The following is a 57671-nucleotide window of genomic DNA, read 5'->3' as shown; positions in this document are numbered from 1 at the left end:
CGACACGGTGGGGGCGATGCTGGTGGTGCTGCGGCAGGGCGGGCTGGCCCCGGGCGGGCTCAACTTCGACGCCAAGGTGCGCCGCGAGTCGTCCGATCCGCAGGACCTGTTCATCGCCCACATCGGCGGCATGGACGCGTTCGCGCGCGGCCTGGAAGTCGCCCATGCGCTGCTGACCGCCTCGCCGCTGGAACAGTGGCGCCGCGAGCGCTACGCCAGCTTCGACAGCGGCGCCGGCGCGGCCTTCGCCGCCGGCAAGAGCACGCTGGCCGACCTGGCCGCGCACGCCGCGCAGGCCGGCGAGCCGACCCAGCGCAGCGGCCGCCAGGAAGCCTACGAGAACCTGATCAACCAGTACCTGCTGCGCTGAACCGGTGCGCGGCGGCGGCCCGGTGCCGCCGTCGCGCATGCTGCTTCCGCGCGCCGGCCGTCTTCCTCTTGCACGCCACCAGGTGAATCCATGTCCAGTGTTCCGATCGATCGCCACGCCGACGCCGGCGAGAACACCCGCCTCATCATCCTGATCAGCTGCGTCGCCACCATCGGCGGCTTCCTGTTCGGCTTCGACAGCGGCGTCATCAACGGCACCGTCGACGGCCTCAAGGCGGCCTTCCAGTCCAGTTCCGCCGGCACCGGCTTCGAGGTCGCCTCGATGTTGCTGGGCTGTGCGGTCGGCGCGTTCCTGGCCGGCTCGCTGGCCGACCGCTGGGGCCGGCGCACGGTGCTGATCGTGTCGGCGGCGCTGTTCCTGGTGTCGGCGCTGGGCGCCGGCGCGGCGCACAACTCGGCGGTGTTCGTGCTGGCGCGGATGATGGGCGGCTTCGCGGTGGGCGCGGCCAGCGTGATGTCGCCGGCCTACATCGCCGAGGTCGCCTCGGCGCGCTACCGCGGGCGCCTGGCCACGGTGCAGCAGATCGCCATCATCGGCGGCCTGTTCTGCGCCTTCCTCAGCAACTACCTGCTGGCCAAGGCCGCTGGTGCGTCCACGGAGGCGCTGTGGCTGGGCCAGCCGGCCTGGCGCTGGATGTTCTGGATGCAGGCGCTGCCGTCCACGGCGTTCCTGCTGCTGTTGCTGGCGATTCCGGAAAGCCCGCGCTTCCTGGTGGTGAAGGGCCGCCGCGAGCAGGCGCTGGCGGTGCTGACCCGTCTGTACGGTGCCGCCGCCGCGCAGACCAAGCTGATCGAGATCTCCGGGTCGCTGTCGGCCGATCAGCACAAGCCGCGCCTGTCGGACCTGGTCAGCAAGGTCACCGGCAAGGTCCGCCCGATCGTGTGGATCGGCATCGGCCTGGCCACGTTCCAGCAACTGGTCGGCATCAACGTGGTGTTCTATTACGGCGCGGTGCTGTGGCAGGCGGTGGGCTTCTCCGAGAGCGATGCGCTGTTGATCAACGTGCTGTCCGGTGCGCTGAGCATCGGCGCCTGCCTGGTCACGGTGGTGCTGATCGACCGGATCGGGCGCAAGCCGCTGCTGTGGATCGGTTCGGCCGGCATGGCGGTGTCGCTGGCGCTGGTCACCATCGCCTTCGCCAGCGCCTCGCTGGATGCGGCGGGCAAGCTGGCGCTGTCGCCGGGCATGGGCCGGCTGGCGCTGATCGCCGCCAACGTCTACGTGGTCTTCTTCAACATGTCTTGGGGCCCGGTGATGTGGGTGATGCTGGGCGAGATGTTCCCCAACCAGATCCGCGGTTCCGGCCTGGCGGTGGCCGGCGCGGCGCAGTGGATGTCCAATTTCGCCATCACCGTGACCTTCCCGGTCCTGCTCGGCAGCATCGGCCTGGCCGGCGCCTACGGCATCTACACCGTGGCCGCGTTCCTGTCGGTGTTCTTCGTGCTGCGCTACGTGTACGAGACCAAGGGCAAGGAACTGGAGCAGATGCAGGGCTGAGGCGGAGGCTGGCGCGCGCGGCGCGCGTGCCGCGTCCGGGTCGATGCGTCTGCAGCGAGCGGCTGAAGGCATTGGCAAAGCGGCGAGGGCGCTGCGCGCTCCGTACCCTCACCCCAACCCCTCTCCCGGTGGGAGAGGGGCTTTGGCTTCTCCCTTCTCCCCTCGGGACCATGGCCCCCTTCTCGGGGGAAGGTGCCCCGCAGGGGCGGATGAGGGCACGGGCAAGCCGCGCGAGGAGGTCCACGCGACCCAGCCGGACACGGCAGCCCACACCGGCCCGACGAAAGGGCCTGCACCGCTAACGGCTGAGGTGGGCCATGAGCGCTCCTCTCGGTGTGGCCTGGATATGTTATTTTATAACAATTGTAAGCCTGGCTTCCTTACCTTTCCCTCGCCCCTTGCCGCTCCAGTCGATCCGATGAACCTGCAGACACCCTTGCCGTTGCCCGATGTCGCCGCCGACGAACCTTCGGAGATCGCCGCTCCCCTGAACTGGGTCGGCATGGACGGCATCGCGCTGCCGATCTGCCTGGAGACGGGCGAGGGCGGAAGTGCGACGGCAGTGCCGGCGCAGGCCGCGCTCGCCGTCGACCTGCCGTCGGCCCAGGTCAAGGGCATCCATATGTCGCGGCTGTACCGCCTGCTCGACGAAGCCGCGGAGCAGCCGCTGTCGCCGTCGCGCCTGTCGCAGTTGCTGCGGGCGATGGTGCACAGCCATGCCGACTGCGCCTCCACCGCGGCACGGGTGTCGCTGCGCCTGGAACTGCTGCGGCGCCGTCCGGCGCTGCGCAGCCCGGGGCTGGCGGGGTGGAGGGCGTATCCGCTGCGGATCGACGCCGAACTGCGCGGCGGCGTGGTTCGCCTGGGACTGGGCGTGGAGCTGCTGTATTCCTCGACCTGCCCCTGTTCGGCGGCGCTGGCGCGGCAACTGCTCAGCGAGGCCTTCGTGCAGCAGCACCTGGACCAGGCCTCGCTGTCGCGCGAAGCGGTCGCGGACTGGCTGCTCCGGCACGGCAGCCATGCCACCCCGCACAGCCAGCGCAGCGTGGCCTCGGTACGGGTGGGCGTGTCGGCGCGCGCGGTGCGCTTCGACGCCGAGGCCCTGATCGCGCTGGCCGAGCAGGCCCTGGCCACGCCGGTGCAGGCGGCGGTGCGCCGCGCCGACGAACAGGCGTTCGCACGCCGCAACGGCGAGAACCTGATGTACGTGGAGGACGCCGCGCGGCGCCTGCAGCAGGCGCTGGGCGCGCGCTATGCCGAGGTGCAGGTGCAGGTGCGGCATCTGGAGAGCCTGCATGCGCACGATGCGGTGGCGGAGACTGCGTCGCCGCCGGTCGCCATCGCGGCCGGGCAGCCTGCGCACTGATTCGGCGCGGACCAGCCGGGCGGCGGACTGGCCGTGGCCTGCATGCGGATCTGCGTCGACCCGATCGCGCCCAGCGCTTGGGCCAGCGCGCGGGCCTCGGGTTCTTCGAAACGCTGACCGACGTGCGCAGCCGCCTGGGGCGATGGCGCTTGGCGTCCGGCCTCCCAGGATGCGGCGTTGCCGGCCGCTGCCGGTCCCCGAAACGCAAAAAACCCCGCCAGGGCGGGGTTTTTGCTGTGTCGCGCTGCAGGCGAGGCGAGGATGGCGCTCCCTAGGGGACTCGAACCCCTGTTTTAGCCTTGAGAGGGCCACGTCCTAACCACTAGACGAAGGGAGCGTTTGGTCGCGTCGATTGCAGCGCGCTAGTATATGGGTCTCGCCGCCCTTCGGCAATCCCGCAACCCGATACGGAAGCGCCATCATCAATCCGCCAGTTCCATCGCCATTCACCCTGCGCGCGATCCCGCGCGATCAGCACCCCATCTCGCGCAAGGACATCAGCCCCAACGCCCTGCGCGTGCTGTACCGGCTGCGCGAGGCCGGCTTCGGCGCGTACCTGGTCGGCGGCGCAGTCCGCGACCTGCTGGTCCAGGTGCAGCCCAAGGACTTCGACGTCGCCACTGACGCCACCCCCGAGCAGGTCAAGCAGTTGTTCCGCAACTGCCGCCTGATCGGCCGCCGCTTCCGCCTGGCGCACGTGGTCTACGGCCGCGAGATCATCGAGGTCGCCACGTTCCGCGCCAACGTCGACGACGGCAGCGGCGACCGCGAGGTGGATAACGGCCGCCTGGTCCGCGACAACGTCTACGGCAGCATCGAGGACGACGCGGTACGCCGCGACTTCACCTGCAACGCCCTGTACTACGCGATCGAGGACTTCTCGGTGCGCGACTACACCGGCGGCTTCGAGGACGTGCAGGCGCGGCTGATGAAGCTGATCGGCGATCCCGAGCAGCGCTACCGCGAGGACCCGGTGCGCATGCTGCGCGCGGTGCGCCTGGCGGCCAAGCTCGACTTCGAGATCGAGGCCGGCACCGCCGAGCCGATCCCGCGCCTGGCCGGGCTGCTGGCCGAGGCCGCGCCGGCACGGCTGTTCGAGGAAGTGCTCAAGCTGTTCCTGTCCGGCCACGGCGTGGCCAGCTTCGAGGGCCTGGAGCGGCACGGCCTGCTCGCCGCGCTGTTCCCGGAGAGTGCGGCGGCGCTGCGTTCCAACCGCAGCGGCGCGCTGCGGCGGATGCTGATCGAAGGCCTGCGCAACACCGATGCCCGCGTCGCCAACGACGAGCCGGTGTCGCCGGCGTTCCTGTTCGCCCTGTTGCTGTGGCCGGCCTACTGCCGCGCGCTGATGACCCTGCAGAAACAGGGCATGCAGATGGAGGAGGCGCAGCGCCGCGCCGCCGACCGGGTGACCCTGCACCAGCTGAGCACCGTGGCGCTGCCGCGGCGCTTCTCGCTGCCGATGCAGGAGATCTGGCTGCTGCAGTCGCGCTTCACCTCGCGTCAGAAGAAGCGGGTGGTGCGCACGCTGTCGCATCCGCGCTTCCGCGCCGCGTTCGACTTCCTGATCGTGCGCCAGTCGGCCTCCGACGAGCATGCGGCCGACATCGCCTACTGGCGCGAGCTGCAGCAGCAGCCCGGCTATGCGCCGCCGCCGCGCGGCTTCGATCCGGACGTGGACTACGCCGGTGACGAGCTGGCGTTCGCGCCGCCTGCCGACAGCGAAGAGACCCCCAAGCGCCGCCGGCGCCGGCGTCGCCGTCCGGACGCCACCGCGCCCCTCGAGTGAGCGCCGTTGTGGAGACGCCGGTCCAGGCCTGCATCGGCCTGGGCGGCAACCTCGGCGACGCCGCGGCGACCCTGCGCGCGGCCCTGGCCGCGCTCGATACCTTGCCGCAGACCCGCCTGCTGCGCGCCTCGCAGCTGTACCGCAGCCCGGCCTGGGGCCGCGAGGACCAGCCGGACTTCATCAACGCCGCGGCGCTGGTGGCCACCACGCTGCCGGCGACAGAACTGCTGCAGGCGCTGCTGGACCTGGAAAGCCGCCACGGCCGCCAGCGCCTGCCCGGCGAACGCTGGGGCCCGCGCACCCTGGACCTGGACCTGCTGCTGTACGCCGAGGCGGTGATCGACCTGCCCGGGCTGCAGGTGCCGCATCCGTTCCTGCACGAGCGTGCCTTCGTCCTGCTGCCGCTGGCCGAGATCGCCGCCGAGGCAATCGTTCCGGGGCATGGAACGGTGCGTGACGTCCGCGACCGCATCGAAACCGGCGGGATCGTGCCAATCGGTAGATAATGCTCGGCTCATTACCGCAGCACATGAGCTTATGAGCAGCCACGCCGACAGCAAGCCCTGGACCGTTCCCGCCCTGGCCGAGGCCAAGCGCCGCCAGCAGAAGCTGGTGATGCTGACCGCCTACGACGCCGGCTTCGCGCGTGCGTTCGACGCCAATGGCGTGGACCTGATCCTGATCGGCGATTCGCTGGGCATGGTGGTGCAGGGCCACGACTCGACCCTGCCGGTGACCGTGGACGACATCGTCTACCACACCGCGGCGGTGGCGCGGGTGCTGCAACGCGCGCTGCTGGTGGCCGACCTGCCGTTCCAGTCCGATGCCACGCCCGAGCGCGCGCTGGATGCGTCGACCCGGCTGCTGCAGGCCGGTGCGGAGATGGTCAAGCTGGAGGGCGCCGGGCACAAGCTGGACGTGATCCGTTTCCTCAGCGAACGCGACATCCCGGTGTGCTCGCACCTGGGCCTGACCCCGCAGTCGGTGCTGACCTTCGGCGGCTACAAGATCCAGGGGCGCGAAGAGGCGGCCGCGGCCAAGCTGCTCGCCGACGCCAAGGCGGTCGCCGCGGCCGGCGCCGCGCTGCTGGTGCTGGAATGCGTGCCGTCGCCGCTGGCCGCGCGGATCACCGCCGAGATCGGAATCCCCACCATCGGCATCGGCGCCGGCCCCGATTGCGACGGCCAGGTGCTGGTGATGCACGATTTCCTCGGCCTGGACAGCGGCCACCGCCGCCCGCGCTTCGTCAAGGATTTCCTGGCCGAAGGCGGTTCCATCGCCGGGGCGGTGCGCGCCTACGCCGACGCGGTGCGCGCCGGCACCTTCCCCGACGCCGAACACGCCTACGCCAAATGATCGAGACCATCACCGACCTGGCCCGGCTGCGCGCCACCGTTTCCGGCTGGAAGCGGCAGGGCCTGCGCGTGGCCTTCGTGCCGACCATGGGCAACCTGCACGCCGGGCATTTCTCGCTGGTGATGCTGGCGCGGCAATACGCCGACCGCGTGGTGTCCAGCGTGTTCGTCAACCCGACCCAGTTCGGTCCGAACGAAGATTTCACGCGTTATCCGCGCACCCCGGAAGCCGACACCAGCGGCCTGGAAGGTGCCGGCTGCGACGTGCTGTGGCTGCCGACGGTGGAGAGCATGTATCCGCTGGGCGTGGAACTGGCCTTGCGCATGCACACCCCGGGCGTCAGCGAGGTGCTGGAAGGCGCTTGCCGGCCCGGCCATTTCGATGGCGTGTGCACCGTGGTCGCGCGCCTGTTCAACCAGGTGCAGCCGGACCTGGCCGCGTTCGGCAAGAAGGACTACCAGCAGCTGGCGGTGATCCGGCAGATGGTGGCCGACCTGGCGTTCCCGATCGAGATCCTCGGCGGTGGCATCGTGCGCGAGGCCGACGGCCTGGCGATGAGTTCGCGCAACCAGTACCTGTCGGCCGAGGAGCGGCCGCGTGCCACGCACATCCATCGCACCCTGCTGGCGATGCGCGAGGCCCACCTGGCCGGGCGCCCGCGCGCGGAGGTGGAGGCGGCGGCGACCGCGCAGCTGCAGGCGGCCGGCTTCGAGGTCGACTACAGCGTGCTGCGCGCGCCCGACCTGAGCGAGCCGCAGGACGGCCGCGGTCCGCGCGTGGCGCTGATCGCCGCGCGCCTGGGCCGCACCCGGCTGATCGACAACCTGGAATTCTGAGCAAGGCAGGCCTAGGGTCGTTGTCGCAGGAGCGGCTTCAGCCGCGACAGGCTTTCCCGCGGGGGCTGTCGCGGCTGAAGCCGCTCCTACGATGGTTTGAGGCCGCGCCTCACCACCGCCAGCTAACCCCTCGGCTGCTAAACTGCGCGTCTTTCCTGACCGCAGTCCCGTGCCATGCAACTGAGCCTGTTGAAGACCAAGATCCACCGCGCCACCGTCACCCATTCCGAGCTGAACTACGAGGGCTCGATCGCCATCGACGGGCTGCTGCTGGACGCGACCGGCATCCGCGAGTTCGAGCAGGTGCACATCTGGGACGTGACCAATGGTGCGCGGTTCAGCACCTACGCGATCCGCGCCGACGAGGGCAGCGGCATCATTTCGCTCAACGGCGGCGCCGCGCGCCACGTGCAGGTCGGCGACCTGATCATCATCGCCGCCTTCGCCGGCATGAGCGAAGAGGAAGCCGCGCGCTTCCAGCCGACCCTGGTCTACGTGGACGGCAACAACAAGATCACCCACACCAACCACAGCATCCCAAAGCAGGCCGCATGACACAGTCCACCGGTTTCGACGCACTGCATTCCCACGCCCAGCGCCTGCGCGGGGCGCGCCTTCCCGACCTGCTGGCGGCCGAACCCGGCCGTGCCGAGACGTTGGCGCTGCAGGTCGGACCGCTGTACTTCAACTTCGCCCGGCAGAAGTATGACCGTGCCGCGCTCGACGCGCTGCTCGCGCTGGCCGCCGACCACGACCTGGCCGGCGCCTTCCAGTGCCTGTTCCGCGGCGAGACGGTCAACGTCACCGAGGGCCGCGCCGCGTTGCACACCGCGCTGCGCGGCGACCTCACCGGCGCGCCGGTGGCTAGCCAGGCCCACGCCAGCGCGCGCGAGGTGCAGCAGCGCATGCGCGGGCTGATCGACGCATTGGCGCAGACCGAGGTCACCGACATCGTCAGCGTCGGCATCGGCGGCTCCGATCTGGGCCCGCGCCTGGTCGCCGATGCGCTGCGTCCGGTCACCGGCGCGCGCTTCCGCGTGCACTTCGTCTCCAACGTGGACGGCGCGGCGATGCAGCGCACCCTGGCCACGCTGGACCCGGCGCGCACCGCCGGCGTGCTGATCTCCAAGACCTTCGGCACCCAGGAAACCCTGCTCAACGGCCAGATCCTGCGCGACTGGCTGGGCGGCAGCGAGCGCCTGTACGCGGTCAGTGCCAATCCCGAACGCGCCGCCAATGCCTTCGACATCGCCGCCGGCCGCGTGCTGCCGATGTGGGACTGGGTCGGCGGCCGCTACTCGCTGTGGTCGGCGGTGGGCTTCCCGATCGCGCTGGCGATCGGCGCCGACGCCTTCGAACAGTTGCTGGATGGCGCCGCGCAGTTCGACGCGCACGCCCTGAACGCGCCGCTGGAGCGCAACGTGGCCGTGCTGCACGGCCTGACCACGCTGTGGAACCGCAACCTGCTCGGCTACGCGACGCAGGCGGTGATGACCTACGACCAGCGCCTGGCGCTGCTGCCGGCCTACCTGCAGCAGTTGGTGATGGAAAGCCTGGGCAAGCGCGTGCGGCTGGACGGCAGCCCGGTCGAGGCCGATACCGTGCCGGTGTGGTGGGGCGGCGCCGGCACCGACGTGCAGCACAGCTTCTTCCAGGCGCTGCACCAGGGCACCAGCATCGTGCCGGCCGACTTCATCGGCTGCATCCGCAACGACGACCCGTACACCGTCAACCACCAGGCGCTGCTGGCCAACCTGCTGGCGCAGACCGAGGCGCTGGCGAACGGGCAGGGCAGCGACGATCCGGCCCGCGACTACCCGGGCGGCCGCCCGAGCACGCTGATCCTGCTCGACGCGCTGACCCCGCAGGCGCTGGGCGCGCTGATCGCCATGTACGAGCACAGCGTGTACGTGCAGTCGGTGGTCTGGGGCATCAACGCCTTCGACCAGTTCGGCGTCGAACTGGGCAAGCAGCTGGCCAGCCAGCTGCTGCCGGCGCTGCAGGGCCAGTCCACCGAGGTTGCCGATCCGGTCACGCGCGCGGTGCTGGCGCGGTTGCAGGGCTGACGCGAAGCGAAGCGCACGGGGCGGTTCACCCCCGTGCGTCCGCGAGGAACGATGCGGCCTGCGGCGTGCATCGCAATGGCAATCGCCGATCAGGGAGGACACAGGGATGATGAACGCGAAAAGGATGGTGTGTGGGATGGTGCTGACGGCGCTGTTGAGCCTGGGGGCGTGCCAGCGGCAGGCGCCGGAGCAGAATCCGGCCACGGCGGCGCAACCGCTGCACGTCGTCGAGGTCCGGATCGGCGCGATGCGCGACGGCAGGCCCGTGCCGCAGACCAGCGATGCGCCGATCCTGGCCAATGTCGCCCTGCGCGGCACTGCCCAGGGACACGTCCTGAAAGCGCGCTTGCTGGACCTGCGCGATGGTCGCCAGGTCGGGCTGGTGGAGCGCACCATGACCGGCTCCGATCAGGTCCAGTCGCTGCGTTTCGACAACGCGGCCGGCTGGCCGCCGGGGCGTTACATGCTGGAGGTGACGCTCGATGGCAAGCTCGCCTCGCAGCAGGACGTGGACGTGATGGGGGCGGCGAACAGCGCGTCGCGCACGGGCTCCTAGCGGTGCGCGGCGCCTGTACCGGACAGCGCCTGCAGGAACAGCACCAGCTTGTGCTTCTCCTCGGCGGTCAGGCTGATCGGTCGATTGCGAGCGAGGTTGCGATAGTAGACCTCGTGTTCCACCGCGGACGGCAGATCGGCGATGCTGCCGTCGTGCATGTAGGGCGCGGTATCGGCCACCGTCCGTAACGACGGGGTGCGGAAGGCGCCCAGATCCTGCGGCGCCCGTGTCACCGCAAAGCGCCCCAGTTCCGCCACGCGAACGTCGGAGAGGATGGAATCGCCCAGGCTCCGGCCTTCGCGTTTCTGCCGCTCCAGCACGTCGAGCAGGGCGGCGACGTTGCCGGCGACCTGGTTGAAACCGATGCCGGCGTGATGGAAGCGCTGATCGCTCGTGGTCGCAGGCGTGCCGTCCAGCCGGTGGCAATCGACGCAGCCGGCCTTGCCGGAAAACAGCGCCAATCCCTCGCGTTCGTCCTCGCTCAGCGAGGCTTGCGCGCCATGCGTCGTCCGAGAGGTCTCGTAGCGCGTCGGCGGTGCTGGCAACGCGCGGATGTAGGCGGCGAGCGCGGCCGCCACGACCTGGATGTCGCCGCCATCCTTGCCGGAGGCCGCATGCAAGAGTGGGGCGTAGCGCGGGTCGCGGGCGAGGTGGGTCAGCACGGCCTGCCGATCGGGCAGGCCCATCTCGCGCGGGTTGGTCAATGGCTGCAGGACCGCGTCCTCCAGCGTCGCTGCGCGCCCATCCCAGAAAAAGTGCGTCATGAAGCGGCTGTCGAGCAGGCTGGGCGCGTTGCGTGTGCCGCGCTGGCCGCCCGTCCCGGTGGACACCGCGGCACCGTCGGTATAGGCCAACTCGGCGCGATGGCAGCTTGCGCAACTGGTCTTGCCGTCCGCGCTGAGCCGCGTGTCGTGGAACAGCGCCTGGCCAAGCGCGATCCGCGCCGCCGCCGTGTCGTGCCGGCCGCCACCACACCCGGTCAGCGCCAGGACGAGGGCGGCCGACCACAGGCGCATGCAGATGACGATGTGATGACGCCGGTTCCTTGGCATGACGCTGTTGACTCCTGTCCCCGCTGTCGGATATCTATATCCACGCTGAATGCACGAAGCAAGGTCAGCATACGGACAGCCGGCCATCGTGGCCAGTCTTCAGGGATGAGAGCATGGAACGTCGCGGCGCAGGGATGGGCTCGGTCGTGGGTTTGCTGAAGCAAGCAGCGCATGCGCCCGCGCGCGGTTGGCGGCGCGTCGTGGTCAGAACGATGGCGGCCTTGCTGCTGACCCTTCTGGCCTGCACGTCTGGCGCCACCTCCTACGTCTACGACGCGCAGGGGCGTCTGGTCGCGGTCAGCAACGATGCCGGCGCAAGTGCCCGCTATCGCTACGACACGATGGGCAATATCACCGCCGTCGAACGCGTCTCCAGCGGAACCCTGGCGGTGCTGGGCTTCAGTCCGGCGCGCGGTGCGGCGGGCGATCGCGTGCTGATCCAGGGGCAGGGGTTTTCCACCGCGGCGTCCGCCAACAGCGTGGCCTTCAATGGACAGGCGGCCACGGTGGTGGCTGCCAGCGCGCGCGAGTTGACCGTGCTCGTGCCTGCCAATGCCAGTACCGGCCCGATCTCCGTGACCGTGTCCGGGCAGAGCGCGAGCAGTGCGCAGCAGTTCGTGGTCGATGCCAACCTCCGTCAGCCGGCCATTACGGGCGTATCGCCGTTGATCGCCAGCGCCGGTACGGCGATCACCGTCGATGGACAGAATCTGGTGCCGGTCGCCGGGCAGACCACGGCGAAGCTGGATCGCAAGACCGCGGTGCTGTCGAGCGCCACCGGCACGCGCCTGGTCTTTCCGGTGCCGGACAGGAGCGGCAGCGGGCCGGTGACCGTGACCACGCCCTACGGCAGCGCCACGAGCAGCCAGGATGTGCTGGTGGTGCCGAACAGTGTGTCGCCCGCTGATATTTCCGGAGTGACGCGGCTGTCCGTGGATGCCGCCGCCGTCGATGTCGCGATGGCGACCGCGGGCAAGTCCGCCGCGGTCCTCGTCAGCGGCATGGCTGGCGACTACCTCAGTGCCCAGTTTCAGGCGCTGGGCTCCACCACGCTGAACTACCGCGTGTTCGGCACCGACAACGTGCAGATCGCCAGCGGGCTGGTGAACGCCGACCAGCCCACCCTGCATCTGCCGCGGCTGAAGGTCGGCGGCACCTATCTGCTGCTGTTCGCCCCGAGCACGGCCACGGCAAGTTGGAAAATGAGCGTGGAGCGGTCCAGGGCCCTGGCAGTGGACGGCGCCGAAACAGGCGTTGCCACCGCGGTCGCCGCGCAATCGAAGCGCTACACCTTCCTGGCCCAGGCCGGGAGCCGGCTGGGGCTGGGGGTGGCCGAGCAGTCGCCGGTCGGCAGCGGCTGGGGAACCGCCTTGGTGCAGGTCTTCGACGCCGACGGCGTCAATCTGGGCTATCAGTACTGCAATCAGGCCAACAACGGCTGCGCACTCAACATCGCCGCGCCCAGGACCGGCGTGTATCAGGTGCTGCTGACGCCCGGCACCAGCGGTGCGCGCACGCTGCGCCTGAATCTGTTGCTGTCCTCGGATCTGTTGCAGGCATTGCCGAAAGACCAGGACGTGCTGGCCGAAACGTCGCGTCGAGGACAGAACCTGCGTCTGTCGTTCGATGCCGTGGCCGGCGATGCCTTCGCGTTGCACGTGGCCGGGCAGACCACCGTGCCGGCTGGTCGCGATGTGTACTACCGCGTTTACGCGCCCGATGGCACCAGTGTCGCGTCGATGGCGGTGCGTGCGGCTGGCACCACCTACCTGACGGCCAGGACCAGCGGCACCTATCAGGTGCTGGTGGATCCCGGCTTCGGAGAAACCGTGCGGTTGCAGACGCGGCTCAGCACCGGAGACACGAGCGGTGGCGGTGGCGGGATCGATGGCGCCACCGGCGCATTCGCCACGCAACTGCCGGGCGACAGCGTGTACTTCACCTTTTCCGCGACCGCCGGGCAGAGCCTGGGGCTTGGCATCAGCGAGCTGCAGTCCAACGAAAGCGGCCCGCTCAACCTCACCCTCTATGGCCCCGCTGGCACGCCGATGGCCGGCGCCGCCTGCGAGGTGGCCAACGACGGATGCGATGTGAATCTGCCGGAACTGGCGGCGGGACGTTACGGCGTCCTGGTCGCGCCTGCCACGACGACGCAGACGATGCGCTTCAAGGCGACCCTGTCTACCGACCTGGGGCTTGCCTTGACGCGGGATGCGGTCAGCCAGGTCGGCATCGGCCGGCGCGGGCAGAACGCCATGCTGTCGTTCCAGGCCGGTGCCGGCGAGGCATTGGCGGTGCAGGTGTCGGAGCAGACCACGACGCCGGCGAACGGCGCGGTCTACTACCGCGTGTACCGGCCCGATGGCACGGCGTTGTCGTCGATGGCGGTCTCCGGTTCGGGCACCCTGACGATGAACACGCCTGTCGCCGGGACTTACCGGTTGTTCGTGGATCCGCGCCATGGCGCGACCGTTTCCGCCAAGGTGCTGGTGACGGCCGGGAGCGCGGGCGGGTTGCAACTGGATGGCAGCAGCGGCGAGTACAAGACAAATGCTGGTCAGAGCGCCTTCTTCAGCTTCAGCGCGTCGGCCTTGCAGAACCTGGGATTGGGTCTCAGTGACCTCGTCCTGAGCAACGGAACCTACGTCAGCGTCAAGATCGCCAACCCCAATGGTTCCACGCTCACGACCGCGACGTGCTATGCCTCCAGCGGCTGCGCATTCAATCTGCTGAATCTCGCCGCAGGCAACTATGGTGTGACCGTGAGTCCGCAATCGGGCTCCCAGAGCATCGCGTTCAAGGTGACCCTATCCACGGAGGTCGCCGGCTTCCTGCAGAAAGATGCGTCGAGTTCCGTGGACATCTCGCGCTACGCCCAGAACGCGCGCCTGACGTTCACCGGGACCGCCGGCGAGAGCCTGGCCTTGCTCGCCGCCGACGTCGTGACCAGGCCTGCAGGCCGCGACGTGGTCTATGCGGTGTATCGGCCGAACGGCGCGTTGTGGAAGAACGTAACGGCCAGCGGCAATGTCATTCTGGCCCTGCCCAATCTCCCTGAGACGGGAAGCTATCGGGTGTTCGTCGATCCGGCGGGCGGCGCGTTGTGGTCGGCCCGCTTGAAACTCTCCACGGGCCAGGACGGCAATGTCGAACTGGACGGCGCAGGTGGCAGCTATCAGACGCCGGCAGGGCAGGGCGTGCATTTCTCCATCGATACCCAGGCCGGCCAGAATCTGGGGCTGGGGATCACCGACATTGGGGTGAGTTCGGGCAATTACTTCAATATCGCCGTCTACAGTCCGAACGGTACGACCTTGTACAGCGGCAGCTGCTACGTCCAGGATGGCTGTTCGTTGCCGCTGAGGAACACCTTGGCGGGACGCTACAGCGTGGTGGCGACACCGGCCTCGACGAGCCAGACGATCCAGTTCCGCGCTGTGCTTTCTTCCGAATTGCTGGATCAGCTGACCCGCGATCAGCCGTTGCATCTGGCGCTGGCGCGGTATGGGCAGAATGCGCGGCTGCGCTTCCAGGCGCAGGCAGGCGAGTCGCTGATGCTGCTGATCGCGGCGCAGACGACGCTACCCGCCGGTCGCGATGTGGTGTATCGCGTGTTGCGGCCAGATGGCGCTGTCTGGAGGACGGCGACCATCAAGGTTGGCGATGCGATCAATCTGATCAATATTCCGACGTCTGGCGAGTATGCAATCCAGGTCGAGAGTCGGACCGGAAGCCCGCTGGAATCGGACATCACCCTTTCCTCCGGGATCTCGCTGCCGATCGATGGCCCTCCGTTGCATGTGGTGACCCGCTTGCCGGCGCAATACAAGCACTTCTCCTTCATCGCTAGTCAGGGGCAGAACCTTGGACTGGGCACCAGCGGCATCCAGATCGTGGGCTCAGGGTGGCAGCGCGTTGTTGCATCCGTCTACAAGGCCGATGGCAGCACGCTGGCGAGCGGATACTGCGACGTGGAGCGCGGCGGCTGCGATTTCGATCTCATCAACCTTGCTGCAGGCAAGTACGCAGTACTGATCACTCAAGAGGAGGAGCAGGCAGCAACGTACGACGTAACGCTTTCCAGCGATCTCGCCTTGAACCTGCAGCGCGACACGCCGCTGGCCGTCTCCGTCGCCAGACGCGGGCAGAATGCCCGGTTGAGCTTCCAAGGGCAGGCGGGCGACAAACTCGCTGTGCTGGTGCAGAACCAGGCGACCACGCCCGCGGATGGCACCAGCTATTACAGCGTCTACCAGCCAAATGGCACCCTGCTTACGTCCGGATCGACGCGTACCGGTACTGCGATCGGCCTGGGCAGCCTGCCGACGACCGGCCAATACAGCGTGGTGGTCGATCCGCAGTATGGGCAGACGATCGACACCACCGTCGCCTTGTCCACCGGCACGTCAGTGGCCGTGGACAGCAGTCGCACGTTCGCTGCGGGTCCGCCCGGCGCGGGCATTTTCTTTTGGTTCGATGCGCAGGCCGGGCAAAAGCTCGATGTCGGACTCGATCAGATCGCACTGTCAGGCAACGGCTTCGCTTGGGTCTACGCGACGTTCTATCGTCCGGATGGCAGCAAGGTTTTCTCCAACACGAATTGCTTCCGTACCTACGGCTGCGGATTCTCCATCGACGCCGCCCAAGCCGGACGCTACGGCGTCGTGGTCGTTCCTTCGTCGGAAGACCAGAGTTTCGCTATGACCGCCTCGGTATCCAGCACCGTCGTCGGCACCTTGGCGTGGGATGTCCCGCAGTCGATCGCGCTGGACCGGCATGGCAAGACCGCCACACTGTCCTTCAGCGGCACGGCCGGGCAGGGCGTTTTGCTGCGGGTGACCAATCAGACGACCACGCCGGTCGGCCGGTCGGTGACCTATGCGCTGTATCGGCCTGACGGACAGTCGTACAGATCGCTCAGCGCCAGCGCCGGTAGCAGCGACCTGAGCTTCCCGGCGCTCCCGACGAGCGGCACCTATCGATTGCGGATCGTGCCCGAGGACGGCGTCACTGCGGCGATGGACATCACTTTGGACAGTACGCCCTAGAACACCGACGCGATTCCACCGAACGGACGCAGATCGGCGGCAGGCATGGAGCGGAGCGAGCATATGACGTGGTTCAACAGCGCATGGAAAAGCGTGATCTTGGGCGGGATGCTGGGCGCGCTGGCGTCGACGGCCGCATCCCAGCAACTGGTCTGGTCGACGGCGGCCATGCCGGCCATGCCGGCCATCGGAATCGGCACGGTTCCTGCGGTGGTCGGGCAGTGGCATGCGACCACATTGGCCGATGGCAGCGAGCTGGCGCTGGCACCCGACGGGCGCTTTCTGCGCCATCGCGTGCCCGGTCAGCGTGCGCGCGAGATCGCGCTGCCGTCGGTACGTATCGATGCCAGCGTCACGTTGCTGCCGAGCGGGCGTGTGCTGGTGTGGGGAGGACGCGATGCCCAGGGCCGATTGCAGGAAGGCGGCGTGTGGTTCGACCCGGCAAGCGCCTCCGTGCAGCCGGCCATCGGGCTAAGCCTGCGTGCGCGCTATGGGCACACCGCCACGGTACTGACCGATGGTCGCCTCCTGCTCGCCGGCGGCACTGGCGATGGCGCCGGCGCGCAGATGTGGGACGAAGCCAGTGATCGGGCGATCACCCTGCCTGCGGATCTGCCGGGCGGCGGCAACGCAACCTCGCGCCTGCTTGCCGATGGCCGCGTGGCGTTGCCGGCGTCGCGGAACGCCCAGCGCATCGCCAGCGATGCCGCGTTCGATCCGCTCGCGGGCGCCTTTCTTCCGTACTCGGCCAGCGTCGCGGATGCGCCAGGCGCGACGCGGCTCGCCGGCAGCGTGCCTGTGCAGGGGGCAGAGGGCGTCGCGCCGACCGCGCGGCTCGCGCTGCGCTTCTCGCGTCCGCTGCACATGCCCACGTTGTCCGCGCGCACCGTCACCCTGGTCGGTCCGGAGGGACGCGTCGCCGTGCGTATCGCGCCGGTGGAGCAGGGCCGTCTGCTGTTCGTGCAGCCGCGTCAGGCCTTGTTCCCGGATTCCCGTTACACCCTGATGGTCGACGGTGCGCGTGCCGCCTCGGGCGATGCCGTGCCGCTGATCGCCCTGGATTTCCGCACCGCCGCGTACGACAGCAACGGACAGCCGGTGGCGCACGCAACGGCGGCGCCGGCTGCGGCGGTCGCTGCGCCCAGCGTGCGCATGACCGGTGCGGGCATGCCGGCGTCCTGTGCCAATGACGTTCTGCCGTGCCGCGCTCGCGGCCTGTTGGTGGACGGCGTCTGGTACCCGGGACAGGACAATACCGACAGCCGCTGGCGCATCTATGGCGCCTCGCAACAGCCGGAACACAACGCCCGCATCGCGCGCATCGCCGCGACCTTCCACGTCACGATGGTGCGCGGGCGTGTGGTGCGGGTGGATCAGCAACCCGTGGCCGGGGTCGAGGTCAGTATCGGCAAGGAGCGGGCGGTCACCGACAAGAACGGCTGGTTCACCTTGTTCGATGTGCCGGCGGGGCATCAGGAACTCTACGTCGATGGCAGCACCGCCAACACGACCGGCGCCGAATACGGCCAGTTCGTCGTCGGCACGGACGTCGCCGCGGGTCGATTGAACGAACTCGGCTATCTGCTGCATCTGCCACGCATCGCCGCGCGCGACAAGATCCGGATCCCGTCGCCGACCGTGGAGGACATGGTCGTTGGCCACCCGGACATTCCCGGCCTGCAGTTGCGCATTCCCAAGGGCACCGTCGTGCTGGATCGCAAGGGCCGCCTGGTGACCGAACTGGCGATCGTGCCGACGCCGGTCAATCGTGCACCGTTCCCGGTCACCGAGAACCATCCGATGGCCTTCACGGTCGAGCCGGGTGGCGCGCAGATCCGCGGACTCGACCCCGGCGCCAACAACGGCATCCAGGTCTATTACCCCAACTACGACGGCTACGCCGCGGGCACCCAGGCCAACTTCTGGATGTACGACCCGCGCGATGGCTGGCGCGTCTACGGCAAGGGCACCGTCTCGGCCGACGGCAAGCATCTCGTTCCCGAGCCCGGCGTCGCCCTGCATCAGACCATGGGCGGCATGTACAGCGTGCCCAGCAACGACCCGCCCAGCGAGGCCGGGTTGCCGCCGGATGGGCATTGCTGCGGAACCCCGGGTAGCGGCGGCGTCGCCAATGCGGCCGATCCCATCGACTTGAAAACAGGTGAATTCGTCCATTCGGAAACCGATCTGCAGATCGCGGACGTGACGGCGCTGAGCCTGTCGCGCAGCTACCGTCCCCACGACCTGAAGCAGCGCGAGTTCGGCATCGGCACCGCGTCCAACTGGGGCTATTACCTGCACAATCCGGGCGGCACCTACGATTCGCTCGATCTGGTGCTGCCGACCGGCGCCTATATCCGCTTCGATCGGGCCTCCGGCTCCGGCCCGCGTGGCGAGTGGCGGCAAGCCGGTTCGACCACGCAGTATGCGGGCGCCGTGCTGCAATCGGTCTACGATCCGGACCCGTTGCAGCCCTGGGGCCGCGGATTTCGCATCACCCTGCGCGACGGCAGTCGCATGCAGTTCTCCAGCTACATGGACACCCGCCTGCGCTGGCTGGAGGACCGATACGGCAATCGCACCACACTGCTTTATGACGCGGGTCTGGTCTCGCGCATCGTGTCGCCCAGCGGGCGCTACATCGGCCTGGAATACGACACCCGCAATCGCGTTGCCGCCGCCACCGACAACGCCGGCAATCGCTGGACCTATGCCTACGACAGCAATGGCCTGCTTGCCACGGTAGGGTTCCCCGATGGCGGCAGCAAGGCGTACGCCTACCAGACCAAAATCCAGAACAATGCGCTGGCGCAGCACCGGCTGCAGTCCATCACCGACGCGCGCGGCAAGCGCGTCCTGCTCAACGAGTTCGAGGTCGTCAACGGCGCGTCCACCGGCAGGGTGATCAAGCAGACCCAGGCCGATGGCGGTGTCTTCGTCATCGACTACGCGCATGTCGACGGCGGCACCACCGGCGTCCTCGTCACCAGTCCCGACGGCAGCAAGCGCCGCGTCCTGTTCGACGGCAACAGCGCCTACCCGAAGACCGACATCCTGGCCTACGGCACCGACAAGCAACAGACCTACAGCTTCGAGCGCAACGCCTACGGGCAGGTCACCGCCAGTATCGACCCGCTCGGCCGTCGCACCGAGTATCGCTACGACGCGGGCGGGCGACCGCTGCAGGTCACGGTGCTGGCCGGCACCGCACAGGCGCGCGTGTCCAGCCTCAGCTACACCAGCGACGGCGACCTGCAGTCGGCGACGGATCCGCTGGGACGGGTGACGCGCCTGGACTACGGCGCCAACCGCTGCCTGACCGCGGTCACCGATCCCGGAGGCCGTACGGCCCGCTTCGCCTGCGATGGCGCGGGCCTGCCGTTGAGCGCGACCAATGCCATCGGACAGACCATCGCCTTCCAGTACGACGGCTACGACCTGGCCGGCATGGTCGATCCGCTGGGGCGCAGCACGCGCTTCCAGTACGACGGCCTGGGGCGGGTGACCGGCAGCCGCGACGACCAGGGCAACGCCACGCGCCAGGAATACGACGCGCTTGGCCGGGTCAGCAAGGCCTACGATGCCGCCGGCAACGTGACCGAATTCGGCTACGACAAGAACGGCAACGTCCTGGCGATCCTGCTGCCGCACGGCAACGGCATCACCTATACCTACGACGAGCGCAACCGTCCGCTGACGCGTACCGACGCGCTGGGCCAGTCCGAGACCTGGACCTATGATTTCATGGACCGCGTCGCGAGCTACACGGACCGCAAGGGCCAGAAAAAGACTTTCACTTATGACGTGCTCGGGCGCTTGTCAGTGGTCACCGAGGCCGATGGGCGCACTCAGACCTTCACCTACGACGCCGGCAACCGCCGCGTCGCGCTGGTCGACTCGGCAGCGGGAACCCTGGGTTGGGAATACGACCTGTTCGACCAGGTCACCGAGGCCATCACCCCGCAAGGCAACATCGTCTACGAATACGACGCGGTCGGCCGCCGCACCAAGATGACCGCGGCCAACCAGGCGGCGCTGGAGTACCGCTACGACGACGTCGACCGCCTGCGCACCCTGCTGCAGGGGAGCGAGACCGTGGCGTTCGAGTATGACGCCGCCGATCGCCTCACCGAGACCACCTTGCCGAATGGGGTCAAGACCGGGTACGCCTACAACACCGCCAACCAGACGACCGGCATCGCCTGGCTCAAGCCGGATGGCACGGCCCTGGGCGAGATCGGCTACGGCTACGACCAAGTCGGCCAACTGGTGGCGCAGACCGGCAGCTTCGCCCCGCAGGCGCTACCGGCCGCACGCACCGGCAGCTTCGATGACAACAACCGGCAGACCCAGGCCGACGCCCAGACACTGAGCTACGACGCCAACGGCAACCTGATCTCCGACGGCGTGCGCACCTACGTCTGGAACGCACGGGACCAGTTGGTCGAAATCAAACAGGGGACGGCGAGCATCGCCAGTTTCGGCTATGACCCGCTTGGCCGGCGAACCAGCAAGACCGAAGGCGGACAGACGATCAGCTATCTGTACGACGGAGTGGATCCGGTGCAGGAAACCCAGGGCGGCACCGTCAACCCGATCCTGACCGGACTTGGCATCGATGAGCGCTACGCGCGGAACGAAGCCAGCGGACGTGCGTACTTCCTGAGCGACGCGCTTGGCAGTACGCGCGCACTAACCAACGCCAGCGGCTCATTGATTCAGCGCTACGACTACACGCCTTACGGACAGACCAGCCAAGCCAACACGGCAACCAGCAATCCATATCAGTACACGGGGCGGGAGCGGGATGCGAGCGGGCTTTATTACTACCGGGCGCGGTATTATCAGCCAAACTTGGGGCGCTTTGTTAGTGAGGACCCCATTGGGTTAGTCGGTGGAGCAAATGCTTATGCCTACGTTCATGGTTCTCCATTGATGTATGGAGATCCTTTAGGTCTTTTTGATTTGCCATCAATTCCCCAGCCGGTAGTGGATGCGGCAGCAGGTTTTGGCGACTCGTTGTCATTTGGGTTGACGAATTACATCCGGGATCAATGGGATATTAATGGCGCAGTTGAAAAATGTTCAGGTTATTACTCTGGTGGGCAAGTCGCCGGAACTGTTTATAGTTTAGCTATGCCTCTGAGTCGATTGGGCTACGTGGCAAAAGCCCGTCAGATTCCAAGATTGGGATTGTCTGCGGAGGAAAGCGTGATCGCAAGAAACGCTCTGAAGAATTATTTTAGAGGACCTTTCGCTTACTCATTGAGAAATTGGCATGCCGTCACATTTGAAGGCCTGGTGGCGCAAGGAAAGAGTGGCGCCGACATAGTTGCTGGTGCAGGAAGAACGAGCGTTGGGTGGACATCCGTTTTAGTCGGAGGCGGCTTAGTAGGTTCGGCAACGCGCGCAGGAAGAATCGGAGGTAATTGTGGTTGTGGCCAATAAAATACTGGTTCGTCGTTATAGGGTTTACGATCCGCTAGAGCAGGATGTCTTTGTCTATGGTGGTGGGGAGTTAAATTTTTTTGCATCTGGCAATAAGGATTTGAATGTGGCGGGTTGGCTTGTTGATTGGGAGAAAATATTGCATGGCCCAAAGCGAATAATATTTTTTGAAGATGGTGGTTTTAAATTTATCGACGTTGGTGGGTTGGTTTTTAAAATCGGGCATGGAGTTGAGGTGCATTGCGTTCGAAATATTTTTATTTCAAAATTGAATGTTGTTAATAACGGCATACTGGCCGTGTCTGTTACATACCTAACTCCTTGGTGGCGACTAATTTTTGATGATGGCAGTCACCCGGACTTGCAATTTCCTTTGGAGTATTTCTCTAAGTTATGGAATGACAATATTTTCATATTTAATAAATCTAGCTAGTTCTGGATGATGGGCGGATGTAAGTGCGGATAAAGATTGTGGTGGGAGGTGGGGCTTTTTTCTATGGCTGTTGCTCTTCTTCTTTTGGTGGGTGTATTTTTTGCTGATTAGGCTCTGTACGTGCAATGAGGCTAGTGGACGTGCGTCCGTTTGCATTGATTTTGGCTTGCTGAAGCGATCTAGGGAATGAGATGGTCAGTATTATCCTTTTTTTGGCTGAAGGGGTATGGACCATGAATAATTTCGATTGTCATATTTATGCGTGCCGTTGATTTCCTCTCGGTTTATGGCGCAAGCACATTCTTAGTTCTGTGCTACGGTGTTTCGGCGCAGTTTCCTTGCAGGCGGCTTATGCAGCACTGAAGCGCGATATCAATTCGCGGAGCGAAACGCCCGTTTACATGATGCTTGGCGACGATTGGCCCAACGGGGTACTGTTTCTCGAGACCGTGGTGGCTGCTCCGGATGAGATCTCTGCAGAAATTCATCGGGCCTTGGCAAGCATGTTCGATGCGGAGGGTTGTAGGTTCTCCCTGTGCATGTATGACGGGGCTTTTAATCACTATGAAAGTTTGTTTTCTCCAGATTTTTTCGATCAGGTGTATGCGTTCGCGTTCGGCAAGAACGACCATGTCGTCAATCTCGATGCGTCATTGCTTGCCTCCGGGCAATGGAAGGACATTATCGCCGCCTGTCGACTGAGAGCCTCGATCTAGAAGGAATGGTCCTTGTGCCGTCGGGCCTGTAGCGAACCACTCCGTCTGAATTCGACATTGATTACCGACCAGACGTTACTGTCACTGACTCGGCCATGCTCCATGACGGGGAAGAAGGCCATCGAACTGGCAAGCGATCAGGTGCGTATCTGCCGGTATGCGGTCCCGGATCTGCGCAGCGTGCAATGTTGGTTCTATTGCGATGCAGCAAAATCTCCGCGGCGATGCTGTCTATCTTGGTGAGGCAAGGCAAGTCCATGCCAGACACCACAAGCAAACCCGGTATTCCATCGCTATAGCGTCAACCGATATCCCGGCGGCATCGGGGCATACCTCGCGGCACGGTTGACAGGCTTGGGGCGATTCGGGAAGCGTAGGCGCCGGCCGCACTCGGCGTGTGCGGTCCGGCCGCGACATGGCATGCGTTCGCCGTTCCTGGGAGGGAGTCTCTTGCACACACAGCCTGTTGGCGCGACCGCGCCGCTTCGCACTGCGCTGGCCGCGGCCGCTGCGCTTGGCCTGCTGGCCCTGGTCGCGGCGGTTCCGGGCCGCTCGGTTCCCGCCACGGCGGCCCCGGCCCCTGCGCCGCCGCCGATCCACCCGGAACTGTGGCCGTCGCCGGCCTGGCCGCTGAAGGAGGATCCGGCGCTGGAGGCGCGCATCACCAAGCTGATGGCGCAGATGTCGGTGGAGCAGAAGGTCGGGCAGACCGTGCAGGGCGACATCGGCAGCATGACCCCGGACGACGTGCGCCGCTATCACATCGGCTCGGTGCTGGCCGGCGGCAATTCCGATCCCGGCGGCAAGTACGACGCCAGCCCGGCGCAATGGCTGGCGCTGGCCGATGCCTACTACGCGGCGTCCATGCAGAAAGACGGTGCCGGCCCGGCGATTCCGATCATCTTCGGCATCGACGCGGTGCACGGGCAGAGCAACATCGTCGGCGCCACGCTGTTCCCGCACAACATCGGCCTGGGCGCGACGCGCGACCCGGAATTGATGCGCAAGATCGGCGAGATCACCGCCGCCGAGACCCGCACCACCGGCATGGAGTGGACCTTCGCCCCGACCGTGGCGGTGCCGCAGGACGACCGCTGGGGCCGCACCTACGAGGGCTATTCCGAGTCGCCCGAGGTGGTGGCCAGCTACGCCGGCAAGATGGTCGAGGGCCTGCAGGGCGTGCCCGGCACGCCCGGTTTCCTCGACGGCACGCACGTGATTTCCTCGGTCAAGCACTTCCTCGGCGACGGCGGCACCACCGACGGCAAGGACCAGGGCGACACCCGGATCAGCGAACAGCAGCTGCGCGACATCCACGGCGCCGGCTATCCGCCGGCGATCGCGGCCGGCGCGCAGTCGGTGATGGCCTCGTTCAACAGCTTCAACGGGGTCAAGATGCACGGCCACAAGGCCATGCTGACCGACGTGCTGAAGGGGCAGATGCATTTCGGCGGCTTCGTGGTCGGCGACTGGAACGGCCACGGCCAGGTGCCCGGTTGCCGCAACGACGACTGCCCGGCCGCGTTCAACGCCGGCGTCGATATGCTGATGGCGCCGGACAGTTGGAAGGGCGTCTATGAGAACGCGCTGAAGGCGGTCAAGTCGGGCGAGATCCCGATGGCGCGGCTGGACGATGCGGTGCGGCGCATCCTGCGGGTGAAGCTGCGCCTGGGCCTGTTCGAGGCCGGCAAGCCGTCGCAGCGCCCGCTCGGCGGCAAGTTCGCATTGCTCGGCGCGCCCGAGCACCGCGCGGTAGCGCGGCAGGCGGTGCGCGAATCGCTGGTGCTGCTGAAGAACCAGCAGCAGGTGTTGCCGCTGAAGCCGCAGATCAAGCTGCTGGTCGCCGGCGATGGCGCCAACGACATGGGCAAGCAGGCCGGCGGCTGGACCCTGAACTGGCAGGGCACCGGTACCAAGCGCGCCGACTATCCCAACGGCACCACCATCTGGGAAGGCTTGCAGCAACAGGTCACTGCCGCCGGCGGCAGCGCCGAACTGGCGGTGGACGGCAAGTTCACGACCAAGCCGGACGTGGCGGTGGTGGTGTTCGGCGAGAATCCCTACGCCGAGTTCCAGGGCGACATCGCCACGCTGCTGTACAAGCCCGGCGACGACAGCGACCTGGAGTTGATCAAGTCGCTGAAGGCGCAGGGCATTCCGGTGGTGGCGGTGTTCCTGAGCGGGCGGCCGCTGTGGGTGAACCGCGAGATCAATGCCGCCGATGCCTTCGTCGCGGCCTGGTTGCCGGGCTCGGAAGGTGCCGGCATCGCCGACGTGCTGCTGCGCAAGCCCGACGGCAGCGTGCAGTACGATTTCCACGGCAAGCTGAGCTTCTCCTGGCCGCGCACCGCGGTGCAGTTCGCCAACAACGTCGGGCAGAAGAACTACAACCCGCAATTCGCCTTCGGCTACGGCCTCACCTACGAGGACAAGGGCGATCTGAACCGCCTGTCCGAGGTGTCCGGCGTCTCCGGCGCGCAGGCGGTGGGCGGGGTGTACCTGGATCGCGGCAAGCCGGCGACGGGCATCAACCTGATCCTGTTCGGCGGCGCCCAGGCCAACCTGCCGGCGACCACCTTTCCGGCGGCGTTGGCCGACGGGTCGTTGAAGGTCACCGCGATCGACTACAAGGCGCAGGAGGATGCGCGCCGCTTGGTCTGGTCCGGTACCGGCAAGTCGGGGCTGGCGCTGGTGTTGCCCAAGCCGCTGGACGTCTCGCGCGAGAGCAATGGCGACCTGCAATTGATCCTGACCCTGAAGGTGGATGCGGCCCCCAGCGCCGCCGCCCGCATCGGCGTGGCCTGCGGCCATGACTGCGGCGCGCGCCTGGACCTCGGCAAGGCGCTGGCCGCGTTGCCCAAGGGCGAGTGGCGCACCCTCGGCGTGCCGCTGAAGTGCTTCGCGGTGGCCGGCGCCGATGTGACCCGGCTCGAGCGCCTGCCGGTGATCGAGAGCGACGGCGCGCTGGATCTCTCGCTGTCGCGGATCGCGCTGGGCAGCAGCAACGACGCGCAGAGCGTGGTCGACTGCCCGCTGCGCTGAGTGGCGGCGCAGGCGGCCACCGCGCCGCCATGGCAAATACGAACGGCGCCGCCCGGGTGGGCGGCGTCATGGACAACGATGCAAACCGGGCTGCGGCCCGCAGGAGAAGGCAGTGGGTCTGGCGACGTTGGATGTGGCGATCGTGGTGGTGTATCTGGCGGGCATCTTCATGCTCGCGCAATGGGTCTCGCGGGAGAAGGCCGGGCACCGCAAGAGTGCCGAGGACTACTTCCTGGCCAGCAAGACCCTGCCGTGGTGGGCGATCGGCGCCTCGTTGATCGCGGCGAACATCTCCGCCGAGCAGATCATCGGCATGGCCGGCTCCGGCTACGCGATCGGCCTGGCGATCGCCTCCTACGAATGGATGGCGGCGCTGACGTTGCTGATCGTCGGCAAGTTCTTCCTGCCGATCTTCCTGCGCAACGGCATCTACACCATGCCGCAGTTCCTGGAGCAGCGCTACGGCAAGTGGATCCGCACGCTGATGGCGGTGTTCTGGCTGCTGCTGTACGTGTTCGTCAACCTGACCTCGATCCTGTGGCTCGGCTCGATCGCGGTGAGCCAGGTCACCGGCATGGACCAGACGCTGGCGCTGGCGCTGATCGGCGTGTTCGCGCTGGTCTACCAGCTGTACGGCGGCTTGAAGGCGGTGGCGCTGACCGACATCGTGCAGGTCACCCTGCTGGTGCTGGGCGGCCTGCTGGTCGCCGGCCTGACCCTGTCGCGGATCGGCGACGGTGCCGGCGTGCTCGCCGGCTTCCGGCACCTGTGGAACGCGCACCCCGAGCATTTCCACATGATCCTGTCCAAGGACAACCCGTTCTACAAGGATCTGCCGGGCCTGAGCGTGCTGATCGGCGGCCTGTGGGTGATGAACATCAGCTACTGGGGCTTCAACCAGTACATCATCCAGCGCGCGCTGGCGGCCAAGAACATCGGCGAGGCGCAGAAGGGCATGGTGTTTGCCGCGTTCCTGAAGCTGCTGATGCCGGTGGTGGTGGTGGTGCCGGGCATCGCCGCGGTGGTGCTGGCGCCGGACCTGGCCAAGCCCGACCAGGCCTATCCGACGATGATGCAACTGCTGCCCAGCGGCATCCTCGGCCTGGTGTTCGCCGCGCTGGTGGCGGCGATCGTGGCTTCGCTGGCGTCCAAGATCAATTCGGTGGCGACCATCTTCACCCTGGACTTCTACGCCAAGTTCCGCCCGCAGGCCGACCAGCCGCAGCTGGTGCGGGTCGGCCGCGTGGCCGCGGTGGCCTCGGTGCTGATCGGCATCCTCACCGCGCGGCCGCTGCTGGGCAATTTCGACCAGGGCTTCCAGTTCATCCAGGAATTCACCGGCTTCTTCACCCCGGGCGTGGTGGTGATCTTCATGCTCGGCCTGTTCTGGAAGCGCGCCAACGAGGCCGGCGCGCTGACCGCGGCGATCGGCTCGGTGCTGCTGTCGTTCGCGCTGAAGAAGCTGTGGCCGGAACTGCCGTTCATGGACCGCATCGGCCTGGTGTTCGTGTTGTCGCTGGTGGCGGCGGTGCTGGTGTCGCTGCTGACCCCGCAGGCGCCGGGGCGCGACCTGATCCGTACCGACGACGTGCGCTACGGCACCACGCTGGGCTTCAAGCTCGGCGCCGTGGCGGTGATCGCGATCCTGGTGGCGTTGTACGCGGTGTTCTGGTGAGCCACGGGCGGGCCGTGGCGCGGCGCGCTCAGGCGTCGCCGCCCTGCCAAGGCTCGGCCAGCCAGGCGTCGAGCGCGTCGGCCGGCATCGGCCGCGCGATCCAGTAGCCCTGGCCTTCGTCGCAGCCCCAGTCGCGCAGCATCCGGTACACGGTTTCGCTCTCGATGCCCTCGGCCACCACCTGCTGGCCGAAGTCGTGGCCGAGATGGATCATCGACGGCACCAGCATGCCGTCGCTGCGGCTGCCGGGCAGGGCGCGGATGAACGACTGGTCGATCTTCAGCGCGCTGGCCGGGATGTTCTTGAGATAGCCAAGGTTGCTGTAGCCGGTGCCGAAGTCGTCGATGGCGATCTTCACCCCGAGCGCGCTGATCTGCTGCAATTGCTCGGCCACCCGTTGCGGGTCGCGGATCATCGCGCTCTCGGTGAACTCGATCTCCAGCGCGCCGGGCGCCAGCGCATGCTGCTGCAGCAGCGCCTGCAGCCGGGCGATGAAGTCGGCCTGTTCCAGGTCCACCGCCGACACGTTCAGCGACACACTGAAGGTATAGCCGCGCTGTTGCCACAGCGCCGCCTGGGCGATGCCGGTGCGCAGCACCCAGGCGGTGATCCGGCTCATCAGCGCGGTCTTTTCCGCCAAGGGAATGAAGTCGTTCGGCGCCACCGTGCCCAGCAACGGATGCTGCCAGCGCAGCAGCGCTTCCACGCCCACGCATGCGCCACTACGCAGGCTCACCCGCGGCTGGTAATGCAGGCTCAGCTGGTTCCGTGCCTCCAGCGCCTCGGGCAAGGCAGCCAGGATCCGGAAGGCATTGCGCTGGCTGGCGTCGTGGCTGCGCTCGTACAGGCTCCAGCGCTGCCCGCGCTGGCGCGCCATGTCCACCGCGGTGGTCAGCGAGCGCACCGTGTGGTTGGCGCTGAGCGCCCCGTCCAGGCGCACCGCGCCCAGCGAGGGGCTGGCCGCATGCGGAATGCCCTGGTGGTCGATCGCCGTGGCGAAGGCGTCGCAGACGTGTTCGCACCAGTACTCAAGATGCGCCGTGTCGCTGCCTTCCATGATGAACACGAAGGTGGTGGTGTCGATGCGGTACAGCGGCAGGCTACCCAGCGCCTGGCGCAGGCGATCGCGCGCGGCCAGCAGGTAGCCCTCGGCGTACTCCCAGCCCAGCGCCTTGACCATGTCGCGGAAATAGTCGATGCCGCACACGTCGATCGCCACCGCCGTGTCGTGCTGGTCGGCGGTCTGCAGCGACAGCCACATGGTCAGGTCGTCGTTGAAGCGGCTGCGGTTGGGCAGGCCGGTCAACGCATCGACGAAGCCGCTGTTGCGCAGCGTGTCGATGCGGACCATCAGCAGGTCGCGCAGGTCCTGCAGGGTGCGGCGCGCGACCTCGTCGAACTCGTGGCGCGGCTCGCTGTCGATCACGCATAGCGTGCCGAGGCTGGCGCCGTCGGCCATCAGCAGCGGCGCACCGGCGTAGAAGCGGATGAACGGCGGGCCGGTGACCAGCGGGTTGTCGCGGAAGCGCGGATCCTGGCGCGCATCGGGCACGAACATCAGTTCCGGGCTGTGGATCGCATGCGCGCAGAACGCCTGGCTGCGTGGCGTCTGCGCAGCCTCCAGGCCGACCCGGGACTTGAACCACTGGCGCTGTTCGTCGATCAGCGAGACCAGTGCGATCGGCACCCGCAGGTAGCGGGATGCCAGCTGCGTGACCAGATCGAAGACATGGTCGGCGGGCGTGTCCAGCAGGCACAGCTGGCGCAGGGCGCTGAGCCGTTGCGGCTCGTCCAGCAAGGCGGGTGGGGGTGATTTCAACATACCGAATTAGCGGCCCGGCACCAGGGGACTTGAGCGCCGGCCGGACCGGTGTCTACACCGGTGTCTACGCTGCCGCGCGGTCAGCGTGGCGGGTCGCGCTGTGGGCTGGGCCGTTTGGCCAGCTTGCGCTGCAGCGAGCGGCGGTGCATGCCGAGCAGGCGCGCGGCCGCGGAAACGTTGCCGCCGGTCTCGTGCATGGCCTGCTGGATGTGCTCCCACTGCAGGCGGCTGAGCGGGGTCATCGCGTCCGGCACGTCGCTGCCGTCCTCGTCTTCCTCTTCTTCGGCCTCCAGGCCGATCGCGCGCAGGATCATCGGCACGGTGGCCGGCTTGGGCAGGTAGTCGTCGGCGCCGAGCTTGATCGCCTCCACCGCGGTGGCGATGCTGGCGTAGCCGGTGACCAGCAGGATGCGCATGTCGCCCCGGATCGCGCGCAGCGGCTGGATCAGCGCCAGGCCGGATTCGTCGCCGAGCTTCAGGTCGATCAGCGCGTAGTCCGGCGGCGCCTCGGCGGCCAGCGCCAGCGCGGCGGCGGCGCTGTCGGCGGTGCGCGTCTCCAGGCCGCGGCGGGCGAGGGTGCGCTGCAGGGTGCGCAGGTACAGCGGATCGTCGTCGACCAGCAGGCCCAGCGGGGTGTCGGTGTTCATGCGGAGGTCTCCAGGGCGAGCAGCGGCAGGCGGAAGCCGACCCGGGCGCCGTGGTCCGGTGCCGGCTCGGTCCACAGCTCGCCGCCCAGGCGTTCGATGGTCGCGTGCGACAGCGCCAGGCCCACGCCCATGCTCTCGGGCTTGCCGCTGCGGAACAGGGTGGCCGGCAGGCCGACCTGGTTGGCGTCGAAGCCGCCGCCGTAGTCGCGGACCTCGCCGACCAGTTCGCTGCCGGTGACGCGCACGGTCAGGTCCACCTGTGGGTGGCCGGCGCGTTCGCCGGCGTCGGCGGCGTTGTTCAGCAGCACCTGCAGCAGGTGGCCGATGGCGCTTTCCATGCGCAGTTGCAGCGGCGCGTCGTCGTTACGGCGCAGGCGCACGGTGGGCCGTACCAACTGCCACTGATGCAGCACCTGCGTCAGCGATACGGTCTGGCCGCCGGCGCGCTGCGCGGGGGCGGCCAGCGCCAGCACCCGTTCGCGGCACTGCACCAGCAGTTCGCGCAGCGTGTCCAGGTCTTCACGCAGTTCCGGCTGCTGGCTCTGTTCGGCGATGTCGTCGGTGAGCAGGGTCATCGTCGCCAGCGGCGTGTTCAGCTCGTGCGCCACCGACGCAGCATGGGTGGCCAGGGCGACGATGCCCTCGTTGCGGGTGAAGCGCTCGCGCAGCAGTGCCAGCTCGCGCTCGCGTTCGCGCATGGCCATCGCCAGGCGGGTGGAGAACACCAGCACCACCACCGTGGACAGCAGGAAGTTGGCCGCCATGCCCCAGCGCTGCAGGTCCAGCGCCTGATAGGGGCCGTGCGGCAGCGGCAGGCCGAACAGCGCGCTGACCGCATAGCCGGCCACGCAGGCCAGCGCCACCGCCAGCGCCCAGCGCAGCGGCAGGGCCAGCACCGCCAGCGCGATCAGTACCAGGAACAGCGAGCCGAAGGCATTGCCGATGCCGCCGCTCCAGCCGACCATCCAGGTCAGCACGGTCACGTCGACCAGGATGTGGCCGAAGGCGGTGGCCGGCGCGGCCGAGTCGGCATGGCGCAGGCGCAGTTGCGCGTACAGGTTGAACAGCGCCAGCACCGCCACGCCGGCCCACAGCGGCGCCTGCGGCAGCGGCAGTTGCAGCGGCCAGGTCGCCACCAGGATCGTCGCGGCCTGGCCGGCGGTGGCCAGCCAGCGCAGGCTGCACAGGGTGCGCAGGAAGGAGGCGTCGGTGGAATCCATGCTGCGCATCGTATGCGCTGGACCGGGGGCCTGCCTGCGACAAACCGTCGCAGCGTCACCGGTCTCGCTGAATCGCCGGTGCCGGCGCGTGCGGCAGGACGTGCCGCGCAGGCTAAAATGGGCGCATGTACGACGCCGTCAGCCGCCCCACGCCCCCCGCCGATGCCGCGCCCTGGGCGCGCCGTCTCACCCAGCCGGTCCGCATCGGCGGCGTCACCATGGGCGGCGGCAAGCCGGTGGTGGTGCAGTCGATGACCAACACCGACACCGCCGACGTCGCCTCCTCGGTCAAGCAGGTGGCCGAACTGTGGCGCGCCGGCTCGGAACTGGTGCGCCTGACCGTCAACAATTCCGAGTCGGCCGCGGCGATCCCGCGCATCGTCGACAAGCTGCGGATGATGGGCATCGAGGTGCCGCTGATCGGCGACTTCCACTACAACGGCCATCAGTTGCTGGCCGCCGAGCCTGCCTGCGCCGAGGCGCTGGCCAAGTACCGGATCAATCCCGGCAATGTCGGCTTCGGCAAGAAGAAGGACACCCAGTTCGCGCAGCTGATCGAGTTCGCGCTGAAGTACGACAAACCAGTGCGCATCGGCGCCAACTGGGGTTCTCTGGACCAGGCGCTGGCCGCGCAACTGATGGACGAGAACTCGCGGCGCGAAGTGCCGTGGGACGCCGGCCGGGTGCTGCGCGAGGCGCTGATCCGTTCGGCGCTGGACTCGGCCGAGCGTGCGGTGGAACTGGGCCTGGGCCGCGACCGCATCGTGCTCAGCTGCAAGGTCAGCGGCGTGCAGGAACTGATCGCGGTGTACCGCGACCTGGCGCAGCGCTCGGACTTCGCCCTGCACCTGGGCCTCACCGAGGCCGGCATCGGCAGCAAGGGCATCGTCGCCTCCAGCGCGGCGCTGGCGGTGCTGCTGCAGGAAGGCATCGGCGACACCATCCGCATCTCGCTGACCCCGGAGCCGGGGCAGTCGCGCACGCAGGAAGTGATCGTCGCCCAGGAGCTGCTGCAGACCACCGGCCAGCGCGCCTTCACTCCGCTGGTCACCGCCTGCCCGGGCTGCGGCCGCACCACTTCCGAGTTCTTCCAGGAGCTGGCCAAGGTGGTGCAGAACCACGTCCGCGCGAAGATGCCGGAGTGGAAGGTGACCCATCCCGGCGCCGAGAGCATGACCCTGGCGGTGATGGGCTGCGTGGTCAACGGGCCGGGCGAGTCGCGCCACGCCAACATCGGCATCTCGCTGCCCGGCACCGGCGAGGCGCCGTCCGCACCGGTGTTCATCGACGGCGAGAAGAAGGTGACCCTGCGTGGCGAGAACATCGCCCACGAGTTCGTCGCGCTGATCGACGACTACGTCGAACGTACCTATGTCCGCCGCACCGGGTGAGTCCGCCGCCGAGGCGGCCGGCCTGCGCCGCTGGCTGCGGTTGAACGCCTGGCGCGTGGTGCTGCTGTTCGCGGGGGTGCTGCTGCCGTTGGGCGTGTTCGTGATGCTGGCCGAGGACGTGCACGCACTCGAAGACCTCTATTTCGACGAGCCGCTGCTATGGAGCATGCGCGGCCTGACCAGCCCCGGCTGGGACCGCTTCTTCACCGTGGTCACCGAGGCCGGCTACCAGTACGGCGTGATCCCGCTGGACACGCTGATCGTGCTGGTGCTGCTGGGCCTGCGCCGCTGGCGCGAGGCGCTGTTCGCCGCCCTGTCCTTCATCGGCTCGGCGCTGCTGAACATGGGCGCCAAGCAGTTCTTCCAGCGCGACCGGCCCAGCCTGTGGGAGTCGATCGCGCCGGAGCACCACACCTTCAGTTTCCCCAGCGGCCACGCAATGGGTTCGATGACCCTGGCGGCGGTATTGATCGCGCTGAGTTGGCGCACCCGCTGGCGCTGGCCGGTGCTGTGGCTGGCCGGCAGTTTCACCCTATTGGTCGGCGTGTCGCGGGTGTACCTGGGCGTGCATTACCCCTCGGACATCCTCGGCGGCTGGAGCGCGGCCCTGGTCTGGGTGGTGGGGCTGTACCTGCTGCTGTTCCGCGGCGAACGCCGGCCGCGTTGGCGGGCGCGGCGCGCGCTGGCCGCCACCGACGCGCGCTGACGCCAGCGCGGGGACGTCGCCGCGCTCTACCAGCTAGAACTCGCGCCGCCGCCGCCGGAGCTGCCGCCGCCGGAGGACGAATCGCTGCTGGAGGACGAAGACGAGGAGGACGAGGACGATGACGATCCTGCGGACTCCGCCGCGGCGCGTTCCTTGGCCGCCTGGGCGGCGTGGTAGCTGGCGGTGTAGGCGAATACCCCGGGGGCGGTCTCGGCGATATGGCCCTTGCGGATCAGCGCATTGCGCTTTCGCGCCTGCGCCTGCACGAAGCGGCTGTAGCGCTGCGGCGAGCGGTAGCGCTGCGCGGCGATGGCCAGGGTCAGCACCAGGATCAGCAGTTCCAGCGCCAGGAAGATCACCGTCATCGTCATCGACCTGGCCGACAGCAGCACCACGAAGATGCCGGGGTTGGCGCTGAGGAACAGGCGGATGAACCATGCCAAGAAACCGCCACGTGCGGTGTCCTGGACCAGTTCCTCGGGCTTGGCCGACAGGCGCGGGTGCCGCCGCAGCAGGCGCCTGCGCAGATAGCCGGTCCAGGCCTGGCGCAGCGGCAGCAGCAGCCACACCAGCACCAGCAGGCCGGCCCAGGCGATGGCGCCGCGCCGCCAGTGCATGCCGTCGTCGGCCGGTTGCGCCAGTTCGGCGATGGCCTCGGGATCCTGCGCGGCGGCGCGGCCCATGAAGTCGAACGCGGCGACGATCGCATCGGCGGTGTCGCCGTGGCGCAGGCGCGGCGACAGGTAGTCGTCCAGCGCGTGCCGCGCGACCACGTCGGGCAGCACGCCTTCCAGGCCGTAGCCGACCTCGAAGCGCGAACGCCGATCCTGCATCGCCAGCACCAGCAGCAGGCCGTTGTCGCTGCCTTGCCGGCCGAGCCGCCAGGTGCGGAAGGCGCGTTCGGCCAGGCGCTCGATCGGTTCGTCCTGCAGCGATGGCACGATGTAGACCGCGCCCCAGATGTGCTGACGGTCGCGCAGGCGCTGCAGCGCCGCGTTGATCCGCTGGGTGTCCTCCGCGCTGAGCGTGCCGGCGGGATCGACCACGTTCGGCGTGTAGGGCGGAAGGGCGACGGCGCAGCTGCCGAGCGCCGGCCACAGCAGCAGGGCCAGGACCAGCAGGGCGCTCAGCCGGAACGGCGCCCAGCCGCGCGGAGCGCTGACGTCGTGGCGCGGGACGATGGCGGCGGCAGGTGCGGCCTGGCTGCGCATCGCTAGGCCAGGCTGTACAGGGCAGCGGCACGCGCGTGCAGCGCGGTCGTGTCGAACAGCGGCAGCGCCGCGTCGGCCGGGCCGACCAGCAATCCGATCTCGGTGCAGCCCAGGATCACTGCCTCCGCGCCTTGCGCCTGCAGCGCCGCGATCACTTCGCGGTAGCGCAGCCGCGACGGCGCCTGGACCACGCCCTGGCACAGTTCCTCGTAGATGATGCGGTGCACGTCCTCGCGCGCCGGCGCATCCGGGATCAGTACCTCGAAGCCGCGCCGTTGCAGCCGTTCGCGGTAGAACGCCTGTTCCATGGTGAAGCGCGTGCCGAGCAGGCCGACGCGGACGATGCCGGCGGCCTGCAACGCATCGGCGGTGGCATCGGCGATATGCAGCAGCGGCAACGGGACCGCGGCGGCGATCGCGTCGGCCACGCAATGCATGGTGTTGGTGCACAGCACCAGGAAATCGGCACCGCCGGCCTGCAGTGCGCGCGCCGACGCCGCCAGTGCGGTACCGGCCGCATCCCAGTCGCCGTCGCGCTGGTACTGCGCGATCTCGTGGAAGTCCACGCTGTGCAACAGGAGCTTGGCCGAATGCAGTCCGCCCAGTTGTGCGCGCACCGTCTCGTTGATGTGCCGGTAGTAGGGCAGGGTGGATTCCCAGCTCATGCCGCCGATCATGCCGATGGTCTTCATCGTGCGCCGCTTGCCGCCGTGTCGAGTGCGCGAGGATGGTAGCGGCATCGGCCGCGTGCGGCGACCGCGCGCTGCTGCGCCTGGGTCGGCGATGGCCGCGAAGGCCGGGCGCGTCGAGGCCTCATGCGCGGCATTCAGGCGTCCAGCGTCGGTGGCGTGCCGGTGCCGACGCGCGCCGCACGCCGGGCCAGCACCGCCTCGCGGTGGGCGATGTACGCGTTGGCGCCGAGGATCACCAGCGCGCCCAGCACGGTGCCGCCGTCCGGGGTTTCGTCGAACAGCCACCAGCCGAACAGCGCCACCAGCGGCAGCTGGGTGAAGCTGATCGGGGTCAGCGCGGAGACTTCGCCCAGGCGCAGTGCATGCGTCCACAGCAACTGCCCAAGGGTGCCGAACAGGCCGGTGGCCAGCAGCCACAGCCATTCGATGCCGTGCGGCCAGCGCCACACGAACAGCGCCGGCAGCAGCGACATCGGCACCCAGAACACGTAGGTGTAGAACACCACCGTGTTGGCGGCGTCCACCCGTGCCAGCTGCTTGATCTGGATCGCGACCAGGGCGCTCATCACCGCCGCCAGCACCGCGACCAGCGTACCGGGGCTGAACGCGGCAGCGCCGGGGCGCACGATCAGCAGCACCCCGACGAAGCCGCACAGCACCGCCAGCCAGCGCCGCATGCGCACCGTCTCGCCCAGCCACAGCGCGGCGGCCAGGGTCGCGAACAGCGGGGTGGAATAGGACAGGGCCATGGCCTGCGACAGCGGCAGGTGGCCGATCGCCCAGAACCCGGCCAGCATCGACACCAGGCCGATCGCGGTGCGCAGCAGGTAGCGCGGCAGTTGCGCGGTGCGCGGCCACGGCCGGCCCGGCCGCAGCAGCATCGGCAGCAGGAACAGCAGGCCGAACAGGTTGCGGAAGAAGGCGATCTGCAGCGTGGACAGCTGCGCCGAGGCCAACCGGATCGCCACCACCATCAGCCCGAAGGCCATGGTGCTGGCCAGCATCAGCAGCGCCGCGCGCAGCGGCGTGGGCGCGGCTACCACTGCGCGCCGACGATGCGCGGCTCCGGCTCCAGGATGACGCCGAAGCGCTCGCCCACCGAGGCGGTAATGCGCCGTGCCAGCTCCAGCAGCTCGGCACCGCTGGCCTGGCCGTGGTTGACCAGCACCAGCGCGTGCGCAGCGGACACGCCGGCATCGCCCTCGCGATAGCCTTTCCAGCCGCAGGCCTCGATCAGCCACGCCGCCGACAGCTTGCGCTGGCTGTCGTCGTCGCCGGGAAACACCGGCAATGCCGGGTGTTCGTGCTGCAGCGCCAGTGCCTGTTCCAGTGGCAGCAGCGGGTTCTTGAAGAAGCTGCCGGCGTTGCCGAGCACGTCCGGGTCGGGCAGCTTGCGTCGGCGGATGTTGATCACCGCCTGGGCCACGTCGGGCGCGCCGGGCGTGGCGATGCCCATGGCTTGCAGCTCCTCGCCGATGCCGGCGTAGTCCAGGCGCAGCGCGTGCAGCCGCGGAAGGTTGAACTCCACCGCGGCGATCAGATAACGGTCGGGCTGGCGCTTGAACAGGCTGTCGCGGTAGCCGAACTCGCAGGCGGCCGCATCCAGCCGCACGAAGCGCGCATCGGCGCGGTCGTAGGCCTCGACCACGTGCACGAACTCGCCCATCTGTGCGCCGTAGGCGCCGATGTTCTGGATCGGCGCGGCGCCGACCGTGCCCGGGATCAGCGCCAGGTTCTCCAGGCCGGACAACCCTTGCGCCAGCGACCACATCACCAGTTCGTGCCAGCCCACCCCGGCACCGGCGCGGACGATGGCGTAGTCGGCACGGTGTTCGAGGGTGTCGATGCTGCGGTTGGCGAAGCACAGCACCACCCCGGGCGCATCGCCGGCGAACAGCATGTTGCTGCCACTGCCCAGCGGCAGCAGCGCGGCGCCAGCCAGCTCCGGCGCCAGCAGCGCCTCGGGCAGCGCCTCGGGCGCGAAGATCTGCAGCAGCCACGGCGCCTGTGCGGCGACGTGGAAGGTATTGAGCGCCTGCAGCGGCGCCTGCGCGGTGAGCGACCAGGCCGTCGTGCTCATGGCGCGGCCACGGCGCCGCGGCTGGGCGCTTCACGGCGCCGACGCATCGCTTCCACGCACTCGCCGATCAGTTCCGGCCCGCGGAACACCAGCCCGCTGTAGCACTGCACCAGCGCCGCGCCGGCGGCCATCTTCGCTACCGCGTCGGCACCGGAGAGGATGCCGCCGACGCCGATCAGCGGGACGCTCTCGGGCAGCCGCGCGCGCAAGCGGCGCAGCACCAGGGTGGACTGGCCCAGCAGCGGCGCGCCGGACAGGCCGCCGCTTTCGCCTCCCAGCGGCTCGTGCTCCAGGCCGGGACGGGCGACGGTGGTGTTGGTGGCGATCACCCCGTCCACCTGCAGGTCCGACAGCACCCGCGCCGCTGCGTCGATGTCGCTGTCGCTTAGGTCCGGCGCCACCTTGACCAGCATCGGCACGCGCTTGCCGTGACGCGCCGCCAGCGCTTCCTGCGCCTCGCGCAGGCGCGCGATCAGTTGCCGCAGCGCCTGTTCTTCCTGCAATTCGCGCAGGCCGGCGGTGTTGGGCGAGGAGATGTTGACGGTGACGTAGTCGGACAGCGCGTAGACCTTTTCCAGACAGTGCAGGTAGTCGGACGCGGCGTCTTCGTTCGGGGTGTCCTTGTTCTTGCCGATGTTGATCCCGAGCAGGCCGCGCCGGCGCCGCGCGCGCTCGACGTTGCGCACCAGCGCATCCACGCCCAGGTTGTTGAAGCCCATGCGGTTGATCACCGCCTGCTGCCGCGGCAGGCGGAACATGCGCGGCTGCGGGTTGCCGGCCTGCGCGCGCGGGGTGACGGTGCCGATCTCGACGAAGCCGAAACCCAGCGCCAGCAGCGCATCGATGTGCTCACCGTTCTTGTCCAGGCCCGCGGCCAGCCCGACCGGGTTGGGGAAATCCAGGCCGAAGGCGCGCGTGGGCATCGGCGCGATCGTGCGCGCCAGCAGCGGATTGGTGCCGGTGCGGTAGGCCAGCTCGATCGCACGCAGGCCCAGGGCATGCGCACGCTCGGCGTCGAAGGCGAACAGGAACGGTCGGGCGAGGGAGTACATGGCGTGGCTCAGTTCAGCGTCCCGGCGAAGGCGCGGGTGCGGTAATGGAACGCGACGACGCCGTCGCGCTGGTGCCGGTCGAACAGCGCGCGCAGCGCTTCGAGCATCGGCGCGTGGCGCGGGTGGCCGGGCAGCGGCGCGTAGGAGGACGACAGCAGGCGTCCGCGCAGCGCCTCGAAATCCATGTGCTGCTCGTTGGGGAACTGCGCGGTGCCGCGCAGGCCGGCGCCGAACCAGCGCTGCATGGTGGCATCGTCGTGGTAGCGCTCGGCCACCGCGCTGTAGTCGGTGCCGTATTCCAGCAGCAACTGCTCGTAGCCCTCCAGGAACGGCGTGGCGTCGAGCAGGCGCGAATTCCAGTACACCAGCGCCAGGCCACCGGGACGCAGCACCCGCGCCCATTCGCGGCGCACCGCCTCCAGGTCGAACCAGTGGAAGGCCTGGGCGGCGCTGATCACAGCGACGCTGGCGTCGGCCAGGGTGGTGGCCTCGGCGCTGCCGTCGATGGCGCGGAAGCCCGGCAGGTCCTGCAGCAGCGCCACCGCGGCCTCGCGCATCGCCGCGTTCGGCTCCACCGCCAGGGTCGGGTGCCCGGCCTGCAGGAACAGGCGTGTGGAGATCCCGGTGCCGGCGCCGATGTCGGCGACCAGCGCGTCGCGCGCCACGCCCAGCTCGCCGTGCACCCAGTCGAGCAGGGCCGGCGGATAGCTGGGGCGGTAGCGCACGTAGTCGGCGACGCGGTCGCTGAAGCGCTCGCGTGGCGCGGCGGCGTCCCGGCTCACGACTGGGTGCTGGCGAACCACGCCAGCCCCCCGAAGAACAGCACGAAGGCCAGGACCGCCAGGACCGCCAGCACCACCGCGGTCCAGCCCAGGATCAGTCCGCCGACCGCCAGGCCATCGCCCTGGAAACGGTGCGGCTGGCGACGGATCTCCGCGCGGGCCAGGTGCCCGGTGATGATCGCGCCGAGGCTGCCCAGCACCGGCATCAGGGTCCAGCCGAGGATCCCGGCGACCAGGCTGACCACCGCGAGGGAATTGGTTTCGCGCACCTGACTCATCGCTGTCGCTCCTTGCAGAAGGAAAGGAGCGGCGGCCGCAGGGTGCGGGCCGCCGCGCTCACCGCGTCACAGATCGAACTTGATGCCCTGCGCCAGCGGCAGCGAGTCGGAGTAGTTGATCGTGTTGGTCTGCCGGCGCATGTACACCTTCCACGCATCCGAGCCGGACTCGCGGCCGCCGCCGGTGTCCTTCTCGCCGCCGAAGGCGCCGCCGATCTCGGCGCCGGAGGTGCCGATGTTGACGTTGGCGATGCCGCAGTCGCTGCCGGCCGCGGACAGGAACTTCTCCGCCGCCTTCAGGTTCTGGGTGAAGATCGACGAGGACAGGCCCTGCGGCACGCCGTTCTGCATGTCGATGGCCTCGTCCAGGGTGCTGTACTTCATCACGTACAGGATCGGCGCGAAGGTCTCGTGCTGGACGACCTCGTCGCTGTTCTTCAGGCCGGTGACGATGGCCGGCAGCACGAAGTTGCCCGGACGGTCCAGCGCGGTGCCACCGGTCTCGACGGTGCCGCCGGCGGCCTTGGCCTTGGCGATCGAGTCCAGGAACTGCTCGACCGCGCCGCGGCTGTTCAGCGGGCCCATCAGGTTGGCCGGGTCGGTGGGATCGCCGATCTTGCCTTCGACCTGCTTGTAGGCCTTGACCAGCGTCGCCAGCACGGTGTCATAGATCGATTCGTGCACGATCAGCCGGCGCGTGGTGGTGCAGCGCTGGCCGGCGGTGCCGACCGCGCCGAACACGATGCCGGGCACCGCCAGCTTCAGGTCGGCGCTCTCGTCGAGGATGATCGCGTTGTTGCCGCCGAGTTCCAGCAGGCAGCGGCCCAGGCGGCGCGCGCACTTCTCGGCGACGACACGGCCGACCTGGGTGGAGCCGGTGAAGCTGATCAGCGGGATGCGGGTGTCCTCGACCAGGCGCTCGGACAGGGCCACGCCGGCGTCGTTGATCAGGAAGAAGATGTCCGGGAAGCCGGCGTCGCGCAGCGCGTCGTTGCAGATCTTCATCGACGCGATCGCGGTCAGCGGAGTCTTGTTGGACGGCTTCCAGATGCAGATGTCGCCGCAGATCGCCGCCAGGAACGCATTCCAGCTCCACACCGCGACCGGGAAGTTGAACGCGCTGATGATGCCGACCAGGCCCAGCGGCTGGTACTGCTCGTACATGCGGTGGCCGGGGCGCTCCGAATGCAGGGTGTAGCCGTACAGCATGCGGCTCTGGCCGACCGCGAAATCGGCGATGTCGATCATCTCCTGCACTTCGCCGTCGCCTTCCGGCTTGCTCTTGCCCATTTCCAGCGCGACCAGCGAACCCAGCGCGTCCTTGTGCTTGCGCAGCGCTTCGCCGCACAGCCGCACCGCTTCGCCGCGGCGCGGCGCCGGGGTGGTGCGCCAGACCTTGAACGCTGCCTGGGCGCGGGCGATCACCGTTTCGTAGTCCTGCTCGGTGGTGGCCTGGACGTCGGCGATGACGTCGTTGTTCGACGGATTGAGCGGCTGCAGCACGCCGGCGCCGGTGGCGCTGGACCACTCGCCGTTGCCGAGATAGGTGCCGGAGTTGGTGGCGGCGAGGCCGAGCGCCTTGAGCAGGTCAGCGGACATGGAATCTCCTGGGTTCGTTGCGACAGGGAAGGCGACCGCAGGCGGGGGACGCGGGACGCGCAGCCGACAATTTTAGCAGACCGGACGCAGCCGGCCGCCGTCGCCGGCCTGGAGCGGCTGGCGAGCGCAAAAACGCACAGGTATCGCGCCGCGCGGCGGCTGCGGGGCTTGCATCGGCAAGCGAGGAAAAGGCCGATGGCGCCATGGCGGTCACAGCCGGCATGAACGAAATGGTGACCCCGGCGCGATTCGAACGCACGACCTGTCCCTTAGGAGGGGACCGCTCTATCCAGCTGAGCTACGGGGCCATTGGCCTGCCGGGGGATTCTACGACGCTGAATCGCGCGTTGTCGCCCCGCTTTGCAATAACGTCGTCTACACCTTGTGCCGACGCGGCCTGAGCATCGCCCTGGGTAGGCTGGGTACGTCGGCCACTGCGGCTGCGCGGCCTGCGATTCCGCGCTGTCTGTAGCGGCGACGAACGACGATGACGGAATCGCATCCGCCGCGTCTGCTACAAGCGTCCCGTTCGCGCTATCGCGTCGAGACGATCGCCGCCGCGCATCGGCGGTCCTGGTCGCCATGGCATGACCGCCGGAGGTTCCGGCGGGCACGCGGCGATTCCCCCACCTATGCGAAGCAGGAGTGACTCATGAAGACAGCAATGAAGATGGTCCTGGTCGGTTCGATGCTGGCCGCCCTGGCGGCGTGCAAGCGCGATGGCGACCACCCGGCCACCGACCCCAACGCGGCCAATCCGCCGGCAGCGGCCGACGGCAGCCCGGCAGGCGGCAGCACCGCGCCGGCAGGCAGCACCAGCGGCGACGCCAGCGGCACCGCGACCGGGACCGACACCGGGCAGGGCACCATGCAGGGCCAGGACGCGTCGCAGGGCACGTCGCCGACCTCGCCGACCAGCCCGCAGGACCCGGCCAATCCGGATCCGCAGCAGCCGACGCAGACGCCGCCGGCGGACCAGAAGCAGCAGTAAGGCTTGCGCAAGCGCGCGGCGCCAGGGGCGTCGCGCGCTTGGTCGCGGAGTCGTTTGGTCCACGTCGCGCGCGGCGTTTTTTCGTGCAGGGGCAAGTATCGCAAGCCGGCGCAACGCCGGGTTTGTCAGCGTTTGGCGATAGTCACTTTTGCAACCGTCTCGTTCGACCAGCAGGTCGATGCTGCAGGTGCACACACGGCGCTTGACAGCGCCCCAGCGCATGATGTCCTCTTGCGTTCATGCCTCAGGTTCTCGCCCTCACCGCCATCTCGCTTCCGCGTTCGCTTCGGCACGCGGCCGCCGTTGCCGCGGGCATTACCACCGGTATTACCACCCTCACCATTCGCCCGGTGCGGTCCGTCGTCTTCGCCTGATTGTCGAACACCACGGCCCCGCACCCGGATCAGGATGCGGGGGACTCCCTCGGCCTGATGCGAGCGGGGCCTCCACTCCGAGGTCTCCCATGTCGTCCGCCGTCGCTCCCGCTGTCGCCGCTTCGCCTGATTCCCCCGTAGATCCCGCGCTCGCCGCCGCCACCGTCGTGCACAAGTTCGGCGGCACCTCGGTGGCCGATGCCGAACGCTATCGCCATGTGGCGCAACTGCTGCTGGCGCGCCCGGAACGCCTCCAGGTCACCGTGGTCTCGGCGATGAAGGGCGTCACCGATGCCTTGATCGGCCTGGCCGAGCTGGCCGCGCACGGCCACGGCGACTGGCGCGAGCGCTGGCACGAGACCCGCGCCCGTCATCGCGCCGCGGCGGTGGCCTTGCTCGGCGAGCATGCCGGCGCCACGGTGGAATGGCTGGACGCGCGCTTCGAGCACCTGGCCGAAATCCTCGCTGCGCTGGCGGTGATCGGCGAGTTGCCGCGGGAAGTGCTGGACCGCGTGCAAGGGCTAGGCGAGGTGTATTCGGCGCAATTGCTGGGCGACCATCTGCGGGCGCTGGGCGAGGACTGCGCCGTGCTCGATGCGCGCGAGGTGCTGGTGGTCGATCGTGGCGAACTGGGTGTGGATGTGGACTGGGCCGCCAGCGCGCAGCGGTTGGCGCAGTGGCGTGCGCAGCACCCGCAGCAGCGCATCGTGGTCACCGGCTTCGTCGCCCGCGACCGCGCCGGCCGCATCACCACCCTCGGCCGCAACGGCAGCGACTATTCCGGCGCGATCTTCGCCGCGCTGTTCGACGCCGCCGAACTGCACATCTGGACCGACGTCGACGGCGTGCTCTCGGCCGACCCGCGGGTGGTACCCGAAGCGGTGCAGCTGGAGACGCTCAGCTACGACGAAGCCTGCGAACTGGCCTATTTCGGCGCCAAGGTGGTGCACCCGCAGACCATGTCGCCGGCGATCGAGCGCGGCCTGCCGATCATCATCCGCAACACCTTCCAGCCCGAGCATCCGGGCACCCGCATCACCGCCAGCAGCGCCACCAGCGGCCCGATCAAGGGGCTGACCCTGAGCCCGGACCTGGCCGTGCTCAACCTCGAAGGCACCGGACTGATCGGCGTGCCCGGCACTGCCGAGCGCGTGTTCGCCGCGCTGCGCAACGCGCGCGTGTCGGTGGTGATGATCTCGCAAGGCTCGTCCGAACATTCCATCTGCTGCGTGGTGCGGCAGAACGAGTCCGAGCGCGCCCGCGACGCGGTGCTCTCGGCCTTCGCCCACGAACTGGTGGTGGGCCAGGTGCAGCGCGTGCAGCTGACCACCGGCATCAGCGTGCTGGCCGCGGTCGGCGACGGCATGGCCGGGCAGCCCGGCGTGGCCGCGCGCCTGTTCGAGTCGCTGGGCCGCGCCCAGGTCAACATCCTGGCGATCGCGCAGGGCTCGTCCGAGCGCAACATCTCGGTGGCCATCGACAGCGCGCACGCGACCAAGGCGCTGCGCGCTGCGCATGCCGGCTTCTGGCTGTCGCCGCAGACCTTCTCGGTCGGCGTGATCGGGCCGGGCAACGTCGGCGCGGCGCTGCTGGACCAATTGCGTGCCGCGCAGCCGCAACTGCTGGCCAAGGCCAACCTCGACCTGCGCCTGCGCGCCATCGCCTCGCGCAGCACCATGCGGCTGGAGCCGCGTGCCTTCGCCGGCGACTGGCGGCAGGCGTTGGCCGCCGGTCAGCAGCCGACGGATCTGGACGCGTTCACCGCACACCTGCTGTCGGCGCATCTGCCGCATGCGGTGATCATCGACTGCAGCGGCAGTGCCGACGTCGCCGACCGCTACGCCGGCTGGCTGGCGGCCGGCATCCACGTGGTGACCCCGAACAAACAGGCCGGCGCCGGTCCGCTGCCGCGCTTCCACGCCATCCGCGCCGCGGCCGCCGCCAGCGGCGCGCGCTTCCGCTACGAGGCCACGGTCGGTGCCGGGCTGCCGGTGATCACCACCTTGCGCGACCTGGTCGATACCGGCGATGCCGTCACCGCCATCGAAGGCATCTTCTCCGGCACCCTGGCCTGGCTGTTCAACAAATACGACGGCAGCGTGCCGTTCGCGCAACTGGTGGCCGAGGCGCGCGGCATGGGCTACACCGAACCGGATCCGCGCGACGACCTGTCCGGCACCGACGTGGCGCGCAAGCTGGTGATCCTGGCGCGCGAGGCCGGGCACGAACTGAGTCTGGAGGACGTGGCGGTGGAGAGCCTGGTGCCGGAAGCGCTGCGCCAGGCCAGCGTGAACGATTTCATGGCGCGCCTGCACGAGGTCGACGACGCCTTCGCCCAGCGCCTGCAGGCGGCCAAGGCGCGCGGCTGCGTGCTGCGCTACGTGGCGCGGCTGGCGCCGGGCCATGCGCCCAGCGTGGGCCTGGTGGAGCTGCCGGCCGACCATGCCTTCGCCAACCTGCGCCTGACCGACAACGTGGTGCAGTTCACCACCCGTCGCTACTGCGCCAATCCGCTGGTGGTGCAGGGGCCGGGCGCCGGCCCGGAAGTGACCGCCGCCGGCGTGTTCGCCGACCTGCTGCGGGTGGCGGCGGGCGAGGGCGCGCGCCTGTGAGCCGGATGCAGACGCTGCCGACAAGCGCCATGGGTACGGCCGCGCTGCCGGCGCAGGCGCGCGCGTTCGCGCCGGCCTCGGTGGCCAACGTGGCGGTGGGCTTCGATTTGCTCGGCTACGCGGTGGAAGGCGTCGGCGACACGGTGACGGTGCGCCGCATCGATGCGCCCGAGGTCCGCATCACCGCGATCCGCGGCACCACGGTCGCCTTGCCGCTGGAGCCCGCACGCAACACCGCCGGGGCCGCCCTGATGTCGCTGCGCGAGGCGTTGGCGCTGCCGTTCGGTTTCGAACTGGAGATCGACAAGGGCATCCCGCTCAGCTCCGGCATGGGCGGCTCGGCCGCCTCGTGCGTGGCTGCACTGGTGGCGGCCAATGCCTTGCTCGAGGCGCCGCTGTCGCGCGATCAGTTGTATCGCTATGCGCTGGACGGCGAGGCGGTGGCCAGCGGCAGCCGCCATGGCGACAACCTCGGTCCGATGTTGCTCGGCGGGCTGGTGCTGTCGACCCTGGAGCGGCTGGTGCCGGTACCGGTGCCGACTGGCTGGCACAGCTTGCTGGTGCATCCGGACGCGACGCTGGAGACGCGCCATGCGCGCGCGGCGTTGGCCGGGGAGTACCGGCTCGGCGAGTTCGTGGCGCAGAGCGCGAACCTGGCCTTGGTGCTGGCGGGTTGTCATGCCGGCGACGAGGCGCTGGTACGCGCCGGCTTGCGCGATGTGCTGATCGAGCCACGGCGCGCGCCGTTGATCGTCGGTTTCGACGCGGCCAAGGCGGCGGCGCTGGCGGCTGGGGCGATGGGCGCGGGCATTTCCGGTGCCGGCCCGAGCGTCTTCGCCTGGTTCGCCACCCGCGCCGAGGCCGAGGCCGCGGCGCCGGCGGTCCAGGCTGCTTTCGCGGATGCCGGCTTCGGCAGCCAGCATTGGGTGTCGCCGCTGCAGTGTCCGGGCGCGACGTTGCTGTAGCCGAGCGTTGGCGCGGCGCGTTGACGCCTTTGTTGCTGCCGCTACTGCCGCTGCCGATATTGTTGCTGTTGCTGTTGCTGTTGCTGTTGCTGTTGCCGATTTTGCTTTTGCTGTCGCAGTAGCTGTTGCCGTTGCCGTTGCCGTTGCTCTGGTTGTTGCTCTTGTTGTTGCTGTTGCCGTACCGGGTTCCCTTCCGAAGCGGCGGCCATCGCGGGGAAAAACCCGAAGGGCGGCGCACAGGGACGTGCGCCGTTCGCGGCAGGGGCAGGATGCCCCTTCCGCGAATCCCCGTGATGGACGCGGACCCGGAGCGCGTTAGCGCGGAGGGCGCGAGGCAGGGCGCGCTTTCTTTTGGTTACTTTTCTTTGCGCGAGCAAAGAAAAGTAACTCGCCGCAAGGCGAAAGCTGTTGCTGTTGCTTGATTTTTGCGTGTGGCGGACGAGCGGAGCTTGTAGGAGCGGCTTCAGCCGCGACTTGGGCGATGGGCGAAGCGCCTGTCGCGGCTGAAGCCGCTCCTACATGGGTCTTAAAGCAACAACAAGAGCAAAAGCTTTCGCCTGGCGGCGAGTTACTTTTCTTTGCTTGTGCAAAGAAAAGTAACCAAAAGAAAGCACACCCCGCAGCGCGCCCTCCGCGCTACGCGCTCCGGGTCCGCAGCCACGACGGGCATTTTTCGACGGCACATCCATGTGCCGGCGAAAAACGACGCGCATCCTGCGCGTCGCCCTTCGGGTATTCGCCCGCCGTGGCTGCCGCGCCGAGGGGACCCCGGGTGAAGCAGAACAGCAACTGCCAAAGCCAGAGCAACAGCCAAAGCAACAGCCAAAGCAACAGCCAAAGCAACAGCCAAAGCAACAGCCAAAGCAACAGCAAAGAACGACAGTGCGATCGAACTCCCCGCTAATGGAACCACCATGAACTTCATCTCCACCCGTAACGCCGCACCCCCCGTCTCGCTCAGCCAGGCCATCGCCGCCGGCCTCGCCCCCGATGGCGGCCTGTACGTGCCCGAGCGCATGCCCGCCGCCCGCGACCTGCGCGCCGGCGCCAGCCTTGCCGAGACCGCCGCGGACCTGCTGGCGCCATTCTTCGACGGCGACGCCCTGGCCACGGAACTGCCGGCCATCTGCGCCGAGGCCTTCGACTTCGATGCGCCGCTGCAGCCGCTGGCCACGCCCGGCGACCATGCATTGGAGCTGTTCCATGGCCCGACCGCCGCCTTCAAGGATTTCGGCGCGCGCTTCCTGGCCGCCTGCCTGACCCGGTTGCGGCGGGGGGCTGCGACGCCGCTGACCATCCTCGTCGCCACCTCCGGCGACACCGGTGCCGCGGTCGCGGCGGCGTTCCATCGCCAGCCCGGATTGCGCGTGGTGGTGCTGTATCCGGACGGGCGCGTGTCGCCGCGCCAGGCGCACCAACTCGGATGCTTCGGCGACAACATCCAGGCGCTGCGCGTGGCCGGGTCGTTCGACGACTGCCAGGCGCTGGTCAAGCAGGCGCTCAACGACGCCGACCTGCAGGCGCAGGCGCCGTTGAGTTCGGCCAACAGCATCAGCCTGGGGCGCTTGCTGCCGCAGATGAGCTACTACGCGCACGCAGCGCTGCAGCACCACGCCGCGCATGCGCAACCGCTGAACCTGGTGGTGCCCACCGGCAATCTCGGCAACGCGCTGGCCGCGATCCTGGCGCGTGCGCTGGGCGTGCCGCTGGGCCGGATCGTGCTGGCCACCAACGCCAACCGCGTGCTGCCGGACTTCTTCGCCGGCGCCGACTACGCGCCGCAGCCCAGCGTGGCGACCGTGGCCAATGCCATGGACGTGGGCGCACCGAGCAACGTCGAGCGCCTGCGCTGGCTGTACCAGGGCGACGACGCCACCCTGCGCACCCAATTCCAGGCGTACTCGGTGGACGATGCGCAGATCCGCCAGACCATCGGCGAGCGTTTCCGCCGCTATGGCGAGGTGCATTGCCCGCATACCGCCACCGCGCTGCACGTGCTGCAGCAACTGCGCGCCGAGGGTGCGGAAGCCGATGCCGGCGACTGGGCGGTGGCGGCCACCGCGCATCCGGCCAAGTTCGAAGGCGTGGTGGAGCCGTTGATCGGGCAGCCGGTGCCGGTGCCGCCGGCATTGGCGGCGCTGCTGCAGCGGCCGGCACAGGCCGAGCCGATCGCGCCGGACTACGCGGCCTTGCGCGCGCGCCTGCTCGCCGGTTGAGCACTGCGCGGGCGGTGGCGCCCGCGCGCCCGGCGGCTCAGTCGGACGGCTGCAGCCGCTGCCAGGCGGCCAGGACAATGCCGCGAACCTGCAGCCAGTCCAGGCGCGAGCGCGGGTGGTCGCGCAGGAACACGTCGCGCAGTTGCGCGACCACGTCCTCCACGCGCTGGCCGTGGTACTTGAGGTAGGCGTCGTAGGCCAGCTTCAGTGCCGGCTCGTAGTCATGGAAGGTGTAACCGGGCTGATGGAAGGTGCTGTGCACGAAGTGCATCTTCCAGAACGCCAGTTCGCGCTCGCGGTCCAGCATCACGCAGGCGCGCGAGGCGTGTTGCATCTCGATGGCGACGGCCATGTTGGCCCTCCGAGTGGTCCCCCCCACCGGCACCGCGGCGACGCCGCAGGTGTGTTGCGCGCGCAGTCTATGCCGGTCGGGCCGCGATGCGGCGAAGACCAGCTGAAGCGTTCAGGGGTGGCGTGGCGTTGGGGTTGCCGGCCACCGCACAGGCCATCCGTTGCCGGCCAGCCGGCGCGGCGAGGTTGTCCACACGCAGTGTGGAACGTTGCCCTGGAATCCTGTGGATAAGTGGCCGGGCGCCGCGTGGCGTCAGCGCCTGGCGCGACGTGGCGAAAAAATCGCCGCGGCGATCCGGCTCAGGCTTCGTCCGAGGCTAGCCGGTGCAGCGCGGCGAAGTCGCGGATCTCCACCACGTGCAGTTGCGGCAGCGCGATCAGGCCCTGCTGACGCAGCTTGGTGAAGGTACGGCTGACCGTTTCCATGGTCAGGCCGAGATGGTCGGCGATGTCGCCGCGGCCCATCGGCAGCACCACCTTGTTGCCGGCATCGCCTTGGCGCGCCGCGCGCGCGGCCAGCTTGAGCAGGAAGTCGGCCAGCTTCTCGGCCGGCTGCAGCCGGGCCAGCGACAGCGCCGCGTCCTGCGCCGCGTCCAGTTCCAGGCAGGCGCGCTGCAGCAGCTTGCGCTCCAGGTGCGGGAACTGGGTACGCAACTGCTGCATCTGCGCCACCGACACCCGGCATACCCGGCTGTCGGCGATCGCTTCGATGTCGTGGCGGTGCCTGGCCGATTCGCTCAGGCCGACGTAGTCGCCCGGTAGGACGAAACCGGCGACCTGGCGGCGCCCGTCGGCGAGGGTGCGGACCAGGCGCAGCGCGCCGGCGGTGACGGTATAGACGGCCTGCCGCGCCTCGCCGGTGCGCGCGATGGTAGTGCCGGTGGGATAGGTCAGCGACGTGGTGACCCGTTCCAGCGCCTGCACCTCGTCGCAGGCCAGCGCCGAGCAGATCGCCAGGTGGCGGACCGCGCAATGCAGGCATTCGTTGCCGTGCGGCGCACGCGCGGCGGCCGGTTCGGCGTAGGGCAGGGCGAATCCGGAAGGAGGCCGGTTCATGGGCGTGGCAGCGGCGTCGTCACCAGGGAATGATACGCCGATGCGGCCGGGCGTGGCCGGTGCGGCTAGAATTGCTGTCCCGCTCGCCCCCGAATCGCAGGAGTTCCGCACGTGATCAAGCCCCGTACGCCGCCCGGCATCATGGAATTGCTGCCACGCGAGCAGATCGCGTTTCAGCGCATGCTGGACGTCATCCGCCGCAATTACGAGCGGTTCGGGTTCCTGCCGGTGGAGACGCCGGTGTTCGAACTGTCCGACGTGCTGCTGACCAAGTCCGGCGGCGAGACCGAGCGCCAGGTGTACTTCGTGCAGTCCACCGGTGCGCTGGCCAATGCCGCGGCCGAGGGCGGCGAGGGCGGGCTGCCTGAGCTGGCGTTGCGCTTCGACCTGACCGTGCCGCTGGCCCGCTACGTGGCCGAGCACGAGCACGAGTTGAGCTTCCCGTTCCGCCGCTACCAGATGCAGCGCGTGTACCGCGGCGAACGCGCTCAGCGCGGCCGCTTCCGCGAGTTCTACCAGTGCGACATCGACGTGATCGGCAAGGACGCGCTGAGCATCCGCTACGACGCCGAAGTGCTGGCGGTGATCCACGCGGTGTTCGCCGAACTGGGCATCGGCGATTTCGCCGTGCAGTTGAACAACCGCAAGCTGATGCGCGGCTTCTTCGAGAGCCTGGGCGTGGCCGAGGGCGAGCGCCAGCTCGCGGTGCTGCGCGAGGTCGACAAGCTGGACAAGCGCGGCGCCGACTACGTGCGCGAGACGCTGGCCGGCGAGGGCTTCGGCATTCCTGCCGAGCAGGTGCAGCGCATCCTCGACTTCGTCGCGGTGCGCTCCAGCGGCCATGACGATGCGCTGGCACGGCTGCAGGCACTGGAGGCCGATGCGGCGTCCAGCACGATCCTGCGCGAGGGCGTGGCCGAGCTGCGCGAGGTGCTGGCCCTGGTCAAGGCGCTCGGCGTGCCGGAAACCGCGTACTGCCTGAATTTCTCCATCGCCCGCGGCCTGGACTACTACACCGGTACCGTCTACGAGACGCTGCTGACCGACTACCCGCAGATCGGCTCGATCTGCTCGGGCGGCCGCTACGAGGACCTGGCCAGCCACTACAGCAAGTCCAAGCTGCCCGGCGTGGGGATCTCCATCGGCCTGACCCGGCTGTTCTGGCAACTGCGCGAGGCCGGGTTGATCGACGGCATCGCCTCCAGCAGCGTGCAGGCGATGGTGGCGCTGATGGACGAGACCAAGCTGGACGACGCGCTGGACATCGCGCGGCGGCTGCGCGTCGGCGGCATCAACACCGAAGTGCAGATGGAGCCGAAGAAGATCGGCAAGCAGTTCCAGTACGCGGCCCGTGCGGGCATCCGCTTCGTGGTGCTGGCCGGCGACGACGAGCTGGCGCGCGGCGTGGTCGCGGTCAAGGACCTGCTGCGCGAGCAGCAGTTCGAGATCGCCCGCGACGAACTGGCCAGCACGCTGTTGGTGGAACTGGAGCAGGCCAAGGTTATGGCCTGAGTCGGTCGCGGCGGCCGGAGACGGCCGCCGCGCCGTAAAGGATTTCGTAGGAGCGGCTTCAGCCGCGACGCATCACCGGGAACGCCTGTCGCGGCTGAAGCCGCTCCTACAGCAGGCCCGCATCCTGCAACATCGCCTTCAGTGCTCTGCGCTGCGCGCCATCCTCCGCCGGCCACCCCTGCAATCGCGCGACGACCTTGCCGTCGCGCACCAGGAAGAACGTCGGCATGCGCCATTCGCGCGGCAGCAGCCGCCATTCCTCGACGTCGTAGAGCGGGTGCAGCGGCGTCTGCGGCTGCGCGCGGTTCCAGGCGCGCAACGCGTCTATGTCCTCGCTGCCGGGCGGTAGTGACAGCCACAGCGCGTGGTCGCGGAACACCGGCCCCAGCTCGGGATCGGCGGCGATGGCGCGTGCGGCGTCGGCCGCGAAATGGCAGCCGGCGCTGACCAGGATCCGGGTTGGCCGCAGATCGATCCGCTGCCGGCGCAGGGTGCGGCCATCGGCGTCCAGCGACCACAGCGTCGGGCCCTGCGCCGCCGCGCCCAGGCGGTCGTCGAAGCGCAGCCAGCGCGGCCAGTCGGCGCTGCCGCCATCGGCCAGCACACGTCGCGCGTCCTCCGCGCGATGCGCCAGCAGCAGCGCGTTGCCGGCGGCATCCACCTGCGTCGCACTGGCCTGCGCGCGGCGCCGCAACTGCGCCAGCACCTGCAGTTGCGCGTCCAGCCCTGCCGCGGTGGGGCGCAGCGCGTAGGTGGCGAAGACGGCCCGATACAGCAGGTCCAGCGCGGTATCGTCCAGCTGTGCGATGGCGGCGCGATCAAAGATCTCGGGTAGGGCGCTGCGCAACGCGGGCCACGGATCACGCTCGCTGTGGCGCAGGCCGTCCAGGTTCCGGCGGTAGCGGCTGTAACGGCGCTCCAGGTCGCCGATCCGGGCAGCGGGATCGCTGACGCGCGGCTGCGTCGCCCAATGCGGCAAGGTTTCGGCATAACGCTCGACGCCGAACAGCGCCAGCAATGCGCGACCCTGTTCGCGGGTCAGTTGCGGCAGGTCCTGCGTATCGAATCCACCCAGGCCATTGCGGCCGAACACCAGGCCGTCGAGGAAGCGTTCGCGGGCGCCGGGCGTGAGCGCATCCAGTGGCGTGCGCTGGCCGGCGTTGGCGCGCAGGTAGGTCTCGAGCTGGGCGCTGGAGCGGATCGGCAGCGCCGCAGTGGCAACCGCGGTGTCGCCGCTTGCCGCCACTTGAGCGGGTGGTGCCGGAGGCGGCGGCTGCGCCAATGCGTGCGTCGCCAGGCACAGCGTAAGACTGGCAAGACATGCGTAGCGCATGCGGCGCTCCTGGGGCGGTGGTCGTTGCCGATCCTAGCGGCCGCCGGTTGGTCCTTCCACATGCGGAAGGCGCCATCTTCCACAGTGCTTAGGGGCTGAGCGCGTCTGGGCGGGGCATCCAGGCATCCAGCGGGCACGCCGAAATCGCCGTTGCTGGTGATGCCGGCATCGGCGCGATGGGTGTAGTCGCTGCGGATGGTCACGGCTGAACGGCAGGCCGGCGCGACCCGCGAAAACTTGACCTTGTAATAGCGTGCTATTACATTAGCGCAATGAAACAACGTCCCGTCCCCGCAGAAGACCGCGACAGCGATGCCTCGTTCAAGGCATTGGCGCGCACCCTGGCCCAGCTCGGCAAGCCGCAGGAAGTGGCGGCGTTCCTGCAGGACCTGTGCACGCCGGCCGAGCTGGAGGCGATGGCGGACCGCTGGCGGGTGGTGCCACTGCTGCTCAAGGGCGTGCCGTACCGCGAGATCCACGACCTGACCCAGGTCAGCGTCACCACCATCGGCCGTGTCGCACGGACCCTGGAATACGGCGCCGGCGGCTATGCCGCGGCGCTGCGCCGGCAGACGGCGCGCCCCTCCGATTCCCACTGAGATGTCCTGATGAGTGCTTCCCTGGCAGCACCGGCCCGCGACCGGCTGCGTATCGCGATCCAGAAGAGTGGCCGCCTGGCCGAGCCGGCCCGTGCGGTGCTGGCGGCCTGCGGGTTGAGCTGGCGCGAGAGCCGCGACAAGCTGTTCTGCTACGGCGAATCGTTGCCGGTGGACCTGCTGCTGGTGCGCGATGACGACATTCCCGGCCTGATCGCCGATGGCGTGTGCGACTTCGGCATCGTCGGCCGCAACGAACTGGAAGAGCAGGCCGGCGAGCGCCGCCGCAACGGCTTGCCCGAGGCCTACCGCGCCCTGCGCGGACTCAACTTCGGGCAGTGCCGGCTGATGCTGGCGGTGCCCGAGAACTGGGAATGGAGCGGGCCGCAGCAGGTGCAGGGGCTACGCATCGCCACCAGCTATCCGGCGGTGCTGGCCGACTGGCTGGACGCGCGTGGCATCGCCGCGCAGGTGGTGGAACTGTCGGGCTCGGTGGAGATCGCGCCGCGCCTGGGCACCGCCGACCTGATCTGCGATCTGGTTTCCAGCGGCGCCACCCTGGCCGCCAATCAGCTCAAGCCGGTAGAGACCTTGCTGGAGAGCGAGGCGGTGCTGGCCGGGCCGGTGCGCGAACCGGCCGACGCCCGCGCCGGCCTGGCGGCGATGCTGCTGCGCCGGCTCGATGGCGTGCTCAAGCTGCGCGACAGCAAACTGCTGATGTTCCGCGCCGCGCGCGAGCGCGTCGCCGACCTGGCGCGGCTGCTGCCCGATGCCGAACCGCTGGTGCAACTGCCTGGCGACGGCGATGGCCCGCTGCAGTTGCAGACCATGTGCCACGGCGCGATCACCTGGCAGCGCATGGAGGAACTGGAGCGCGCAGGCGCGCAGGGGTTGATGGTGTTGACGGTGGAGCGGTCGCTGGCATGAATCGATTGGAATGGAGCGCGCTCGACGCGCAGGAGCAGACGCTGGCGCTGACCCGGCCGGTGCAGCGCGTGGCCGAGCAGACCCGCAGCGCGGTGACGCAGGTGCTGGATGCCGTGCGCAGCCGCGGTGACGTGGCGCTGCGCGAGCTCACCGCGCGTTTCGATGGCGTGGTGCTGGAGACCTTCGAGGTCAGCGCCAGCGAGTTCGCCGCCGCCGAGGCGGCGGTGCCGGCACCGCTGCGCGCGGCGATGGCTGAGGCGGCGGCGCGGATCGACACCTTCCACCGCGCCGGCATGGCGCAGCCGTACGCGGTCGAGACCGCGCCGGGCGTGGTCTGCGAGCGCGTGGTGCGGGCGATCGGCCGGGTCGGCCTGTACGTGCCGGCCGGCAGCGCACCGCTGCCGTCCACCGCGCTGATGCTGTGCGTGCCGGCGGCGCTGGCCGGCTGTCGCGAAGTGGTGCTGTGCACGCCGCCGCGTGCCGACGGCTCGGCCGATCCGGCGGTGCTGGTCGCGGCGACGCTGTGCGGGGTGGACCGGGTGTTCAAGCTCGGCGGCGCCCAGGCGATCGCGGCCATGGGCTTCGGCACCGAGACCGTGCCGTCCTGCGACAAGTTGTTCGGCCCCGGCAACAGCTACGTCACCGAGGCCAAGCAACAGGTGGCGCAGGCCGGCGCGGCGGCGATCGACATGCCGGCCGGTCCGTCCGAGGTGCTGGTGATCGCCGACGCCGGCGCCAATGCCGCCTTCGTGGCCGCGGACCTGCTGTCGCAGGCCGAGCACGGCCCGGATTCGCAGGTGCTGCTGCTGTCCGATAGCGTCGCATTGATCGAGGCGGTCGAGAACGAACTGGAGCGGCAGCTGGCGACGCTGCCGCGTGCGGCGATTGCCCGGCAGGCGCTGGCCGCCTCGCGGCTGATCCGTGTCGACACGCTGGACGACGCGTTCGCCATCAGCAACCGCTATGCGCCGGAACACCTGATCCTGGCGCTGCGCGCGCCGCGCGACTGGCTGCAGCGGGTCGAGGCCGCCGGCTCGGTGTTCCTCGGCGACTACACCCCGGAGGCGCTGGGCGATTACTGCAGTGGCACCAACCACGTGCTGCCGACCAGCGGCGCCGCGCGCGCCTACAGCGGCGTGAGCGTGGCCAGCTTCCAGAATTTCGTCAGCGTGCAGAGCGCCAGCGCCGACGGCATCGCCACGATCGGCGGCTGCGCGGTACTGATGGCTCGCGCCGAAGGCCTGGACGCGCACGCCAACGCGGTGGCGTTGCGCATGGAGACGGCGGCATGAGCGCGACCTCCGACACGCGCGCCGTGCTGGCGCTGGTACGCCCGGACCTGCGCGATTTCGCCGGCTACTCCTCCGCACGCAGCAGCGCGCTGCAGGGCGAGGTCTGGCTCAATGCCAACGAATCGGCCTGGGCCAACGCCGCCGATGGCGACGCCGGCAATCGCCGTTATCCGGATCCGCAACCGCCGGCGCTGCGCGCGGCGCTGGCTGCGCTGTACGCCTGCGCCCCGGAACAACTGCTGCTCGGCCGCGGCAGCGACGAGGCCATCGACCTGCTGCTGCGCGCCCTGTGCGAGCCGGGCCGCGACGCCATCGTCATCACCCCGCCGGTGTTCGGCATGTATGCGGTGTGCGCGCGGCTGCAGAACGCACGCGTGGTCGAGGTGCCGCTGCGCGACACGGCCGACGGTCTGCTCACCGACGTGGACGCGGTGGTGGACGCCGCACTGAGCCAGATGGCCAAGCTGGTGTTCCTGTGCTCGCCGGGCAACCCCGGCGGCGCGGCGATCGCCCTGGCCGACATCGCCCGTGCCGCCGAGCGCCTGCACGGGCGGGCGGTGCTGGTGGTGGACGAAGCCTATGGCGAGTTTTCCGACGAAGCCTCGGCGACCGGCCTGCTGGTGCGCCACCCCAATCTGGCGGTGTTGCGCACGCTGTCCAAGGCGCACGCGCTGGCGGCGGCGCGGATCGGCTGCGTGATCGCCGATCCGGCGCTGATCGCGGTGCTGCGGCGCTGCCAGGCGCCGTATCCGATTCCGGCGCCGTGCACGCAGCTGGCGCTGGCTGCGTTGCAGCCCGAACCGTTGCGGCAGACCGCCGCACGGGTGCAGGAAGTACGCGCCGAACGCACGCGCATGCAGGCGGCGCTGGCGGTGTTGCCGGGCGTGCGCCAGGTGTATCCGTCGCAGGGCAATTTCCTGCTGCTGCGCTTCGACGACGCCGAGGGCGCGTTCCAGGCGCTGCTGGCGGCCGGGGTGGTCGTACGCGACCAGCGCGCCGCGCCGGGCCTGGGCGATGCGCTACGCATCACTCTGGGCACGCCGGTGCAGAACCAGCGCGTGCTCGGCGCCTTGCAGGCGTGGAGGGCGGCGGCATGACTCCGATCCTGTTCGTGGACCGCGACGGCACTCTGATCGAGGAGCCGGCCGATTTCCAGATCGACGCCTACGAGAAGCTGCGCTTCGTGCAGGGCGTGATCCCGGCGATGCTCAAGCTGCGCGATGCCGGCTACCAGTTCGTCATCGTCACCAACCAGGATGGCCTCGGCAGCGAGGCCTATCCGCAGGCCGCCTTCGACGGCCCCAACGACCTGATGCTGCAGATCTTCGCCAGCCAGGGCATCGTGTTCCGCGAGGTGCTGGTCGACCGCAGCTGGCCGGCCGACAATGCGCCCACGCGCAAGCCCGGCATCGGCCTGATGCTGCCGTACCTGCAGGACCGCAGCATCGACTGGGCGCGCTCGGCCATGGTCGGCGACCGCGCCACCGACATCCAGTTCGCCGAGAACCTGCGCATCCGCGGTTTCCAGTTGCGCACCGCGCAGTTCGGCGGCGAGTGGGACTGGGCCGGCATCGCCCATGAACTGGCCGATGCGCCGCGCCGCGCACGGGTGCAGCGCGACACCAAGGAAACCCGCATCGCGGTCGAGATCGACCTGGACCTGGCGCGCGATCCGCACTGCGCCACCGGCCTGCCGTTCTTCGACCACATGCTCGAGCAGATCGGCAAGCACGGCGGTTTCGCCCTGGACGTGCGCGCCGAGGGCGACCTGCACATCGACGAACACCACACCATCGAGGACACCGGCCTGGCGCTGGGGCAGGCGCTGCGCCAGGCGCTGGGCGACAAGCGCGGGATCGGCCGCTACGGCTTCACCCTGCCGATGGACGAGACCCTGGCCAGCGCCGCGCTGGATTTCAGCGGGCGGCCGTACTTCGTGTTCGAAGGCGAGTTCAAGCGTGAGCGGGTCGGCGACATGCCGACCGAGCTGGTGCCGCACTTCTTCCGCTCGCTGTGCGACGCGGCCGGGCTGAACCTGCACCTGAGCGTGCGCGGCGACAACGACCACCACAAGGTCGAAGCCTGCTTCAAGGCGCTGGCGCGTGCTCTGCGCCAGGCGTTGCGCCGCGAAGGTGCGGCCTTGCCCTCCACCAAGGGCGTGCTGTGATGCGCGCGACTGCTGCAAGGAGCCTGCGATGACCGATGTCGCGCTGATCGATGCCGGCGGCGCCAACCTGGGCTCGGTGCGCTACGCGCTCGAACGCCTCGGCGTGGAAGCACGTCTGGTCCGCGACGCGGCCGGCCTGCAGGGTGCGGACCGGGTGATCCTGCCCGGCGTCGGCGCCGCGCCGCATGCGATGGCGCGGCTGCGCGAGCAAGGTCTGATCGAGCCACTCCGTGCGTTGCAAGTGCCACTGATCGGCATCTGCCTGGGCATGCAGTTGCTGTTCGAACGCTCGGAGGAGGGCGATGTCGACTGCCTGGGCCTGCTGACCGGCGTGGTCCGGCGCATGCCGCCGGCGCTGGGCATTCGCGTGCCGCACATGGGCTGGAACCGGCTGCTGCCGTTGCAGCCGTCGTCGCTGCTGGCGGGCGTGCCGGACGGCGCCAGCGCCTATTTCGTGCATGGCTATGCCGCGCCGGTCACCGCCGACACCGTTGCCGCCTGCGACCATGGCGGCCTGTTCACCGCGGTGGT

44 protein-coding genes and 2 tRNA genes (2 of these 46 cut by a window edge) are annotated in these 57671 nt (G+C 68.8%); 29 read left to right on the top strand and 17 right to left on the bottom strand.

Annotated features, from left to right (window positions below):
* The 3 genes from xylA to folE2 all read left to right on the top strand — a co-directional run.
* On the top strand, positions 1-370 hold the final stretch of the coding sequence (gene xylA / locus GGR64_RS16675; RefSeq protein WP_184647200.1) for a xylose isomerase. 971 nt of this gene lie to the left of the window's left edge; the window shows 370 of its 1341 coding nt (coding positions 972-1341); its start codon lies beyond the left edge, outside the window; it ends in the stop codon at positions 368-370.
* Positions 371-460: 90 nt separating this feature from the next.
* On the top strand, positions 461-1888 hold the full coding sequence (locus GGR64_RS16670; RefSeq protein WP_160968947.1) for a sugar porter family MFS transporter: 1428 nt from the start codon (positions 461-463) through the stop codon (positions 1886-1888).
* 418 nt (positions 1889-2306) lie between these two features.
* Positions 2307-3254, top strand: coding sequence for a GTP cyclohydrolase FolE2 (gene folE2, locus GGR64_RS16665; RefSeq protein WP_160968949.1), 948 nt, complete (start codon positions 2307-2309; stop codon positions 3252-3254).
* A gap of 262 nt (positions 3255-3516) precedes the next feature.
* Here the strand turns inward: folE2 and GGR64_RS16660 are convergent.
* Positions 3517-3591 (bottom strand) — tRNA-Glu (locus GGR64_RS16660).
* A gap of 30 nt (positions 3592-3621) precedes the next feature.
* Between GGR64_RS16660 and pcnB the strand changes: the two genes are divergently transcribed.
* The 7 genes from pcnB to GGR64_RS16625 all read left to right on the top strand — a co-directional run bounded on the left by pcnB (position 3622) and on the right by GGR64_RS16625 (position 9854).
* Positions 3622-5040, top strand: a complete 1419-nt coding sequence (pcnB, locus tag GGR64_RS16655; RefSeq protein ID WP_160969037.1) for a polynucleotide adenylyltransferase PcnB — start codon at positions 3622-3624, stop codon at positions 5038-5040.
* Positions 5037-5546, top strand: a complete 510-nt coding sequence (folK, locus tag GGR64_RS16650; RefSeq protein ID WP_326520357.1) for a 2-amino-4-hydroxy-6-hydroxymethyldihydropteridine diphosphokinase — start codon at positions 5037-5039, stop codon at positions 5544-5546. The genes pcnB and folK overlap by 4 nt, the downstream gene beginning before the upstream one ends.
* 31 nt (positions 5547-5577) lie before the next feature.
* Positions 5578-6396: a 3-methyl-2-oxobutanoate hydroxymethyltransferase gene (panB, locus tag GGR64_RS16645; protein ID WP_160968953.1), complete on the top strand. Its 819-nt coding sequence runs from the start codon at positions 5578-5580 to the stop codon at positions 6394-6396.
* On the top strand, positions 6393-7232 hold the full coding sequence (gene panC / locus GGR64_RS16640; RefSeq protein WP_160968955.1) for a pantoate--beta-alanine ligase: 840 nt from the start codon (positions 6393-6395) through the stop codon (positions 7230-7232). Before panB ends, panC begins: the two co-directional genes overlap by 4 nt.
* A 174-nt stretch (positions 7233-7406) precedes the next feature.
* A complete protein-coding gene (gene panD / locus GGR64_RS16635; protein WP_019798646.1) occupies positions 7407-7787 on the top strand; it encodes an aspartate 1-decarboxylase in 381 nt (126 codons plus the stop codon).
* Entirely contained in the window at positions 7784-9298 is a 1515-nt protein-coding gene (gene pgi / locus GGR64_RS16630; RefSeq protein ID WP_184647198.1) for a glucose-6-phosphate isomerase, read from the top strand. The genes panD and pgi overlap by 4 nt, the downstream gene beginning before the upstream one ends.
* Positions 9299-9404: 106 nt before the next feature.
* Entirely contained in the window at positions 9405-9854 is a 450-nt protein-coding gene (locus GGR64_RS16625; protein ID WP_184647196.1) for a hypothetical protein, read from the top strand.
* Here the strand turns inward: GGR64_RS16625 and GGR64_RS16620 are convergent.
* Entirely contained in the window at positions 9851-10870 is a 1020-nt protein-coding gene (locus GGR64_RS16620; protein ID WP_184647194.1) for a cytochrome c peroxidase, read from the bottom strand. The genes GGR64_RS16625 and GGR64_RS16620 overlap by 4 nt on opposite strands.
* 149 nt (positions 10871-11019) lie before the next feature.
* Between GGR64_RS16620 and GGR64_RS16615 the strand changes: the two genes are divergently transcribed.
* From GGR64_RS16615 to GGR64_RS16590, 6 genes are all read left to right on the top strand, one after another.
* On the top strand, positions 11020-15954 hold the full coding sequence (locus GGR64_RS16615; protein WP_184647192.1) for an IPT/TIG domain-containing protein: 4935 nt from the start codon (positions 11020-11022) through the stop codon (positions 15952-15954).
* Between the two features lie 63 nt (positions 15955-16017).
* Positions 16018-21402 (top strand): RHS repeat-associated core domain-containing protein, encoded by a 5385-nt coding sequence (locus GGR64_RS16610; protein WP_184647190.1) that lies wholly within the window; start codon positions 16018-16020, stop codon positions 21400-21402.
* A complete protein-coding gene (locus tag GGR64_RS16605) occupies positions 21386-21835 on the top strand; it encodes a hypothetical protein (protein WP_160968969.1) in 450 nt (149 codons plus the stop codon). The genes GGR64_RS16610 and GGR64_RS16605 overlap by 17 nt, the downstream gene beginning before the upstream one ends.
* A gap of 338 nt (positions 21836-22173) precedes the next feature.
* Positions 22174-22551, top strand: coding sequence for a hypothetical protein (locus tag GGR64_RS16600; RefSeq protein WP_184647188.1), 378 nt, complete (start codon positions 22174-22176; stop codon positions 22549-22551).
* Positions 22552-23046: 495 nt separating this feature from the next.
* Positions 23047-25593, top strand: a complete 2547-nt coding sequence (locus GGR64_RS16595; RefSeq protein ID WP_326520362.1) for an exo 1,3/1,4-beta-D-glucan glucohydrolase — start codon at positions 23047-23049, stop codon at positions 25591-25593.
* A 112-nt stretch (positions 25594-25705) separates the two neighbouring features.
* On the top strand, positions 25706-27268 hold the full coding sequence (locus GGR64_RS16590) for a sodium/sugar symporter (RefSeq protein WP_184647184.1): 1563 nt from the start codon (positions 25706-25708) through the stop codon (positions 27266-27268).
* Positions 27269-27296: 28 nt separating this feature from the next.
* Here the strand turns inward: GGR64_RS16590 and GGR64_RS16585 are convergent, their stop codons facing one another.
* From GGR64_RS16585 to GGR64_RS16575, 3 genes are all read right to left on the bottom strand, one after another.
* Positions 27297-29090, bottom strand: coding sequence for a sensor domain-containing phosphodiesterase (locus GGR64_RS16585; RefSeq protein WP_184647182.1), 1794 nt, complete (start codon positions 29088-29090; stop codon positions 27297-27299).
* An 80-nt stretch (positions 29091-29170) separates the two neighbouring features.
* On the bottom strand, positions 29171-29737 hold the full coding sequence (locus tag GGR64_RS16580) for a response regulator transcription factor (RefSeq protein ID WP_160968977.1): 567 nt from the start codon (positions 29735-29737) through the stop codon (positions 29171-29173).
* The gene (locus GGR64_RS16575) at positions 29734-30957 is read right to left on the bottom strand and encodes an ATP-binding protein (RefSeq protein ID WP_167087634.1); all 1224 of its coding nucleotides are present in this window, start codon (positions 30955-30957) and stop codon (positions 29734-29736) included. Before GGR64_RS16575 ends, GGR64_RS16580 begins: the two co-directional genes overlap by 4 nt.
* Before the next feature lie 125 nt (positions 30958-31082).
* Between GGR64_RS16575 and ispG the strand changes: the two genes are divergently transcribed.
* Both ispG and GGR64_RS16565 read left to right on the top strand, forming a co-directional pair.
* The gene (gene ispG, locus GGR64_RS16570; protein ID WP_184647180.1) at positions 31083-32348 is read left to right on the top strand and encodes a flavodoxin-dependent (E)-4-hydroxy-3-methylbut-2-enyl-diphosphate synthase; all 1266 of its coding nucleotides are present in this window, start codon (positions 31083-31085) and stop codon (positions 32346-32348) included.
* Positions 32329-33054 carry a phosphatase PAP2 family protein gene (locus GGR64_RS16565; RefSeq protein ID WP_048489048.1) on the top strand — a complete coding sequence of 242 codons (726 nt, stop codon included), beginning with the start codon at positions 32329-32331 and terminating at the stop codon, positions 33052-33054. The genes ispG and GGR64_RS16565 overlap by 20 nt, the downstream gene beginning before the upstream one ends.
* 26 nt (positions 33055-33080) lie before the next feature.
* Here GGR64_RS16565 and GGR64_RS16560 read toward each other — a convergent pair whose 3' ends face one another.
* The 9 genes from GGR64_RS16560 to GGR64_RS16520 form a co-directional block, all read right to left on the bottom strand.
* Positions 33081-34265, bottom strand: a complete 1185-nt coding sequence (locus GGR64_RS16560) for a TPM domain-containing protein (RefSeq protein WP_184647178.1) — start codon at positions 34263-34265, stop codon at positions 33081-33083.
* A gap of 2 nt (positions 34266-34267) precedes the next feature.
* Positions 34268-34957 carry an aspartate/glutamate racemase family protein gene (locus GGR64_RS16555; RefSeq protein ID WP_184647176.1) on the bottom strand — a complete coding sequence of 230 codons (690 nt, stop codon included), beginning with the start codon at positions 34955-34957 and terminating at the stop codon, positions 34268-34270.
* Between the two features lie 134 nt (positions 34958-35091).
* Complete coding sequence (locus GGR64_RS16550; RefSeq protein ID WP_317845435.1) at positions 35092-36000, bottom strand: DMT family transporter; 909 nt, start codon at positions 35998-36000, stop codon at positions 35092-35094.
* Positions 35994-37037, bottom strand: coding sequence for a UDP-N-acetylmuramate dehydrogenase (gene murB, locus GGR64_RS16545; protein ID WP_184647174.1), 1044 nt, complete (start codon positions 37035-37037; stop codon positions 35994-35996). Before murB ends, GGR64_RS16550 begins: the two co-directional genes overlap by 7 nt.
* On the bottom strand, positions 37034-38089 hold the full coding sequence (locus GGR64_RS16540) for a quinone-dependent dihydroorotate dehydrogenase (RefSeq protein ID WP_184647172.1): 1056 nt from the start codon (positions 38087-38089) through the stop codon (positions 37034-37036). Before GGR64_RS16540 ends, murB begins: the two co-directional genes overlap by 4 nt.
* 8 nt (positions 38090-38097) lie before the next feature.
* Positions 38098-38871: a class I SAM-dependent methyltransferase gene (locus GGR64_RS16535; RefSeq protein WP_184647170.1), complete on the bottom strand. Its 774-nt coding sequence runs from the start codon at positions 38869-38871 to the stop codon at positions 38098-38100.
* The gene (locus tag GGR64_RS16530) at positions 38868-39149 is read right to left on the bottom strand and encodes a DUF4190 domain-containing protein (RefSeq protein ID WP_160968993.1); all 282 of its coding nucleotides are present in this window, start codon (positions 39147-39149) and stop codon (positions 38868-38870) included. Before GGR64_RS16530 ends, GGR64_RS16535 begins: the two co-directional genes overlap by 4 nt.
* 66 nt (positions 39150-39215) lie before the next feature.
* Complete coding sequence (locus GGR64_RS16525) at positions 39216-40748, bottom strand: aldehyde dehydrogenase family protein (RefSeq protein ID WP_184647168.1); 1533 nt, start codon at positions 40746-40748, stop codon at positions 39216-39218.
* Between the two features lie 231 nt (positions 40749-40979).
* A tRNA-Arg gene (locus tag GGR64_RS16520) sits at positions 40980-41056 on the bottom strand.
* 344 nt (positions 41057-41400) lie between these two features.
* On the opposite strand from GGR64_RS16520, the gene GGR64_RS16515 reads away from it, so the two are divergent.
* From GGR64_RS16515 to thrC, 4 genes are all read left to right on the top strand, one after another.
* A complete protein-coding gene (locus GGR64_RS16515; RefSeq protein WP_260303058.1) occupies positions 41401-41739 on the top strand; it encodes a hypothetical protein in 339 nt (112 codons plus the stop codon).
* Between the two features lie 463 nt (positions 41740-42202).
* The gene (gene thrA, locus GGR64_RS16510; RefSeq protein WP_184647166.1) at positions 42203-44725 is read left to right on the top strand and encodes a bifunctional aspartate kinase/homoserine dehydrogenase I; all 2523 of its coding nucleotides are present in this window, start codon (positions 42203-42205) and stop codon (positions 44723-44725) included.
* 29 nt (positions 44726-44754) lie between these two features.
* Entirely contained in the window at positions 44755-45690 is a 936-nt protein-coding gene (locus tag GGR64_RS16505; protein ID WP_260303057.1) for a homoserine kinase, read from the top strand.
* Positions 45691-46604: 914 nt separating this feature from the next.
* The gene (gene thrC / locus GGR64_RS16500) at positions 46605-47906 is read left to right on the top strand and encodes a threonine synthase (RefSeq protein WP_184647164.1); all 1302 of its coding nucleotides are present in this window, start codon (positions 46605-46607) and stop codon (positions 47904-47906) included.
* Positions 47907-47943: 37 nt separating this feature from the next.
* Here thrC and GGR64_RS16495 read toward each other — a convergent pair whose 3' ends face one another.
* Both GGR64_RS16495 and GGR64_RS16490 read right to left on the bottom strand, forming a co-directional pair.
* Positions 47944-48258, bottom strand: coding sequence for a hypothetical protein (locus GGR64_RS16495; RefSeq protein WP_160969001.1), 315 nt, complete (start codon positions 48256-48258; stop codon positions 47944-47946).
* Positions 48259-48557: 299 nt separating this feature from the next.
* Positions 48558-49313, bottom strand: a complete 756-nt coding sequence (locus GGR64_RS16490) for a helix-turn-helix domain-containing protein (RefSeq protein WP_184647163.1) — start codon at positions 49311-49313, stop codon at positions 48558-48560.
* A gap of 111 nt (positions 49314-49424) precedes the next feature.
* Here GGR64_RS16490 and hisS point away from each other — a divergent pair, with 111 nt between their 5' ends.
* Entirely contained in the window at positions 49425-50825 is a 1401-nt protein-coding gene (gene hisS, locus GGR64_RS16485; protein WP_184448036.1) for a histidine--tRNA ligase, read from the top strand.
* A gap of 106 nt (positions 50826-50931) precedes the next feature.
* Here hisS and GGR64_RS16480 read toward each other — a convergent pair whose 3' ends face one another.
* Positions 50932-52158 carry a hypothetical protein gene (locus GGR64_RS16480; protein ID WP_260303056.1) on the bottom strand — a complete coding sequence of 409 codons (1227 nt, stop codon included), beginning with the start codon at positions 52156-52158 and terminating at the stop codon, positions 50932-50934.
* 272 nt (positions 52159-52430) lie between these two features.
* Between GGR64_RS16480 and GGR64_RS16475 the strand changes: the two genes are divergently transcribed.
* The 6 genes in view from GGR64_RS16475 to hisH are tightly spaced (at most 28 nt apart) and all read left to right on the top strand, a layout consistent with a single transcriptional unit that may run on beyond the window.
* Entirely contained in the window at positions 52431-52757 is a 327-nt protein-coding gene (locus GGR64_RS16475) for a YerC/YecD family TrpR-related protein (protein WP_017908286.1), read from the top strand.
* A gap of 9 nt (positions 52758-52766) precedes the next feature.
* Entirely contained in the window at positions 52767-53681 is a 915-nt protein-coding gene (gene hisG, locus GGR64_RS16470) for an ATP phosphoribosyltransferase (RefSeq protein WP_184448034.1), read from the top strand.
* Positions 53678-54973, top strand: a complete 1296-nt coding sequence (hisD, locus tag GGR64_RS16465; protein WP_160969009.1) for a histidinol dehydrogenase — start codon at positions 53678-53680, stop codon at positions 54971-54973. The genes hisG and hisD overlap by 4 nt, the downstream gene beginning before the upstream one ends.
* Positions 54970-56070, top strand: coding sequence for a histidinol-phosphate transaminase (gene hisC / locus GGR64_RS16460; RefSeq protein ID WP_184647161.1), 1101 nt, complete (start codon positions 54970-54972; stop codon positions 56068-56070). The genes hisD and hisC overlap by 4 nt, the downstream gene beginning before the upstream one ends.
* The gene (hisB, locus tag GGR64_RS16455; protein WP_184647159.1) at positions 56067-57140 is read left to right on the top strand and encodes a bifunctional histidinol-phosphatase/imidazoleglycerol-phosphate dehydratase HisB; all 1074 of its coding nucleotides are present in this window, start codon (positions 56067-56069) and stop codon (positions 57138-57140) included. Before hisC ends, hisB begins: the two co-directional genes overlap by 4 nt.
* A 28-nt stretch (positions 57141-57168) precedes the next feature.
* A protein-coding gene (gene hisH, locus GGR64_RS16450; RefSeq protein ID WP_160969015.1) for an imidazole glycerol phosphate synthase subunit HisH crosses the window boundary here: on the top strand, positions 57169-57671 show its 5' portion. The gene runs 100 nt beyond the window's last position; only the first 503 of its 603 coding nucleotides appear in the window; its start codon is at positions 57169-57171; its stop codon lies beyond the right edge, outside the window.

The organism is Xanthomonas sp. 3307 (assembly GCF_014199735.1).
Lineage (GTDB): Bacteria > Pseudomonadota > Gammaproteobacteria > Xanthomonadales > Xanthomonadaceae > Xanthomonas_A > Xanthomonas_A rydalmerensis.
Note: the sequence above shows the minus strand (reverse complement) of the source record. Positions and strands in the feature narration are given on the sequence as shown.

Coding starts and splice junctions, on each gene's coding strand:
- GGR64_RS16615 (WP_184647192.1), top strand. CDS start 11,020: ATGGAACGTCGCGGCGCAGGGATGGGCTCGGTCGTGGGTTTGCTGAAG.
- GGR64_RS16620 (WP_184647194.1), bottom strand. CDS start 10,870: ATGCGCCTGTGGTCGGCCGCCCTCGTCCTGGCGCTGACCGGGTGTGGT.
- hisC (WP_184647161.1), top strand. CDS start 54,970: ATGAGCGCGACCTCCGACACGCGCGCCGTGCTGGCGCTGGTACGCCCG.
- hisB (WP_184647159.1), top strand. CDS start 56,067: ATGACTCCGATCCTGTTCGTGGACCGCGACGGCACTCTGATCGAGGAG.
- GGR64_RS16585 (WP_184647182.1), bottom strand. CDS start 29,090: ATGTTGAAATCACCCCCACCCGCCTTGCTGGACGAGCCGCAACGGCTC.
- pgi (WP_184647198.1), top strand. CDS start 7,784: ATGACACAGTCCACCGGTTTCGACGCACTGCATTCCCACGCCCAGCGC.
- GGR64_RS16670 (WP_160968947.1), top strand. CDS start 461: ATGTCCAGTGTTCCGATCGATCGCCACGCCGACGCCGGCGAGAACACC.
- hisG (WP_184448034.1), top strand. CDS start 52,767: ATGAGTGCTTCCCTGGCAGCACCGGCCCGCGACCGGCTGCGTATCGCG.
- GGR64_RS16480 (WP_260303056.1), bottom strand. CDS start 52,158: ATGCGCTACGCATGTCTTGCCAGTCTTACGCTGTGCCTGGCGACGCAC.
- GGR64_RS16515 (WP_260303058.1), top strand. CDS start 41,401: ATGAAGACAGCAATGAAGATGGTCCTGGTCGGTTCGATGCTGGCCGCC.
- thrC (WP_184647164.1), top strand. CDS start 46,605: ATGAACTTCATCTCCACCCGTAACGCCGCACCCCCCGTCTCGCTCAGC.
- murB (WP_184647174.1), bottom strand. CDS start 37,037: ATGAGCACGACGGCCTGGTCGCTCACCGCGCAGGCGCCGCTGCAGGCG.
- GGR64_RS16540 (WP_184647172.1), bottom strand. CDS start 38,089: ATGTACTCCCTCGCCCGACCGTTCCTGTTCGCCTTCGACGCCGAGCGT.
- panB (WP_160968953.1), top strand. CDS start 5,578: ATGAGCAGCCACGCCGACAGCAAGCCCTGGACCGTTCCCGCCCTGGCC.
- GGR64_RS16475 (WP_017908286.1), top strand. CDS start 52,431: ATGAAACAACGTCCCGTCCCCGCAGAAGACCGCGACAGCGATGCCTCG.
- thrA (WP_184647166.1), top strand. CDS start 42,203: ATGTCGTCCGCCGTCGCTCCCGCTGTCGCCGCTTCGCCTGATTCCCCC.
- GGR64_RS16530 (WP_160968993.1), bottom strand. CDS start 39,149: ATGAGTCAGGTGCGCGAAACCAATTCCCTCGCGGTGGTCAGCCTGGTC.
- folE2 (WP_160968949.1), top strand. CDS start 2,307: ATGAACCTGCAGACACCCTTGCCGTTGCCCGATGTCGCCGCCGACGAA.
- hisD (WP_160969009.1), top strand. CDS start 53,678: ATGAATCGATTGGAATGGAGCGCGCTCGACGCGCAGGAGCAGACGCTG.
- GGR64_RS16525 (WP_184647168.1), bottom strand. CDS start 40,748: ATGTCCGCTGACCTGCTCAAGGCGCTCGGCCTCGCCGCCACCAACTCC.
- panD (WP_019798646.1), top strand. CDS start 7,407: ATGCAACTGAGCCTGTTGAAGACCAAGATCCACCGCGCCACCGTCACC.
- GGR64_RS16560 (WP_184647178.1), bottom strand. CDS start 34,265: ATGCGCAGCCAGGCCGCACCTGCCGCCGCCATCGTCCCGCGCCACGAC.
- GGR64_RS16625 (WP_184647196.1), top strand. CDS start 9,405: ATGATGAACGCGAAAAGGATGGTGTGTGGGATGGTGCTGACGGCGCTG.
- panC (WP_160968955.1), top strand. CDS start 6,393: ATGATCGAGACCATCACCGACCTGGCCCGGCTGCGCGCCACCGTTTCC.
- GGR64_RS16505 (WP_260303057.1), top strand. CDS start 44,755: ATGGGTACGGCCGCGCTGCCGGCGCAGGCGCGCGCGTTCGCGCCGGCC.
- GGR64_RS16490 (WP_184647163.1), bottom strand. CDS start 49,313: ATGAACCGGCCTCCTTCCGGATTCGCCCTGCCCTACGCCGAACCGGCC.
- GGR64_RS16610 (WP_184647190.1), top strand. CDS start 16,018: ATGACGTGGTTCAACAGCGCATGGAAAAGCGTGATCTTGGGCGGGATG.
- GGR64_RS16495 (WP_160969001.1), bottom strand. CDS start 48,258: ATGGCCGTCGCCATCGAGATGCAACACGCCTCGCGCGCCTGCGTGATG.
- GGR64_RS16575 (WP_167087634.1), bottom strand. CDS start 30,957: ATGGATTCCACCGACGCCTCCTTCCTGCGCACCCTGTGCAGCCTGCGC.
- GGR64_RS16580 (WP_160968977.1), bottom strand. CDS start 29,737: ATGAACACCGACACCCCGCTGGGCCTGCTGGTCGACGACGATCCGCTG.
- ispG (WP_184647180.1), top strand. CDS start 31,083: ATGTACGACGCCGTCAGCCGCCCCACGCCCCCCGCCGATGCCGCGCCC.
- GGR64_RS16565 (WP_048489048.1), top strand. CDS start 32,329: ATGTCCGCCGCACCGGGTGAGTCCGCCGCCGAGGCGGCCGGCCTGCGC.
- GGR64_RS16555 (WP_184647176.1), bottom strand. CDS start 34,957: ATGAAGACCATCGGCATGATCGGCGGCATGAGCTGGGAATCCACCCTG.